52 protein-coding genes and 1 CRISPR repeat array (1 of these 53 running past the window's edge) are annotated in these 57,671 nt (G+C 44.4%); of the genes, 41 read left to right on the forward strand and 11 right to left on the reverse strand.

Annotated features, from left to right (window positions below; all coding sequences use genetic code 11):
- The 3 genes from F0145_RS23935 to F0145_RS23950 all read left to right on the forward strand — a co-directional run.
- Positions 1-643: transposase (locus F0145_RS23935; RefSeq protein WP_150092806.1), on the forward strand; the 643-nt coding region annotated here is incomplete at its 5' end.
- A 351-nt stretch (positions 644-994) separates the two neighbouring features.
- A complete protein-coding gene (locus tag F0145_RS23945; protein WP_150092810.1) occupies positions 995-1,864 on the forward strand; it encodes an alpha/beta hydrolase in 870 nt (289 codons plus the stop codon).
- Between the two features lie 83 nt (positions 1,865-1,947).
- Complete coding sequence (locus F0145_RS23950) at positions 1,948-2,514, forward strand: hypothetical protein (protein WP_150092812.1); 567 nt, start codon at positions 1,948-1,950, stop codon at positions 2,512-2,514.
- A 147-nt stretch (positions 2,515-2,661) separates the two neighbouring features.
- Here F0145_RS23950 and F0145_RS23955 read toward each other — a convergent pair whose 3' ends face one another.
- Positions 2,662-4,521 carry a toprim domain-containing protein gene (locus F0145_RS23955; RefSeq protein WP_150092814.1) on the reverse strand — a complete coding sequence of 620 codons (1,860 nt, stop codon included), beginning with the start codon at positions 4,519-4,521 and terminating at the stop codon, positions 2,662-2,664.
- A gap of 92 nt (positions 4,522-4,613) precedes the next feature.
- Positions 4,614-4,991 carry a hypothetical protein gene (locus F0145_RS23960; protein WP_150092816.1) on the reverse strand — a complete coding sequence of 126 codons (378 nt, stop codon included), beginning with the start codon at positions 4,989-4,991 and terminating at the stop codon, positions 4,614-4,616.
- 294 nt (positions 4,992-5,285) lie between these two features.
- Between F0145_RS23960 and F0145_RS23965 the strand changes: the two genes are divergently transcribed.
- The 10 genes from F0145_RS23965 (at position 5,286) to F0145_RS24010 (ending at position 15,243) form a co-directional block, all read left to right on the forward strand.
- Positions 5,286-5,969 (forward strand): hypothetical protein, encoded by a 684-nt coding sequence (locus F0145_RS23965; RefSeq protein WP_150092817.1) that lies wholly within the window; start codon positions 5,286-5,288, stop codon positions 5,967-5,969.
- A 77-nt stretch (positions 5,970-6,046) separates the two neighbouring features.
- Positions 6,047-6,451 carry a hypothetical protein gene (locus F0145_RS23970; RefSeq protein WP_150092819.1) on the forward strand — a complete coding sequence of 135 codons (405 nt, stop codon included), beginning with the start codon at positions 6,047-6,049 and terminating at the stop codon, positions 6,449-6,451.
- Positions 6,452-6,462: 11 nt separating this feature from the next.
- Positions 6,463-6,777, forward strand: coding sequence for a hypothetical protein (locus tag F0145_RS23975; protein ID WP_150092821.1), 315 nt, complete (start codon positions 6,463-6,465; stop codon positions 6,775-6,777).
- Positions 6,764-9,358, forward strand: a complete 2,595-nt coding sequence (locus tag F0145_RS23980; RefSeq protein WP_150092823.1) for a VirB4 family type IV secretion system protein — start codon at positions 6,764-6,766, stop codon at positions 9,356-9,358. The genes F0145_RS23975 and F0145_RS23980 overlap by 14 nt, the downstream gene beginning before the upstream one ends.
- A 1-nt stretch (position 9,359) precedes the next feature.
- Positions 9,360-10,727 (forward strand): hypothetical protein, encoded by a 1,368-nt coding sequence (locus F0145_RS23985; RefSeq protein ID WP_150092825.1) that lies wholly within the window; start codon positions 9,360-9,362, stop codon positions 10,725-10,727.
- 29 nt (positions 10,728-10,756) lie between these two features.
- Entirely contained in the window at positions 10,757-11,503 is a 747-nt protein-coding gene (locus tag F0145_RS23990) for a conjugal transfer protein TraK (RefSeq protein ID WP_150092827.1), read from the forward strand.
- A 22-nt stretch (positions 11,504-11,525) separates the two neighbouring features.
- Positions 11,526-12,365 (forward strand): DUF4138 domain-containing protein, encoded by an 840-nt coding sequence (locus F0145_RS23995; protein ID WP_190277628.1) that lies wholly within the window; start codon positions 11,526-11,528, stop codon positions 12,363-12,365.
- Between the two features lie 28 nt (positions 12,366-12,393).
- Positions 12,394-13,782, forward strand: a complete 1,389-nt coding sequence (traM, locus tag F0145_RS24000; protein WP_150092831.1) for a conjugative transposon protein TraM — start codon at positions 12,394-12,396, stop codon at positions 13,780-13,782.
- 30 nt (positions 13,783-13,812) lie between these two features.
- Complete coding sequence (locus F0145_RS24005) at positions 13,813-14,697, forward strand: hypothetical protein (protein WP_150092833.1); 885 nt, start codon at positions 13,813-13,815, stop codon at positions 14,695-14,697.
- On the forward strand, positions 14,698-15,243 hold the full coding sequence (locus tag F0145_RS24010) for a hypothetical protein (protein WP_150092835.1): 546 nt from the start codon (positions 14,698-14,700) through the stop codon (positions 15,241-15,243).
- Positions 15,244-15,314: 71 nt separating this feature from the next.
- On the opposite strand, the gene F0145_RS24015 is transcribed toward F0145_RS24010, so the two are convergent.
- On the reverse strand, positions 15,315-15,686 hold the full coding sequence (locus F0145_RS24015) for a hypothetical protein (RefSeq protein ID WP_150092837.1): 372 nt from the start codon (positions 15,684-15,686) through the stop codon (positions 15,315-15,317).
- A gap of 639 nt (positions 15,687-16,325) precedes the next feature.
- Here F0145_RS24015 and F0145_RS24020 point away from each other — a divergent pair.
- From F0145_RS24020 to cas4, 7 genes are all read left to right on the forward strand, one after another.
- Positions 16,326-16,553, forward strand: coding sequence for a hypothetical protein (locus tag F0145_RS24020; protein WP_150092839.1), 228 nt, complete (start codon positions 16,326-16,328; stop codon positions 16,551-16,553).
- Positions 16,554-16,607: 54 nt separating this feature from the next.
- Positions 16,608-16,982, forward strand: a complete 375-nt coding sequence (locus F0145_RS24025) for a hypothetical protein (RefSeq protein ID WP_150092841.1) — start codon at positions 16,608-16,610, stop codon at positions 16,980-16,982.
- A 422-nt stretch (positions 16,983-17,404) separates the two neighbouring features.
- The gene (locus F0145_RS24030) at positions 17,405-18,595 is read left to right on the forward strand and encodes a DUF3800 domain-containing protein (RefSeq protein WP_150092843.1); all 1,191 of its coding nucleotides are present in this window, start codon (positions 17,405-17,407) and stop codon (positions 18,593-18,595) included.
- Between the two features lie 202 nt (positions 18,596-18,797).
- Entirely contained in the window at positions 18,798-19,832 is a 1,035-nt protein-coding gene (locus F0145_RS24035; RefSeq protein WP_150092845.1) for a PDDEXK nuclease domain-containing protein, read from the forward strand.
- A 191-nt stretch (positions 19,833-20,023) separates the two neighbouring features.
- The gene (locus F0145_RS24040; RefSeq protein WP_150092847.1) at positions 20,024-20,371 is read left to right on the forward strand and encodes a hypothetical protein; all 348 of its coding nucleotides are present in this window, start codon (positions 20,024-20,026) and stop codon (positions 20,369-20,371) included.
- The gene (locus F0145_RS24045) at positions 20,364-20,762 is read left to right on the forward strand and encodes a hypothetical protein (protein ID WP_150092849.1); all 399 of its coding nucleotides are present in this window, start codon (positions 20,364-20,366) and stop codon (positions 20,760-20,762) included. Before F0145_RS24040 ends, F0145_RS24045 begins: the two co-directional genes overlap by 8 nt.
- A gap of 111 nt (positions 20,763-20,873) precedes the next feature.
- Positions 20,874-21,419 (forward strand): CRISPR-associated protein Cas4, encoded by a 546-nt coding sequence (cas4, locus tag F0145_RS24050; RefSeq protein WP_223816224.1) that lies wholly within the window; start codon positions 20,874-20,876, stop codon positions 21,417-21,419.
- Between the two features lie 196 nt (positions 21,420-21,615).
- Positions 21,616-23,198: a CRISPR direct-repeat array (repeat unit 37 nt; unit sequence CCTCTAATGGCAATTCCAGCACAATAAGGATTGAAAC).
- Positions 23,199-23,329: 131 nt separating this feature from the next.
- On the opposite strand, the gene F0145_RS24055 is transcribed toward cas4, so the two are convergent.
- On the reverse strand, positions 23,330-24,064 hold the full coding sequence (locus F0145_RS24055; protein WP_150092853.1) for a DUF3800 domain-containing protein: 735 nt from the start codon (positions 24,062-24,064) through the stop codon (positions 23,330-23,332).
- Positions 24,065-24,288: 224 nt separating this feature from the next.
- Here F0145_RS24055 and F0145_RS24060 point away from each other — a divergent pair, with 224 nt between their 5' ends.
- Entirely contained in the window at positions 24,289-24,891 is a 603-nt protein-coding gene (locus F0145_RS24060; RefSeq protein ID WP_150092855.1) for a recombinase family protein, read from the forward strand.
- A gap of 93 nt (positions 24,892-24,984) precedes the next feature.
- On the opposite strand, the gene F0145_RS24065 is transcribed toward F0145_RS24060, so the two are convergent.
- Both F0145_RS24065 and F0145_RS24070 read right to left on the reverse strand, forming a co-directional pair.
- Positions 24,985-25,518: a DUF5946 family protein gene (locus F0145_RS24065; protein ID WP_150092857.1), complete on the reverse strand. Its 534-nt coding sequence runs from the start codon at positions 25,516-25,518 to the stop codon at positions 24,985-24,987.
- A gap of 104 nt (positions 25,519-25,622) precedes the next feature.
- On the reverse strand, positions 25,623-26,120 hold the full coding sequence (locus tag F0145_RS24070) for a putative immunity protein (RefSeq protein ID WP_150092859.1): 498 nt from the start codon (positions 26,118-26,120) through the stop codon (positions 25,623-25,625).
- 498 nt (positions 26,121-26,618) lie between these two features.
- Here F0145_RS24070 and F0145_RS24075 point away from each other — a divergent pair, with 498 nt between their 5' ends.
- A complete protein-coding gene (locus F0145_RS24075; RefSeq protein ID WP_150092861.1) occupies positions 26,619-27,023 on the forward strand; it encodes a response regulator in 405 nt (134 codons plus the stop codon).
- Between the two features lie 53 nt (positions 27,024-27,076).
- Here the strand turns inward: F0145_RS24075 and F0145_RS26365 are convergent, their stop codons facing one another.
- A complete protein-coding gene (locus F0145_RS26365; protein WP_190277629.1) occupies positions 27,077-27,232 on the reverse strand; it encodes a hypothetical protein in 156 nt (51 codons plus the stop codon).
- A 374-nt stretch (positions 27,233-27,606) separates the two neighbouring features.
- Here F0145_RS26365 and F0145_RS24080 point away from each other — a divergent pair, with 374 nt between their 5' ends.
- Positions 27,607-28,035 carry a response regulator gene (locus tag F0145_RS24080; protein WP_150092863.1) on the forward strand — a complete coding sequence of 143 codons (429 nt, stop codon included), beginning with the start codon at positions 27,607-27,609 and terminating at the stop codon, positions 28,033-28,035.
- Positions 28,036-28,163: 128 nt separating this feature from the next.
- On the opposite strand, the gene F0145_RS24085 is transcribed toward F0145_RS24080, so the two are convergent.
- On the reverse strand, positions 28,164-28,997 hold the full coding sequence (locus F0145_RS24085) for an AraC family transcriptional regulator (RefSeq protein WP_150092865.1): 834 nt from the start codon (positions 28,995-28,997) through the stop codon (positions 28,164-28,166).
- A 116-nt stretch (positions 28,998-29,113) separates the two neighbouring features.
- Here F0145_RS24085 and F0145_RS24090 point away from each other — a divergent pair, with 116 nt between their 5' ends.
- The 11 genes from F0145_RS24090 (at position 29,114) to F0145_RS24140 (ending at position 39,268) form a co-directional block, all read left to right on the forward strand.
- A complete protein-coding gene (locus F0145_RS24090) occupies positions 29,114-29,683 on the forward strand; it encodes a DapH/DapD/GlmU-related protein (RefSeq protein WP_150092867.1) in 570 nt (189 codons plus the stop codon).
- Positions 29,684-29,730: 47 nt separating this feature from the next.
- Positions 29,731-30,849 (forward strand): alpha/beta hydrolase, encoded by a 1,119-nt coding sequence (locus tag F0145_RS24095; RefSeq protein WP_150092869.1) that lies wholly within the window; start codon positions 29,731-29,733, stop codon positions 30,847-30,849.
- Between the two features lie 28 nt (positions 30,850-30,877).
- Positions 30,878-31,357, forward strand: coding sequence for a cupin domain-containing protein (locus F0145_RS24100; RefSeq protein WP_150092871.1), 480 nt, complete (start codon positions 30,878-30,880; stop codon positions 31,355-31,357).
- A gap of 66 nt (positions 31,358-31,423) precedes the next feature.
- A complete protein-coding gene (locus F0145_RS24105; RefSeq protein ID WP_150092873.1) occupies positions 31,424-32,638 on the forward strand; it encodes a PQQ-dependent sugar dehydrogenase in 1,215 nt (404 codons plus the stop codon).
- A 185-nt stretch (positions 32,639-32,823) separates the two neighbouring features.
- Positions 32,824-33,312 carry a cyclophilin-like fold protein gene (locus F0145_RS24110; protein WP_150092875.1) on the forward strand — a complete coding sequence of 163 codons (489 nt, stop codon included), beginning with the start codon at positions 32,824-32,826 and terminating at the stop codon, positions 33,310-33,312.
- Positions 33,313-33,499: 187 nt separating this feature from the next.
- Positions 33,500-34,150, forward strand: a complete 651-nt coding sequence (locus F0145_RS24115) for a Rossmann-fold NAD(P)-binding domain-containing protein (RefSeq protein WP_150092877.1) — start codon at positions 33,500-33,502, stop codon at positions 34,148-34,150.
- 110 nt (positions 34,151-34,260) lie between these two features.
- Entirely contained in the window at positions 34,261-34,656 is a 396-nt protein-coding gene (locus F0145_RS24120; RefSeq protein ID WP_150092879.1) for a (R)-mandelonitrile lyase, read from the forward strand.
- A 281-nt stretch (positions 34,657-34,937) separates the two neighbouring features.
- Positions 34,938-35,576 carry a (2Fe-2S)-binding protein gene (locus F0145_RS24125; RefSeq protein ID WP_150092881.1) on the forward strand — a complete coding sequence of 213 codons (639 nt, stop codon included), beginning with the start codon at positions 34,938-34,940 and terminating at the stop codon, positions 35,574-35,576.
- The gene (locus tag F0145_RS24130) at positions 35,573-36,556 is read left to right on the forward strand and encodes an FAD binding domain-containing protein (protein ID WP_150092883.1); all 984 of its coding nucleotides are present in this window, start codon (positions 35,573-35,575) and stop codon (positions 36,554-36,556) included. Before F0145_RS24125 ends, F0145_RS24130 begins: the two co-directional genes overlap by 4 nt.
- A gap of 12 nt (positions 36,557-36,568) precedes the next feature.
- A complete protein-coding gene (locus F0145_RS24135; protein WP_150092885.1) occupies positions 36,569-38,812 on the forward strand; it encodes a xanthine dehydrogenase family protein molybdopterin-binding subunit in 2,244 nt (747 codons plus the stop codon).
- A 228-nt stretch (positions 38,813-39,040) separates the two neighbouring features.
- Positions 39,041-39,268: a helix-turn-helix domain-containing protein gene (locus tag F0145_RS24140; RefSeq protein ID WP_150092887.1), complete on the forward strand. Its 228-nt coding sequence runs from the start codon at positions 39,041-39,043 to the stop codon at positions 39,266-39,268.
- A gap of 318 nt (positions 39,269-39,586) precedes the next feature.
- Here the strand turns inward: F0145_RS24140 and F0145_RS26370 are convergent, their stop codons facing one another.
- The 3 genes from F0145_RS26370 to F0145_RS24150 form a co-directional block, all read right to left on the reverse strand.
- Positions 39,587-39,754, reverse strand: a complete 168-nt coding sequence (locus F0145_RS26370; RefSeq protein ID WP_190277630.1) for a hypothetical protein — start codon at positions 39,752-39,754, stop codon at positions 39,587-39,589.
- The gene (locus F0145_RS27075; protein WP_150092906.1) at positions 39,712-40,284 is read right to left on the reverse strand and encodes a DUF3078 domain-containing protein; all 573 of its coding nucleotides are present in this window, start codon (positions 40,282-40,284) and stop codon (positions 39,712-39,714) included. Before F0145_RS27075 ends, F0145_RS26370 begins: the two co-directional genes overlap by 43 nt.
- A gap of 371 nt (positions 40,285-40,655) precedes the next feature.
- On the reverse strand, positions 40,656-41,669 hold the full coding sequence (locus F0145_RS24150) for a LacI family DNA-binding transcriptional regulator (RefSeq protein ID WP_150092889.1): 1,014 nt from the start codon (positions 41,667-41,669) through the stop codon (positions 40,656-40,658).
- 332 nt (positions 41,670-42,001) lie between these two features.
- On the opposite strand from F0145_RS24150, the gene F0145_RS24155 reads away from it, so the two are divergent.
- From F0145_RS24155 to F0145_RS24185, 7 genes are all read left to right on the forward strand, one after another.
- Complete coding sequence (locus F0145_RS24155; RefSeq protein WP_150092891.1) at positions 42,002-45,031, forward strand: SusC/RagA family TonB-linked outer membrane protein; 3,030 nt, start codon at positions 42,002-42,004, stop codon at positions 45,029-45,031.
- A gap of 39 nt (positions 45,032-45,070) precedes the next feature.
- Positions 45,071-46,561, forward strand: a complete 1,491-nt coding sequence (locus tag F0145_RS24160) for a RagB/SusD family nutrient uptake outer membrane protein (RefSeq protein ID WP_150092893.1) — start codon at positions 45,071-45,073, stop codon at positions 46,559-46,561.
- Between the two features lie 35 nt (positions 46,562-46,596).
- A complete protein-coding gene (locus F0145_RS24165; RefSeq protein WP_190277631.1) occupies positions 46,597-48,582 on the forward strand; it encodes a hypothetical protein in 1,986 nt (661 codons plus the stop codon).
- A gap of 53 nt (positions 48,583-48,635) precedes the next feature.
- Positions 48,636-51,293, forward strand: coding sequence for a glycerophosphoryl diester phosphodiesterase (locus tag F0145_RS24170; protein WP_150092895.1), 2,658 nt, complete (start codon positions 48,636-48,638; stop codon positions 51,291-51,293).
- Between the two features lie 5 nt (positions 51,294-51,298).
- A complete protein-coding gene (locus tag F0145_RS24175; protein ID WP_150092897.1) occupies positions 51,299-53,011 on the forward strand; it encodes a sodium:solute symporter family protein in 1,713 nt (570 codons plus the stop codon).
- 6 nt (positions 53,012-53,017) lie between these two features.
- Complete coding sequence (locus F0145_RS24180) at positions 53,018-55,900, forward strand: glycoside hydrolase family 2 TIM barrel-domain containing protein (RefSeq protein ID WP_150092899.1); 2,883 nt, start codon at positions 53,018-53,020, stop codon at positions 55,898-55,900.
- 104 nt (positions 55,901-56,004) lie between these two features.
- Positions 56,005-57,671, forward strand: the 5' portion of a protein-coding gene (locus tag F0145_RS24185; RefSeq protein WP_190277632.1) for a TIM-barrel domain-containing protein. 661 nt of this gene lie beyond the right edge of the window; 1,667 of the gene's 2,328 nt are visible here — the first part of the coding sequence; its start codon is at positions 56,005-56,007; the stop codon falls past the right edge of the window.

A 57,671-nucleotide genomic window follows, 5' to 3' on the forward strand; every position in this document is an offset into this window, starting at 1 on the left:
CGAAACCCGCCGCGGCCGCGTAGCCAGGCAAGCGGTAGTGGCTTTACGCTGGGCAAAAGTGGGGTTAGTTATGAAAGGCGTGGGCAAAGCCCTGTATGTGGTAGAAGCCAAGGAAATAGATGCGCCCGCCGGGCAAGCGCCCATTTACTGGCGCTTGCTCACGACCCATGTAGTCCAAACCCAACAGCAGGCGCACCAGCTAATCTACTGGTATAGTTTACGCTGGAACATTGAGCAGGTCTTCCGGCTGTTAAAGCAGAAAGGCTTGCAGGTGGAACTGCTGGATTTAGAAACCGGCAAAGCTTTAGTGCAACTCACGCTGCTGGCTTTGTTTGCCGCTAGCAAGATAATGCTCTTGCACCTGGCTTCTAAACAGAAAGAAGCCGTGCCGCTGGCAGAAAGCTTTACCCAGCAGGAAGTCGCTTGTCTGCAGGCTTTACAAAAACGCTATGAAGGAAAAACAGCCAAGCAGCGGAATCCTTACCCCCAAGACTCTTTACAATGGTGCTACTGGATAATAGCCCGATTAGGCGGGTGGAAACCCCACGAAAAGCAGGCGGGGGTGATTACCCTTTTGCGCGGTTGGAATTACTTCCAGCATATCTTGCACGGGTGGACCCTGGCCCAAAAATTTGTGTCCTAATCGTAGCCCCCTAAGCCGGCTGCATCTACACAGAATTGTTTGTTGGTCAGAGGGCTTCACAAAGATGTGCTTGCTTACCCACAATTCTCTGCCTCTTATGCAGTTTCTGTTCGTCCGTTCAGGGTTTTGCAGTCCTGCTTCCTTCACTGCTTGGGTCACCCCAAACCAGCTTGCAGCTTGCTAATTGGCTTCACCAACTTGCCAATAAGGGATTTGCACCCCCTGGATAATCTGAGTATATTTCAGAGGAAATATTACTCGCGCCATGCTGGGCGCACACCACACCTATACGGCAGCTTTGCCGCCGCATAGCCCAGAACGTTAGCACAAATTCATGTAAAATTTTTGAATATGAAGAACTTGTTTTTGGTTATATTCTTATGTATTTCATTCCATACCGTTTATTCTCAAGATGGTTTTATTCAAGGGGAACCAGCATTAGCTTATTGGAAAGTAGGAAGTAAAGCAGAAACAATTATTGTACTTCATGGCGGGCCATCAGTGGCACATCAATACCTGCGACCGGAGTTTGATGCTTTCAGTAAAGTAGCCAAAGTAATATATTATGACCAAAGGGGTTGTGGTAAAAGCAAAGATGCTGAAAGTTATATATGGCAGGAGCATGTAAAGGACCTGAAAAGAGTTATTGATACATTTTCCAAAGGAAAAAAAGTAATTTTAGCAGGTTCCTCCTGGGGAAGTTCACTGGCAATGATTTATGCTTATTCTAATCCCGAAGATATAAAAGCGCTAATTCTTTCAGGTACAGTTGAGTGGCCAGGGAAAGAGATGGAGGATAAGGAATATATAAAATACAAAGCGGAGAAACTCACCTATCTGAAGCCTGCTACGTACAAGTTTATTAAAAAAGAAGAGCAAATTTTACCAAGCAAGTCAATACTTCCGGGAGCAAAAGAAAAGTTAATTATTGTTGAAAAAGAGTTAGAGTTTTTTGTAGGTGATAATAAGAGCGAAGCCCATTACAGTCTTATTACAGGGCCTTTTTTTAATAAACTAAACAATGTTAGAGTACCAATACTTATTTTCTTTGGCAATAAGGCGGATTGTGAAATTGAGGATTGGGCCTTGAAATATGCAGGTATCTTTACCTTAGCCAAATTAAGAACCATCAAAGGAGTCTGTCATGACCCATGGTTAAGAGACCCAACTTACTTCTTTTCTGAATCAAAAAAATTCATTCGGAATTTAAATAAGCATTAACCAAAAATTGTGCTAACCACAGCTAAAGCACACTAAAGTGTGCCTTAGCCCGGCCCGTTGGCAACAAGCTATAAAATTATCAAATGAAGGCAGTATTCCTTTTTATAACATTATATGCAATTGGATTCGCCGATTTGTTTGGCCAAACTCTGAGCAAAAATTATGTTGACAAATGGATTGTGGAAACTTTTTCAACTACCGAAATAGATAGCAATGCACTCTACATTTTGAATGGATTTCCCATTGACACAGATTCAATTGAAAATAAATTAAGTTCATATTTACAATCCGACTTAATACTAATAGACTACTTAGATAAAGCAACAACTGAAAATATGGTATTTTGCACACCAGCAAGGGGAATTGTGCTTTTGACCACAAAAGGAAACCAAAATAAAAAAATCATACGCAAGAATTTCTCTAAGGCAGTAAATCAATTTTCAAATAGTTACTCGAACCTAGGCACTTCGGAAGAACTGCCTGTTTTGATAATCAACGGACATCAAGTTAAAAGCTCAGAAAGTACATCGGTTTTGAAAAGCCTAAGAAAAGCTGATGTTTTAGGAATAAACATTATAGGAAGACCCGTTTCAAAGCAGTTATATGGAGAGAATGGCAAAAACGGGTTAGTGGTAATTTCAGCTAAATAAAAAAAAGCCTGTTGCCAATCGAGTAGACGGCCCCACCAGCGCTAGCTGATGAGGAGCGCCTCTCACACCACTGTACGTACGGGTCTCGTATACAGCGGTTCGTTGAGCTGTGGGGCTACCTTTTGGTAGAAATCGAACAATGCTTTTTTACCGGGATATCTCCTGTTGTGCTGGCCGTTGAATTTCCGGTTTATTAGCGATTTCCCGGCGTTCTGCCCGGTCCAGATTTTTCTCCATAACCTGATTACCCCGCTGAGCCCCTACGGCATCTAAAGTTTTAGAAATTTTGCCAATTTCCTCCTGGTCAGTTCGATAACTAACCTTAATTTCAGTATACTTAACACCCTTTTTAAAAGAGCTTTTCAAATCCCCAACATTCGCCCCACTTCGTACTAAAGCATCTTTAACCGTTTCGGCCTGACCTTTACTTTCTTTCTCTTTATACGGTTCTTCTACTTTTACCAGAACCTGCTTTTCTGAACCTGCTGCCGGGCCGGATGGCGGTAATTTAACCTGGTGCAGCCCGGCAGCAGGGTGGGTTAGCTCCTGTTGCTGCGCTACCGCCCGTTGTTGTTCCCGTAACTGTTTTTGGGTGGCTTTAGCTTGTTCGTCCAGAATTGCCTGATGCCGGATTTGGTCCGGATTAAGCCCTTGGGTAATTAATTCCAAATCGCGGTTAAAATCCTTTGCTATTGCATAATCTACCCGGATAAAATTAGCCGGTTGCTTTTGCAGCTCCGGCCGGAGTTGCTCCCGCTGCCGGTAAAGCTCCTGGCTGATAACTTCCAGCTGCGCGGTATCCGCCTTAGCGACACTTAATCTCAGAACCGTATTTTTCTCGGTCGATCGTTGAATTGCCAACTCAATGCTTGGTTCTTCCTGCAAAGAATTAATACGCGCTACCTGGTTAACCAATAATTTAACTCTTTCGGCTCCTTCCGGCGCCGATGCATGGTGGTATTCTATCCGCAAATTGGTGTGGTATTTCCCCAACGTTCCATGCCACCCGATTGGGCTTTCCGCTTCGGCATAAGCTTCCTGATTTGCAACTTCCCGGAAAGGCCGGGCCGGATGTAAATCATTCAGGTAATTAATATTAAACTTTCGTCCGGCTGCATCCCGGTCATTGGCCAATACAATCTCGCTAGGCTGCTGCTTGTCTATTACCCGCTGTATGAGTTCTATTTGCTTTTCGGTTACAGTGCCGGCCGTTGCAATGTACATGGTATTTTTGCCATCGTATTTTAACTGGTGGTAACTCATAGCGTCTACGGCACTTTCATTTACCACCAACCGCTCAATGGGCGTATCTTTCCCCAGGGTCGGGTGCGATACCCAAATGCCGTCTTTGGGCAATGCCAGTAAGCTCTTAAAGCCGGTGTTCTTCTGCTCCACACTGGTCAGTCCGTTTTCGTTGTACAACGGGAAAGCCGTATTATGAAATTCGTTCTGCTGGCTGGTAAAAACCCGCCCTTTAAAAGCTGGGTTATCAATGGTTTCATCGGTAAGTGCCCGGCTATGCAAATAGCTGCGGTCGCTTAATTCTCTCCGGATGCCCAGCACCTCGGCAATTAACCGGGTTCGTTGCTCTTCCGCTGTTTCTAAATCCGAAATCGCCTGGCCCGATTGCCGTATAGGCTTAACCGAAAAACTATTAAGGTGATGGTCGTTACGGGCTATATTATAGGCCGGACTGGGTTCCGGATACTCATTCAGGTATTCGCGCAGGTGCAACCGCACTTCACCCAGGCTTTTATGTTCGCGGGTTTTTACAAAATCGATGATGGTTCCGCGGTCGCGGTCATCGCCGGGGTTCAGGTAAACCTGCTTATTATCTTTCCGGCTTACAATGAGGTGTTCGCCGTTATTCTCCAGATGTTGCCAATCGCCCCGTTTTCCTTGTGCTGTAATTTGGTAGCCCTGGCGTTGGGCATATTCTACTAAGTCTATTTTTTGCTTAAACTTATCTAGTTCCTGCGGGTCGTTCTCCAATGCTCTACGTTCCATAACACACCGATTAATGATACAGATCCTATAAAATGCAAAAAGCGGGAAAGTCCCGCCGTGTCCGCTAAAAAGCCTAAAGCCTTTCTTCGTATTTAGTGGGGTTGGTACTTAGCCTGGCTGTCGATATAAGCCAGCTGATCTCTAAATTGCTGTAATTCCTCCTGGCCGGGAAAAAGAAAAAGATAACGGTCGTTTTCGCCGGCAGCTACTGGGTTCTGGGAAGCCGTTGTTTCGAATGATAGAGCGGCTAGTAATTTTTGTAAAAGGCGGTGTTCTTTTCTTTTAAGGGTATTGTTTTTTAGGTTTACAATAGTGGTATAAGGGAGTGAATGCTGTAAACAGAAAGGTTTTAATTGACCATGACCCAAAATTTTTAACCGGTACTGGATGTAACGCAATACATCTGCATACAGCACAAATAAATTTGGGTTTGGGAACCCCAAGGGTTTTACGGCGTCAGTAGTAGGCATTTATAAAGCTGTTTTAACAATTGGTAATTTAACCCTACCTACCCAGCCCCTATGTTTATATGGAAATTTAGCAATTGCAAATTGCTATACCAGCCTACAATTTATAATTATATATTTTAATTAATAAATAATTGCAATAAAATAAGTTATAAATTTCTTTTATCTACTTTTTTATAACTACGTACTAACAATCTTATAGTTTTTTATTAACTAAATTATAATTTAACTTTTCACTAGTTTTTTGCTAACTTTTCACTAACTTTTGTACAACTTATTTCGTAAAAGCTTATAAATATGCCGCTGCAAGCCTTTTTAACGGGTTTAGTGCTTATACCAGCACTGCTGTTAGTGGCTTTAATATGGTGGCGGTTCTTTGGTGGTGGTAAAGGAAAATATAAAAAGCCTCTTCCACCTGATTTAAACCGTTACCTTACCATCAGAAAATACAGGTACGATGTCAGCGATTTTGTAAAACCTGTTGTTCCGAAGCCAGAAGCGCCAAGGATAAACCCAGAAGAAAACATTATTCAAAAACTGGTAGATAATACTACCCGAAGGGCGGCATACGAGGAAGAACATAGTAAATCACCTTCTAAACTTATCCCAGACAAAGAAAAAACAGGAAGCCTTAAAACTTCTGCCCCCACCGGGGAATTTACTGAGGACCTCTTTCCGGAAATAGGTCCCCAAAAAGATAAGCCTGTTAGCACCCATCCAGAACCTGCGCTCCGCAGCTCTGTAAACCCGGAAGATGAGCACAACAAAGTTGCTCCTTCTCTTTTTTACAACGTTGTTACGGCCCCAGCCAGTACCAGTAACGATATTAGAAACCGGCAAGCCGTATCCGAACACCGTACCCGCAAGGGCTCCGCATTACGTGCTAAATTAACGAACCAAAAAGAAGCACTCGGGGATTTATTTCTTGGTAATCCTGCAACGGTAAAACCGGGCGCTGATTCACAAAACGGAAATCAGTAGGCTTTTGGGAATACTTTGTAGTACCATTTAATACCCCTGTCTATTTACTTCCCTTAAACCTTCAATTATTAGAAACAATGTTAACCAAATCGAAAAGAGGAGGGGTTGGCCTGTTGGCTAATTTCTCAAATGCATCGCATTCTTTTTTAGCAAAGGGTAGCACGTATAATGCTTCCGCCTGGGAAAAAAGGTTAATGACTACCGCATTAGGATTGGCTATGATGCAGCAAACTATGGCGCAGGGAGGCACCGCCGCAGCCTTATCCGGGGTTCAGGAAACCATTATTACAATTGTTCAGATTTTATTCTCCATTATTCTGGTAATTGGCCTGATCCGGGTGGTAATGAAATTTGTAAACGGTAACCCCGATGCGCTTTCAGCGCTGGGCTGGCTGGTAGGTGGCGTAATTTTGTGGTTCGGCTTCCAGTTCTTTAAAGATGATTTAGTAGGAACAGTGGGCGGTGAAGGTGGCGTACGCTAAAAGCCTGCTTTATGCGCTCTTATAAAAGTATCGAAAAACCGGCTCAGGTCCTGGGTATGAATATTATGGATTTGGGCCTGGTAGTAGGGCTTTTTATTGGCTCAATCCTGCTGCTTGGCTTTCTTAACATGCTCATCCACATTCCGCGTTTGGTCTATCTGGTGGTTTTTCTTCTCGAAATTAGCCTGGTTTTATTCCTGCGATTCCTGACCAAAACCCGTCCACCCGGATTTCTCATCAGTTGGTTGTCTTTCAAATTTGTGCAACCCCGCCGGATTGCCGTCGGCTCTGTTCTACCAATAGCTCTGAAAAATGAAAAAAGATAAAACAGTACCTTTTAGCGCTGTGATGCCGGTACATTCCTTCGAAGCAGATAAAGTTATCTTTAAAGATGGCCGGGTAGGAGTTGGGTTTCGGGTAGAACCAGCCGAAATGGAGGCCTGGACTGAACAGGACTTTGTTACTTTCAACAATACCCTGATGGGAGCGATGCGGCCTTTACCGGTTAATACCATTATTCAGAAAACAGATATTTATTACGACCGGCCTTACCGCGAAGATAAGAAAGAGCAAACTTATTTTGAAGGTAAAATGAATAAGCATTTCTTCGAAAGACTAGTGCTTTTTCAGAAGTCTTACCTGTTTATAAGTTTTGCTCCTGCCGAAGTTAAACCCATTAAAACCAATGCCCTTAATGCTTTAATTTCCCGCATGGGGGAGTCTCTGATCAGGAATCCCTTTGAAAGTTTAATTAAAACCCTGGAAATAGCTGAAGCCGCCGCTCATGAATTTGCCTCTACCTTATCCGACACCAGTGAAGTTAAATTAGAGCGTTTAAGCGCAGAGGAAATCAGCGAGCTGTACCACCAATACTTTAACATGAGCTTTGACTCTTTGCCCGGTAGCCAGGAGCGCGAAATTTGTAATGCGGTTGGGACCCTGGCCGTAGGAGAGCATAAAGTTAATGTTATCTCTATGATTGGGCAGGGTAGCGAACAGTACCCCGCTGTTCTTAACAGCTACGGGGTTACTGCGCCCATGCTATATCCGCTTACTAATTCCTTGCAATGCCCGCATATTTTAACGCAGGCGTTTGCCATTCATGACACGCGGGCAGCCCTTTCGGGCCTGGATACCGACCGGAAGCTTAATAATTCCCTTTCGCGGCTGGCCACCCAGGATAACCAGTTAAGGGCTTTAGAAATAGAACAGTTTACCGCCGAAGTGCGGGCCGAAAACAAACAGATTATTGGTTTACACCTGTCGGTTCTGGTTTGGGAAACAAACGATTTCCTTAGGAAAGAAAATATTGAAAAAACCATGGCCGCTTTCCGGTATATGTTTGGTACCGAAAGTGTAGTGGAATCTTATCTGGCCTTACCCCTGTATTTTGGCCTTTTACCCGGCAATGGTTATCAGATTCCGGACAGGTGGCTGGTAACCACGGCCGACCGCGGTGTGTGCTATATGCACTGGACGGCAACTTATAAAACCGATAAAGTAGGGGAATATTTTTGTGACCGGAACCGGAATTTACTACAGGTAAACTTATTTAACACCGACTTAGATAACCAAAACGCCATTGTAATCGGGCCTTCCGGTTCGGGCAAAAGTTATACGTTTGGTTCTATCGTGGTGCAGCGGCATGAACGCCAGGCGCGGCAAATTCTGATTGATATTGGCGGCACCTACCGCAACGTGGTACAGTCGTTGAACGGCGTTGATTTTGAAAATACTTATTTCGAGTACGACCCCGATAACCCGATTGAATTTAATCCCTTCCTGGTACCCCGCTCTGCCAATGGCCGGCAATGGTTGTACAACGATGAAAAAATAAATTTTCACTTGTCGTTGCTGGCTGTACTCTGGAAAGGCGGGGTAGAAGGTGCGCCCTTAAATAAATCCGAAAGAGCCATTTTGAGCCGGTTCTTGATCCAGTATTACAAATACCTGAACGAGGCTGGCAATGCAGGGCAAACCGATGAAGAAATGCCTGGCATGGCAAGTTTTGTCCGGTTTGTAAAAAGATTTGATGCCCAAATGCAGCATACTCCAGTAGAACCGGACGGTAGGGAAGAAATGCGCAGCCAGTACAAACAAGATATGAGTTACTTTGATCTTCATCAGTTCTTTTTAGTGCTCGCGCAATTTACCGAAGGCGGACGTTATGAGCGCGTACTTAATGCCCGGCAGGACGTGGAGCTTTCGGAATACCGGCTCATTTGTTTTGACTTGGCTAAGGTTAAAACCGATCCCGATTTGTACCCGGTGGTGGCCATGCTCATTACCGAGCTCTCCCTGGACTTGTTCCGGAAATTTCCGGACGACATTAAATATATTGCCCTGGACGAAGCCTGGGCCATGCTTTCCGGCGGCGTAATGGAAGACTTTATAGTATCCATGTACCGCACCATCCGGAAAACAAACGGGTCCATTACCATCATTACCCAAGGCATTGGCGAAATTGTAGAAAGCAAAATTGGCTACGCGCTAATTAATAACAGCTCTACCAAAATAATTCTGCGGCACGCCAACCCCGATTCCATGGCCCAGCTGCAAACACCTTTGGGCTTTACCAACCACGAAATGGATTTAATAAAATCTGTTCGGTCTACCGCTGATTTCCGGGAGTTTTTTATCAAGCAAGGATCCAAAGGTAAGGTATATGTTCTGGAAGCTGCCCCGGAACTAAACGCCATTCTGAGTTCGAAGCCGCTGGAGCGAAATCACCTGAACCGGTTGGTGAAACGATATCAGCAACAGCATAAGCGGTTTGTTATTGATAAGAATGGCAAAGTAAAAACCGAAAATGGCTTACCAATTTTTGAAACCTATACCGAGCAACGCTTAGATTATGCAGTGGAGCAGTTTACAGAAGATAAAAGGGCCGGATTACTAGGAAAATAGTATGGTAACACAATTACTTTTTGTAGCTCACGGCATCAACGACAGTTTCCTCCGCGCCTGCGATCAGTCGCTAGAAACCGTTTTAATTATCTGCCGCTTTATTACCCCCACTTTTATGAGCATTGCCCTGCTTATTTCTATAGGCCGGGGTTACCTGTCGGGGCATGGTTTACAAATAGATTTCTCCCCGGTCATTAAGGCCCTGACATTATTTCTGCTGCTCTTCTTTTACCAGGACTTAATGAACATTCTGGGAGCCGGCATTAAAGCCGTTACCCAGCTATTTGATGGCACGGAGAACGTTGGGGAAGCTTTGCAGAAACTAACAACTCCGCCCGGCATTGCCGCTGCTGCGCAATCCGATAATGTGGCCCCGTCGGATGTGGTAGAGCAGGGTGGCGCCTGGTACTCCAAAATCTACAACAGCATTGCGAGCTTTTCCATCATGAACCTGATTACGCAATTCTTTACTACTACCACTGTGCTAATCGTGCGGCAAACCGTGTTGTTTATCCGGCAATTTATTTTAGGGTTTCTATACGTAATCGGCCCAATTGCCATTTGCCTTTCTGTTGTTCCGGCTTTCTCGGGATTGGCTATTAAGTGGCTGCAAAACTTTATTGCGGTTCAGTTCTGGGCCTTAACTATGAACTTGTTGGATTTGATTTACGCCAATTTTGCGGAACAGAATACAATAGCCAGCGGGATGTTCGGCAGCATGGCTATGGCTGACCAGAGTTATAACGATGCGCAATTTCTGCTGATGTCGGTTGCCTTTATAATTCTGTACATTATGGTACCCACGCTCACCAGTTATTTTATTGGTTCTACAGCGGTACAATCTTTTATGGGGGCGGCGGTAGGCATGGCGGCCGGGGCCGCTGCAACCGCCGGAGCTGTTGCCTTTCCGGCAGCAGCAGGAGGAGGGGCCAGTAGTGCCCTGGGCAGAGCGATGGGATTTACCAACACCGGTGGATCCGGCAGTGTCAAGTTCACGAGTAGTAGCAGTCCGGGTTTTAGTTCCAATAGTAGCAACAGCAATAATTCTGCACCGGCAATGGCTTCAGGTGGCGGAATAGCTGCTCCGGTCCGGTATAAAAACAGTACGCCTACCCCCATGGCAACTACAACACCTGCCGGCAGCAGCGTTTCTAAATCTTCTATTAGTCCGGGTTCTAATTATAAATCTTCCGGTGAAAGTGGTACGGGCAATAGCTCCGGAACGAATACCAAAAGTTCTGTTGCTTACACGGGCAACACTTTACCCACTATGAGTGCTTCAGAAAACGCAGGTACGGCCATTAGGCAGACTTATACTACTCAAAAGCTGGCTGCCTATGATGATTTAGAAGATTTGTTTAAGGATTAATAATATTCAAACTACTAAGAAAGAGCAACATGAATAATGTAAGGGATTTGAACACTTCTTTTAAAACCATGCGAACCATTGCCCTGGCCTGTATCATTGGGTTTGTGGTATTGGCAGTAAGCGCAGGTTATGGCTTTTACAAAGTTACCCAGGATGCCGGGCGCAGGGTATATGTGGTTACCAATTCCGGCTCGGCTGCGGCCTTGGCGGTGCAGGAAAATACCCATACACCTTTTGAAGCCAGAAACATGATAAAGGGCTTCATGAGAACCATGTTTGGCCATGACCAATACACCTTTAAACAAAATTTAGATGCGGCTTTACCTTTAATAGAGGGCGCGGGTGGTCGCCGGATATTTGAAAACTTTAACCGGGGCCAAGTACTGCAAAATTACCAGCGATATTCGGCCCGTTCGGTTCTGGATGTAGACAGTATTTACCTGGATATGAGTGCCCGGCCATATTCTGGTCGGGTTTACACCAAGCAGCGCATTTTTATAGGAGACCAGCAACGGCAAAGTCTACCCATGGCAGCTAGGTTTAATTTAATTGAAACCGATCGTTCGGACGAGAATCCCTACGGTTTATTAATTACCAATTTCGACTATATCGCTTACAACCCACCGGTTTCGCGGGAAGAAAAAGAATTTTTGAAGCAGCAGGAAGCGGATCGCCAGCGAAGATTACGCGATGCAGCCGCCGGTGCCGGCGTAGCGCCATCGCAGGGGTATTCTAATGAGGCTTTACCAGACGAAGCGGTACAACCAGGCCGATAATTCAAAACAAAATTATAGCACCATGAATAAATTCCGATTCACTTACATTTTCTATCTCTTGGTTTTGGCAACCGGTGCGGCTCAAGCGCAAAAAGTTACCCGATTGTCGGATATCGCTGTTTCCGATTCTTCCACTACTTATATGGTATTCAATGGGCCTGTATCGCTGGTTGATGTGGGCATGGCCGACAATTATTCGGTTAAAATAGAAGCCAATGCGGTTTTTGTCCGGGCCCGGAAAAAGAATACCACCCCAACACCCATTTTAATTCGCTACGGCTCTAAATACTGGATGGGAAGATTGGTTTACAAGGCAGGCCCGGTTTTGCAATTGTATGATTTTAATAACAACACCGGCACGATGGCAACTGGTGGAACTACGGAAAATGCCCTGGCTATGGACAAAGCGGAAGCCAATCAGGAGGTAGTGGCAAGTAACCTCTCTAAGCTACGGAAAGTGAAGGAAGAACTTCAGTCAGTAGCGGTAATCGAAAATGACTTGGTGCTGTCCCTGGCCAATATTCGCAACGACAAGGATTTCACCTATCTGCGCTTTAAAGTCATTAATAAAACCAACATTGATTACAATGTAGATTTCACGGATTTTCAGCTGGTAGAAAATTCGAAAAAGAAATTCCTGGGAAGGAAGAAAAACCAGGCGCGGCGGCCACTGGAGCCCGCCGGCGGAGAAGCCAACCAAAATATTACCGGGCGCACAACCGGCTACTTGACCTATGCCATTCCGCTTTATGCCGCCACCGAAAACGGGTACCTGGAAGTAACCTTACGGGAACTGAATGGAGCGCGGGTACTGGTATTACCAATTCCGAGCAAAATAATTAATAAAGCCGCCAGCATTTAACCAAGTGTTTTTAAAGGAAAACGGAGCTATGGAAAAGCTTAACCAGTACCAGAACGAAATGAGTTTTGAAGAACCCGATCAGGCAGATAAAAATGCTGTGTTGCTGAAGCCGGTAAAACGCACCCCGACAGAAATGCTACAAGAACATTGGTTTAAATTCCTCATAGGATTAGTTGTCCTGATATTTTTTGGGCTATTTCTGTGGTTAAAGTCCGCCCAGAAAGCCGCTTCCTCAGCCGTGGTACCAGTAGCGGCGGCTTCAGAAAATATAGAGCAGGCTATACCGGAAGCAAGCACGGAAAACATAGAAAATAAATCACCCTCGGTTATCCTGGAAGAACAACGCAAAGCGGAACAGGAGGCGCAACATGCGGCCGCTGGCCCCACAGAAGAAGAAGTGGTAAATGCTTTTGTGATAGATACAGTTGGGCAAGCCGCCCGTAGGCGGTACAATTTGCAATTGCAACGGCAAAGAAAAGAACAAGCCCGCCTGGCTGCGCTTAACCTCGATACCATCGAAACAACCGTACAAGACAGAACCACCGGCCAATATCGTACTCAAAAGGTTGTTGTTTCGCGCAGCACCGGGAATTCCCGAAATGGTGATTTGGCGGCAAACAAGAATAGGGCGGTAGGGAAAAAATATGCTTTACCTGCTTACGATGCGGACGGAACACCTTTTGAAACCAACCCGGATGTGCTGCGCATGTTGGCGGCATCTTCGCCGCAGACCCGCCAGGTTTACGAGCAAACTACCGGTAAACGCTACCGGGAACCGGGGGCAAGCCGCCCTAACCAGGCAGCTCCCCCAACCCTTTATAGTGCCGATGGCTTCAACACGTACAAAGTCAGAAATAGCCGCAATAACCCAGCATCTGGCAATAGTCAACCAGCCAATCTGACACCAGATGTATTTTATAAATGCGTGATTTCGGGCGAGCAAAAAATCAGAACCGGTTCGGTGGTAATAATGCGCCTGCTGGAAGATGCCGTCATATCGGGGGTTACCTTTCAAAAGAATATGGTATTTGCAGGCGTGGCTAAAGTAGAACCCAATCGGATTACTCTTAATGTTGATCGGCTGGGGCCAACCCAAGTGGCGGCCGGTATTTACGATTATAATTACATGCCGGGCATTATGATTGATCCGGAAAAGCGGATTGCCAAAGATGTAGACCGGGGAATTTACGACATGCAGCGGCAAACCGGCCAGGAAATCAGTACGGCCATCGACCGCTCTGCGTCCGGTGCCAACTCGGTAGTGGGCGTAGCCGGCCGGGTAGCAGCCAATGCCATCTCCCGCCCTAAAACCCGCCAAAAACTCCGGGATGTGTTACTGCCAGATGGTTACCCAATATTAATTACCTCGGCGGCAGCCGGGCAAATGAATATGGCGCCGGTTGGGAGCACTTATTAAAAATTCGTTTTAAATCTAAACAGGGGAGGTATGAAAAAGATAGTAATAACCCTATTGGCTGCCGGGTTGCTGGTATCGCGGCCCAATAATACAGATGCGCAATTTGTGGTGAATGACCCGCTGCACATGGGCGTACATATCAGCGATTTTGCCAAGCGCCTGGCCCAATGGGCCGAAACCGTGCAGAACTACCAGGTAATAAAAGATGCCCGCACCATTGCCGGAGTGACCAAAGATATAACTGGTGAAGTAAAGGATTTAACTTCGGAAAGTTTAGCGCTGCAAAGACAAATTCAGGCAGATTTAAGAAAAGTAAACAGCATTATGGATTTGCGGATCTCGAACCCGGAGCAATTATTTGCCCGTGCTCTGGCCATGTCCGGTAACAGCTCCGGCACTTCGTATATGCCCCATTTCTCGAAAGCGCACCGGCTGCGGATTGCTTTACAAAACAATAACCCGGAAGAAGATATTAAAACCATATTTTCTGTTTTTTCCCGGACTGCCGGCGATTCGGATATTAACGGCCGCATGAGTTCCGCAGAATACGTCGAGCGCCGGGAAGAAGCAGCCGTTTCGACGTATGCCTACGAGGAAATGAGCCAGAAAAAGAAAATTCAGACGGCTTTAAACTATTATAAAATAGCCGATGAAATGACCGAACAAAGCATAGAAATGAATGCTACCCTAAAAAATCCGGGTAGGTACGCCATGTCCGAAGGGGAGCGGATGGCTATGCTAAATGTCTCGAACGAAAATATGGTGAGAGCCATGCAGCTGCGGCAGGAAGCGGACAAATTATTGGCTGAGAGCACCCACAAAGGTCCGGCCCACTTGGCTGCCGAAATGGTTTACACCGACCTAATGGCCCAAAAACAATTGATTGAATTGGAACGGCGAAACAAAAACAACTAAATGAAAAAGGCCCTTTTAATCTTATTTTTAGGAGTATTTATGGTGCCATACCCGGTAGCATTCGCACAAAGGCATGTTAAGCATATTTCTGCCTGGGGAACGCATCTGGGTCGAACTGATAAAGGAACATTCTACGAAGTAAGTTATGCTAATTACCTCACCGATAAATTAACTTTACGGGTTAGCGGTTTACGGGAACACGGTGAACTATCTGCGGCGGGCAATTACCTGGCCCTAAGTAGCCGCCTGTTTATAGCCCCGGAACTATTCCGGATTGGGGAGGCTGTTTACTTTCACCTGCTATTGGGAGTTAGCGGTGCTTACGAAAGAACAAATGAGCTTTTAGCTTTAGAGAATAGTGAAAACGACAAGGCCTACCGAACGCGCTTTACTTATGGGCCGCAAGCTGGGGCGGAAGCTGATATTTTCTTTAGTAACCGCATATCTTTAGTAGTTTCCGGAACAAAGGGAAAAATATTTAATAACTCCCATTTGGACGAATGGCCAGGCTATGCTGCGCTTGGGTTACGGTATCATTGCAGGTAACGGGCCGCGTGTATGCGACACCCGTAGCGAAGCAGGGGTTTAGTATACACGTTGTTGGTGGCTGTAATTCTTTATTCCCGGCCCTCAGCTATTAATAATTTTTCATATTCATCTTGGATTCCGCCCCTATTCAGAAACTTAGGTTCAGGCATGTTGTATTTCTCTTTTATATGCTTTACAGCATCCTCAATATTTTTAAATTCTTCTGTTTCAAAATACTTATCAGGGTCAACGAAGGAGAAGGCATATAAATCCAGCCAATCCAGGCTACCTTCATCATACACTTCATAATAATTTACTTGAATTCGATTATTTTTCCCCTTTTGCAGGTCAACCCAGCTTATTATTTCATTGTCCTCCTTATTTCTACCAAAGAAAACTTCTATCGTTTTGCTTAAATTTAAAAGAGTTCCTATTTCTTGTTCAGTAAGGTATCTGGTCATTTTTAAAAGATAAGTTTTTATTATTGTTTTATTGCCACCAACTAATGGATAAACGGAGTTCGTTCCGGTTATTAGTCTTATGTGTGGAGTAGTATTACCCCTGATACCTTATTAATTTTTATAATTAGAAGCCCGGTTTAACTCTCCATATATATGCTAATATATAGCAAAGCTTTAAATTATCAGACATAATTGTAATTTCCTTTAGTAATCAATTGACACAGCTTTTACCCACATCGTGATGCAATAAACTACTAATAATTTTTTGATTTAGCAGATTCTTCCCCCTCATGCCTTTAAGACCAGCATACAGCTTATAAATACGATATACCAAAATGCGTAAATATTTATACAAAAAAGCATCATATAAATACCTATTCCGTATGCTTTTTACGTTCTCTTCTGAGAAGGGGTGAGGTAGGTAAAAAGTATTTTTATGGAGCTTAGAACACCTGGCAATAAGAACAAAACGGCTTATCTCCAGCACCAAGCAGTATAACCAGGGTGTACTTTATGGGCTTAAATAACTTTGAATTAAATACTTAAGCTTCAGCACCCTTAAACTCTGAACTTACACCTGCTTTCAGAATCAGATTTGCAATTGTAATTAACCAGCGTTATAACTATAAATTAAGTATAATGAAAATCTCGGATGAACCGGTGAGGAAGTTTCTGGAACTGCAAGAAAAGCTACCTGGCCTGTTAGCATCTTTTGGTATTAAACAAGTTTATGTTTACGAAGGAATAGGAATGCCGCGGGCTACTTGGGATTTCAAAAAGAAACACCAAACATTTACAATTGCAGAGATGCAGGATATATGCGATTTAATAAATACCGGAAAAATTAAAACCAGAAAAGAAAAATAAAAGTAAAGAAAAAGAAACAACTAGCTGAATTAGCTGTTTTTTAAAGCTGGCGTTATGGTTAGCCTGTTATTGCAAAAACAACCGGAGTATATAAACTTTAAGGAATTACTGGAGCCTTTTATTAATCTTTTAGCTCCATTTCTAATTATTGGTTTGCTAATATGGGGATTCCGGCGGTTATTCTTAAAAGCCAGTAATTTTCGTAAACCTATTATCATCCACCACCATCCAAATCCAGCATCTGCATCAACTGTCCCATCCGAAGTTCAACCCTTAGGCGAGGTAGATTATTCTATAACACCGGCAGATCCACGATTCAAGAACTTACCCTGGGAACATAAAGAAGCTTTGTATATAAACAGAATCAGGCAATTAAAAGCTAAATGCCAGGCATTGCAGGAACGCTTGGATGCAGCCGCAATGAAATAAAGCTTTTCAAATAGCTGTTTTCTGAATTGCAAAGAACGTCCTCTCCAAGTAACCATTAAATTTAATCTTTTCCCCACCTGCCCACTTAAATTCTCCATTAAATAAGCTAATTAGCTGCTATCAGTTTAAGTGAATATCCAGGCTAAACTGTTTGGTTATAATTCCCTCTAACTTTTATTTACAAATTAATAAGTTAACAAATTAACCTATTAATTTTTTAATTTGTTATTTTGTACACATATATACTTATTTATAAATCAACAAAGTGTTGGAGCTTAACAGTTATTATTTGCCAGCAATTGGTCAGCCTTACATTCTCTTTAGCTGAAGGAATAACCAAAGGATTTTTAAAGTAAGACTACCGGCATAAGAAATAATTTTTAACTTAGGTAAATAAAGGACTTGCTTTACGTACTTAACTTATGCAGCACCTTCACATCTTTGTCGATGAATTTGGTAATACCAGCCAGAACCGGGAACAAGCCGGCAGCTTTTCGCATTTAGTACTCTCGGCCGTTTTAATTGAAGAAGCCAAGCTAACGCAAGCCCGGCAACTGCGGGACAGCATCAGTCAACGCTATTTCCAAGGGCATCCCATTCAGTCCAGCCAAATTCCGGATGACGAGTTGGGCTTTCAGATGCGGTTGGCTATTTTGCAGGAACTGCGGCAACTAAATTTCCTGGTTCTCAGCCTAGTCATCAATAAAAGCAAAGTAACAGGAGAGGGACTGGCGTATAATGAGGTCTTTTACAAATACTTTAACCGCATCTTCTTAAAGCAATTTCCCCAGAACTTTACGGCCTTTTCCATCCATGCCGACCAGTTAGCCTGGCCCGAGTTCCGGCAAAGCTTGCAGCACTATATTAATACCAAAGTTATTCAACGGGATTTATTTACCCCGGATCGTACGTACCGGTTAGTAGACGACCAATTAGCAGAGCCCCTGGTTCAATTGGCAGATTTTATTGCCGGCTGTTTAGGTAAAATTTACTGCACCAGCCACAGCCACGATAAAGCCACTTTCTTATTCGACTTGCTCCACGACCGCAGCTTTGTAGACTTCTTCCCATTCGAGAAAACCGACTTTGCTGTATCCGTGCCGGAACGGGACCAGGAGAAGAACGAATGGATAACTAAAATAGCCGCCGCCTCGGCTCGCCAGGCACTCGCCGAGCACCACCGGTTTTCCGAGGAGGCACAAGCCGTACTGCAATATTTATACCTCATGTTTCGTACGGTGCCGGACAGGCTGGTAGAGAAATACGAAATCATTGACAAACAAAAAAAAGTATTCCCGACCTTTTCCGAGCAGCAACTCCGCGTATGCATTCAGCAGTTGCGGGATGCCGGCGTACTTATTGTCAGTATTCAGGGTAAATCCGGGTATAAAATTCCGGACAGAGTGGAAGACATTGTGGGTTTTTACAACCGGTACCTCAACAGCATTGTGCCCATGATTCACCGGCTGAATATTTGTAATCGCAAGCTACTCGTCAACAGCTTACAACAGGTAGACCTGCTGCAAGCTAATTCGAACTATTCTATCTTGTATGAGCTGATTAAAACGCTGGATAAAGAAAAGCAGCCGCATTCCCCTTTAGACCTCCTTTAATATCCTGGCTTAGGCACGCCCTTTTGTTCCTTATCCGTATTTGGATTTAATTTACGGTAGGAACAGAAAGTTACTAACCTCTTTCTCGCTCAGCGTAATAAAAGAAAAGCATATAGCATAGTACGGGCAAAGCTTTACTTATACAGCGCAACCGGTAATATTCTGTAAAGCTATAGCGGAGGTTACTAAGTTTTATTAATACATGAACCAAGAAGTAGAAAAGCCGGAAAGCGATATTCTTATCGCCATTAAACAGATTATAGCATCCGCCAGAGCCAAATCGTATCGGGCTATCAACCGTTTTTTACTCGAAAGCTACTGGCAAATCGGAAAGCTTATTGTGGAAGATGAGCAACAGGGCGCTTCCCGGGCAGCTTATGGCGAAAAAGTATTAAAGAACCTGGCTCAGGCGCTCACCCAGGAGTTCGGAAAGGGATTCGATGTCCGAAACCTGAATAACATGCGGGCGTTTTACCTGGCTTTCCCAATTTGGAACGCAGTGCGTACCGAATTGAGCTGGACGCATTACCGGCTCCTTTCCCGGTTAGAAACCGCAGAAAAACGCCTCTACTATATCGGGCAATCGGTTGAAAACGGCTGGAACAGCCGGGAACTGGAACGCAATATCCACACCTTGTACTTTGAGCGGAGCCTGACCGAAAAGTCAGGGCAGAAGGAAAAAGAGCCAACCGCAGAGGAGATAGGACAAATAGGAAAATCGCTCATCAAAGACCCTTATATTTTTGAGTTTTTAGGGGTACCAGCCGGGGAGAAATCAACCGAAAAAGATGTAGAAACCGCTCTTATCAATCACCTGCAACAATTCTTACTCGAACTCGGCAAGGGATTCGCTTTCGTAGCCCGGCAGCAACATATTGTTACCGATACTTCCGATTTTTACATCGACCTGGTATTCTATAATTATCATCTTAAATGCTTTGTGCTGCTTGACCTAAAAGCGGGCAAGCTGACGCACCAGGACATCGGGCAGATGGATATGTACGTGCGGATGTACGAAGATTTGAAAAAAGCACCCGACGACAATCCCACTATCGGCATTATTCTCTGTGCCGAAAAAGATGAAGCCGTCGTAAAATATTCGGTTTTGTCTGAAAATGAAAAATTATTTGCTTCCAAATACCTGGTTTATCTACCCAAAGAAGAAGAGTTGAAGCAACTCATTGAGCAGGACCGGCAACTGTTTGAAATGAATCGCGCTTCCCTTCCTAAAAAGTAGAGAAAATTATATAACTACATTTTAGAATCAACGCCAGCTTATATAAATATTGCTTCTTCGGTTTACCAATTTAGATTGCTGAGAATAAATTGTATATTCGTTTTGCGGATTCCAAATTCCAGCGGCGAACTGAATAAAGTAACCAAAAGTAATAAAGTTAAAGTGGCGTGCTTACCAGGCCGGCTAAAATTATGATAGAGGTATTGCACCGGATAAACTATGACCCCAATATTGTTTTTGAGAACGGGCTTGAAGTTAAACATTCTGACTATGAAAAAGTAGCCGAAATTGATTCTGATGCCCTGGCGGATGCCTGGGCCTTAACCCAGAACAATGACCGGGACTGGATAAATAACCGGCATGTAAAATACTTTGGCAAAGCCACAGATTGCCGCTCCACCAGCATTGGGGATGTTTTCTCCATGAATGGCTGCTTAGAAATGGTGATGCCGCTAGGTTATGTTTCTTTCCATTGGGGTGATAACATATTCTTCTACGCCAGTATTAAAAACAATGCCAGCTCCAAAATAGATGATTAAAGTAAAACATCCGGACGAAAGCTGCAATCAGATGCAGGAAGCGTTTTTGGCCAAGTGCCCGATAGATGAACGCCGTTTCCACGAGTTATTATTTACTCATGGCAATATTTCTTATCGCTACCATCAGGAAGCTAGAAACTTTGAACCAACGGAAAAGGATTATGAAGAATGGCTGGGAGGATTACCTGAAAACATTCGCCAGGATATGCAGCGGAAAGGTTTTGCCGCTTGTAAGGGCATTTTATCTTTCACCCGGTATGTGAACGAGCTACGATTAGGACACAAATTTTTGGGCCAGGGTCCATCCGTGCAAGATATGCTGGAAGTAATTCCAACCGCGCAAAAGGGTAATCACCCCCGCCTGCTTTTCGTGGGGTTTCCACCCGCCTAATCTGGCTATTATCCAGTAGCACCATTGTAAAGAGTCTTGGGGGTAAGGATTCCGCTGCTTGGCTGTTTTTCCTTCATAACGTTTTTGTAAAGCCTGCAGACAAGCGACTTCTTGCCGGGTAAAGCTTTCTGCCAGCGGCACGGCTTCTTTCTGTTTAGAAGCCAGGTGCTCGAAGCCAAGAACTACAAAGTAGTACGTGGCCGGGAAGTACATGACGAGAAGCTGGAGCGCAACAAAGATTACCTGCGCCGGAAAATTGGCGTTCAGCAAAAATACCTTGACCAATACCTCACCAATGACCTGATTCGGGGTAAGATTGATGAAGTGCTGCTGCTTCAGGATGGGTCTATGGCACCGCTCGATTATAAGTTTGCCCAATATAACGAGAAGATTTACGAGACTTACCGGACCCAACTGTATTGTTATGCCTGGCTAATTGAGCAGAACTTTGGAAAACCAGTTAACAAAGGTTTCCTGGTTTATACACGCAGCCAAAATAAGCTAGTAGAGGTTCCAATATTGGAAAGCGATAAACGCGAAGTAGAAACCTGTGCCAAACAGATTTACGAAATCATAGATAAAAATTATTTTCCGAAGGCTACCAAATACCGTAAAAGATGTTTAGATTGTACTTACCGGAATATTTGTGTACAATAACAGCTTTCCGGCTAGTAATTTATTTTTCTTGTACCAGAATTATAGTATAAGTTTTTGTATGCTAATTACTTATGCTTACGGAAAATGCAAATTTTAATATGAAAAACAGCTCTTTGACATGTTGTATAAATGTAAATTGTGACTTACTGTATAGCAGGTTAGTTATTGACAGTCAAATACTTGTATGTATATACGGCCTCTAATGGCAATTCCAGCACAATAAGGATTGAAACTATCTGGGATGTGAGGCAATAACAACTACCTCCAACCCTCTAATGGCAATTCCAGCACAATAAGGATTGAAACATAATTTTCTCGCTTGCATCGCTGGCCGGTTTTTCCCCTCTAATGGCAATTCCAGCACAATAAGGATTGAAACAAGCAGTACAACGAGTATTTTTACCTGGAACGGGTAAGCCTCTAATGGCAATTCCAGCACAATAAGGATTGAAACTAAAAACCACGGAATATATTACAGCATTCCAATAGAAAACCTCTAATGGCAATTCCAGCACAATAAGGATTGAAACATGCAAAGTGAGGTTGAAATAGAAGGGCCAGACTTAGCCTCTAATGGCAATTCCAGCACAATAAGGATTGAAACTTAATTAACCTGTTACCGCCGCCGTTAGCCAGTATCCCTCTAATGGCAATTCCAGCACAATAAGGATTGAAACTGGATGGGTACTTACCGGTAAGCAGAAAAATATTTCCTCTAATGGCAATTCCAGCACAATAAGGATTGAAACTTAGTTCAGCAGTAGATTGCTCAACCTGTACCTTTACCTCTAATGGCAATTCCAGCACAATAAGGATTGAAACATTAGTTCCTTTTGCGGTTCTGTAGAGGGGTTAGTTCCTCTAATGGCAATTCCAGCACAATAAGGATTGAAACATGAGTTGTACTTAGCAGAACCTAGCGAAGATGGCAGCCTCTAATGGCAATTCCAGCACAATAAGGATTGAAACTTATAATTTCCGTTATTTGGGCTAAAATACGGGTTGGTCCTCTAATGGCAATTCCAGCACAATAAGGATTGAAACGGGAATCAAAATAATTGCCCACGTTGCGGCGGTTATCCTCTAATGGCAATTCCAGCACAATAAGGATTGAAACATTTAAACTACCAACGTTTTGCTGTTCCACCGTTATCCTCTAATGGCAATTCCAGCACAATAAGGATTGAAACTTAGTTATCATTACTGGTCTAATGAAAAAAATTCAACCTCTAATGGCAATTCCAGCACAATAAGGATTGAAACAATATTCATAGGCAGCATTATCTGAATTTAGATTCGGACCTCTAATGGCAATTCCAGCACAATAAGGATTGAAACAAGACGAATACGGGCGCAATGGTTCGGTACGAATTACCTCTAATGGCAATTCCAGCACAATAAGGATTGAAACAAGCACAAAATATCACCTTCGAATATCTTATTACCTTCCTCTAATGGCAATTCCAGCACAATAAGGATTGAAACTTCAGCAACTAATGATAATCGCTGTATACCCGTATTACCTCTAATGGCAATTCCAGCACAATAAGGATTGAAACTTCAGCAACTAATGATAATCGCTGTATACCCGTATTACCTCTAATGGCAATTCCAGCACAATAAGGATTGAAACCCTAAAATGGTATGTTTTGGAAACAGCCCCATATTACCTCAGATGGTAATTCCAGCATAATAAGGATTGAAATTTGAAATGGGCTTTTTCGAGCATGGTGCCCGAATCACCTCTTATTGTAATTCCAGAGTAACAAGGATTGAAACTATAGCTTGCATATACAAACTTTTTATGCCAGATTTGCGTTGTAAATATAAAGAACAATATTCTTTAATCGTATTTGGATTGGGGTGTCCCCGGTCGGCAAGGAGCTAAGGTAACACTTGGCTCTTTGTTTTTATGGGTGTTTCTTTAATCCATACATCTTATTCCCCTTACTGTATATTTTAGATTTTAAAATTTCGAAAGCTGGGTTATGCTTGACTGGATCTAGTATAAACCTAGCTATAGGATAGGCTACTAAATCAGCTAGTTGTAAACCATTAATATTATCTTTCTTATAGTTAAAGGAAATATGTGTGTTGTACTTGGCAAAACGATTCTTGCTCACATAGAAGGTGCCTCTACTCATTAATTTCTGAAAATGTTCCTCTAGTTTTTTATCTTCCTTATTGCCCCTTCTTTCTAAAATAATCTGTAGTTCACTAGCTCGCTCCTGGTTCTTTTCAATAACATAAATGGCTCGTTCCATCAAAAAAGAAAGTGATATCTCATATACATCATCAGATAAGTAGCCGTACTTTTTAGTATAAGCAATTTTATCAATAGAAGAAGTCAAAATGATAAAAGCGTGCTTTTCTACTATTTCATTAAAGTCAAGGTAGAAGCTTTCTTTAACCTGCTGATTAAAAAGAATCTTAAAAGGACCTTCACACTTACGGATATCCCGGGAATGAAGGATAGTATTGGTATCCTCCCAATATTTTAGTTTCAGTTCATTTAGTGCTAGACGAAAAGCTTCATAGCTCTCCTGAGTAAAAATAATGCCGCATAGGGTAAAAATGGGAAATGCGGGATCAACTTTTGACAAACCATGGTCTCCACTTTCATCAATAAATAGAAAATATTTCACTAGCTCGTATTTTTATTCACAAAGATCATAAAGTTCTGGCAGGTTAATTATTTAATAGCATTTTTTAACTTAAAAGATCATTAGTAAATTTCGTTTAAACGACCGTTTATTTTTCAGTTTACCTCCTAAACCAAATCCTGCTAAAAACCGTCAGTTTCTCCTTCATTAAACTGTTTTGCTTAATCTAATTTCATTATATTTACTTTTTAACCTTAAAATGAAAAATGAAGATAGGCTATGCCCGGGTCAGCACCCAGGACCAAAAACTGGAACTCCAAATTGATGCCTTGGAGCAAGATGGGTGTGAGCGAATCTACCAGGAGAAGAAATCCGGGAAAAACAAGGAGCGCCCCGAGCTAGAGCAAATGTTAGCGCAATTGCGGCCGGGAGATATAGTTGTTGTCTGGAAATTGGATAGGTTAGGCCGCTCTCTCAAAGACCTGGTAAGTTTAATGGATGAGTTTAGAAGCAAAGGGGTAGAGTTTATAAGCTTGAAGGACGGCATCAATACCACAACCATTACCGGGCGCTTTACCTTCAACATATTTGCCTCCCTATCGGAGTTCATCCGGGAGCTGATAGTGGAAAACACCATGGCGGGTATCACCGCGGCCCGGGCCAGAGGTAAGAAAGGAGGACGACCAGCGGGGTTATCGCCGGCCGCCATTGAAAAAGCCAAGAAGGCGGCCCGGCTACACGGGGCAGGTTTATCTGCTAGTGAGATTATGAATAGCTTAAACATCAAGAGCTCGGCTACTCTATATAAGTATTTAAAATATGCCGGCGCTCAGGTAGCAGGGTGGCGACAAGCACCTACTACCAAATAAAACTTAGTTAGCAGATCCACTAGGCCGCTATTTAACATATAAAAGATTTTAAGCAAAAAACTTTATTTCTATTCTCTGATTTTATAGTTAACATCAGGAATGATACTTTTTAATATAATTATTAGCAATTGAGGCAGCTAAGGTGTGGTGAGGTTTAAATGATAAATATACCTCCTTTGCCCATTCTCTTACAATTTTCATACACTCATCCGGGGTAGAAGCAATCAGCAAATCAGAGGTAGTTAGGCTACCTCTTTTGGTTAAAGGGGGTGGGGTTAAAAACTCTTTTTTATTCTTTTTGTAATGATTGATGATGTTGCTTAATAATGGCGTTTTAGAATAGTTCCAGGCAACATTCTTTTCAAAAATCAGATAAAGTCTTGTCAAGTGAATATGGTTGTTCCATGGTCCGTGAATTTCACAATGCTGTAAAGCCATGGCATCAACGCTTAAAAAGCGGGTTACATAATACTTCGGATTAGTAAAGTCAAGTATTTCAGCTATATGATGTACATTGTCCAGACATTCCCATATTCCCTGGGATACATGGGAGCCACAAAACTGACAAGGCCCTTCGTGCTGGAGCGTAATACCCTTCTTTTTTGCATAGTCTATTAAATCTTGCATATTTACTACCTTTTGAAGCCGCCTTCTTGACAGCCAACCCTAAAGTATATTAGACATAATATCATAATTTTTAAGTAGTCACTAGCTTAGCGGTTCCTTGTTTATTATATCCTTTTATCTAATTCTTTCTCTTTCCACATAGCCTGAACTATATCGATTATATCTGAAGGCAACTCATTTAACCTTTTGGTCTGCCATTCTCTTTCCTTTTCTAAATTCTTTTTAGCCAGTTTTACTGCTTTAAGCGCATAAAATGCCCCTCTTAGAGAATGGTCTGCCATATGAGCCGTTGCCACTGCTTGTCCAACAGCACGCGCTACTGCTTTAGATACGGGGTCTGCTGATTGTCTGGCTACTTCATGGGCCATTACGGAAGCCTTCATCGCTTCACCAGTTGGTAAAGCACCCTTTTCCCATTCTTTGGCTACTTCTAAAGCATACAAAAGCCTGTTATTAACTTCCTGGTCAATAAGAGACAGAACATGTTCAGCACATTCTCGTGCCCACCTACTTAACTGGCGCTGGTTTTCTTTAGTAAGTGGTCCTCCCCGATGTTCTGCAATAAAAGGGTAACGCTTAGATTGTTCTGCTGCCTTTTTCAATTTTGTTTCTGGCCTTCCTGTTCCGCTATTTTCATTGACCGCTAACTAGTTGCTATAAGGATTAATTTGTTTAGCCGTCGAAGGGTGGTTGGCTAAACATTATAGCGATAATAAATATAATAGGACTTTCGCAAAAATCTGTTTTCAATAGAAATAATGCTTAAAAAGCCCTCATTATTATTGATTTTTGAAGAAAATATTAAATTTATCAAATCATTCTTACATAAAGTGCGAAAGTCCTATATAATTAGAAATTAATTTGTTTTAAGGGGTACCAGCAGGATTTTAGAAAAGGAACTTTTCTCTAGAAAGTACCAGAAAAATCCGAAAAAAAAGGCCCGTTCAATTCATTAGAAAGGGGTTTTCGCTGATAACTCGTATTATGTTAAATAAAGGTGTAATTCTGGCTTTTGTACAACTCTGGCAACTACTACATCTACCTGGCGTAAACCACCGCAGTTATCCTAATCTAACCCTGGATAAGGTAATCGAATTAGGATGCAATCCCCGAAAAGAATATTACTGATAGATGATGATGCTACTACCATTTTCTTAACCCAAAGACTACTGAAACGCTTCGCGATTGAAGTAGAGGTTTTAACGGCGGCTCATGGACAGGAAGCCCTAGCTATAGTAAGAGCAGTATGCGAGCAAGAGCAGTGTCCGGAGTTAATTTTCCTGGATATTAATATGCCCATTATGGATGGCTTTGAATTTTTAGAACAACTCCAAAAATCGGCTAATTTAAGTAAGGCGGCTATCAAGATTATTTTAGTTAGTAGTTCTACGCACCAGCTGGATTTAGCAAAAGCCAAGCAATATCCCTTAATTGGTTATATTGAAAAACCGCTCACGTCCGAAAAGCTGTCTGAATTTTTGCAGTTAAATAGCGCAGGAAATTAGGCTATAAAACATCAAGATTCTATAAATCCTCTGCTGTTAAATAAAAGCTATTTCTAACTTTTGTTAGATTGGGATTTGGTGAGTAGCAGGTGTGCGATTTCCTGCGTGGCTTGTAGTTCGATCATTTTAGCGTCAAATTTGACCCTTTTAGCATCTAACTCAGTCATTAGCTGGGCGGCTTCCTGCTGGAGCGATCGGCTTCTTTCCAACAGTATTTCGGTATGCTCTAGCCCCTCCTTAAACTTATCTGTCATGCTGTTGCTTTCTTATGTTTTTGTTTGACAGGAAGTTAGTTAAATAAGTTCAGATGCTAGCAAGATCAGTATTTGCTACCCTCATTAATCATTTATGTTCAATAGAAGCTAAATCTGATCTTTATTATATTTAAGGGTAGGGGAAAAGGAAGGGAGCGTCGGGCGTTAAATTCAAGTTATTAAGATGTTATATTTTTAAATGAGTATTTATCAGTTTAAACTAAGTAACTATCGTATGTAATAAGTACTTAGACCTATAAAAATGTTTATAGGAAAAGATATACCTGGACACCTGCTTGTAAAAGTCGATATCCTTAATAAAATGAAGGATGGAAGACCAAAGTGCAGCCAAAGCAAATTCAGCAGGAATACCACCGATAGATACTATTTTGGTCGTAGATGACGACGAAAGCTACCGTTTTTTGGTAAAAAGATTTCTATTGAGAAGCGGATTTGACCAACAGATTATAACGGCTCATAATGGCTGGGAAGCCTTGCAAAAATTGCAAACAATGGCTGCCCACGGCGATAAGCTACCTGAATTTATCTTTTTAGATATAAATATGCCGGTGATGGATGGCTTTGAATTTTTAGAAGCAGTAACCCAATTATCGCAACTGAATCTAAGCCAGACCAAGATATACATGTGTAGCAGTTCCAGGCTTGCCAAAGACAAAGAACAAGCTTATCTTTATCCGATTGCAGGTTTTCTGACCAAACCTTTAACCCTAGAGGTATTAAAAAGCATTCTGGTTTAAGATTATTAGGCCAACCACTTGTGCTAATTATGTTAATTTAACTAGACAAAAATGCTAATAAAGCATGTGGTATCTCTTTTCCTATAAGTTCATTTATGATAAATTAGTCATTACATGGATTATAAACTTTATATTCCTGTCAAACGCTGGCGATACTCTCTTGGGGAAACACCCAGAACCTTCCGTACATAACGGGTGAAAAAGGACCGACTTGAAAAATTCATTTGATCGGCAACCTCGGAAATGTTTAGATTTTTGTTTTGCAGTAAAAGAATTATCCTTTCTCTGGCGTAACGTTGTATCCAATCCGAGGCCGTAATACCGGTATTTTGTTTACATACAAAATTTAAATATTTAGCGGTAATGTGGAGCCGGTTGGCATAAAACTTGACTTCGCGCTCTTTCAAACAATGTTCTTGAATCAATTGCATAAACCGCTCAAAAAGCGACCCGCTTTCTAATGTTCGTTTCCGGTGTTCATATTCATTGGCGAACGTGTGCCACATTTCCAGAATAAATAACTGCATTTGCAACTTCAATACTTCAGAATAAAAACGGTGTTCTGTCTCTGAAAATTTATCGTACAGGAGTTGAAAATTTGAAAGCACTTTTTGCCTATCGGTTTTATCATTCAAATGCAATATTGGGTTTTCTTTGGAATGTAATACCACATCAATACTCCAGCTCTGGTCGGGAATATTAGCCAACAGAAAATCTCTTTCTACCAATAAAACACTTGCTTTAATTTTCTTGGTGAAAGTCAGATTAGTCAGCTTGCTACCTGCAAACCAAAAAACAAATTCACCGGCGTTACAGGTATAGGGCCTGTCATTAAAAAGAAAGCTTATACTTCCCTGGTGGCAATAGATATGCGTATGAAAATGCAGTAGGAAATCCTCCGGTAACTCAAAATTCCCCTTTGCCTGGAGCAAAATAATGCTATCCTCTTTTACTTTTTCCATTTCCAATAATATTTGGGTATACAATAATAAGTGTTATTTGACATAAAATGCGTAAAAAGTGTAATAAATAGCGCTATAAAATTGGATAATTTTACAAACTTTAACGTTAAGGGTATATGAAAACGCAGCACACAGATATTTTTCAGAGACTGCTAAATGGCGAAGAGGTTTCATTTACCGATGCGGATTATTCTAAAATAGTAAAGGCTTGTAATGACACCCGAATATTGCTTATACAGTTAAATAATGAAGCAGATTCGGACGAAATAAGAAAGCTTTTAAGCAAAATATTCGCTTCGGAAGTGGATGCAACTACCATGGTTTTTCCACCATTTCAGATTAATTATGGCCAGAACACCAAAATTGGTAAAAATGTATTTATCAATTTTGATTGTACTTTTTTGGATTTAGGTGGCATTACCATTGAGGATAATGTTATGATTGCTCCTAAAGTGAGCCTGTTATCCGAAGGACATCCTATTTCTGTCAACCATAGGCAAAAGCTAACGGTAGGTAAAATCCATATTAAAAAGAATGCCTGGATTGGAGCTAATGTTACCATTTTACCAGGTGTAACCATTGGCGAGAATGCCGTAGTAGCCGCTGGAGCCGTGGTATCTAAAGATGTTGCGGCCAATACCGTGGTAGGCGGGGTTCCTGCCAAATTTATTAAAACGATTGACTAATTATTTATAGGTAGGCACAACGTACTGAAAAATTTAAATTCAAAAACATGAAAAGAATAACCCTTTTAGCCCTTTCGTCCCTCATGATGATGGGACCGGCCTTTGCTCAAACAAAACCAAAAGTTAACTCAGAAAAATCAAAAACAATGATAGAGACAGGAAAAACAAATCACTATACCTTTCCATTAAGTGATAAGGTAACCCGGCAAGAAGTAACCTTTAAAAACCGTTATGGAATTACGATTGCGGCCGATTTATACCTGCCTAAAAACCGGGGCAACGAAGCTTTGGCGGCCTTAGCCATTAGCGGCCCATTCGGGGCGGTAAAAGAACAATCTTCCGGATTATATGCCCAAAATATGGCCGAACGTGGTTTTGCTGCCCTGGCATTCGACCCGTCTTATACTGGCGAAAGCGGTGGGGAGCCTCGCAATGTTGCATCACCAGACATCAATACAGAAGATTTCAGTGCCGCCGTAGACTTTTTAGGTCTGCATCCTTCTGTTGACCGAAACTGCATCGGCATTATTGGTATTTGTGGTTGGGCTGGCATGGCGCTGAACGCGGTCGCCGCAGACAAACGGGTTAAAGCTGTTGCTACTACCAGTATGTATGATATGTCACGGGTGATGGCCAAAGGCTATTTTGATAAACTTACCAATGAAGAACGCACGAAAACGCTGGAACAAATGAGCCAGCAACGTTGGGTCGATGCCGAGAAAGGAAGCCCTGCTCCTTCCACCAATAATTTACCGGAAAAATTGCAAGGTAACGAACCTCAGTTTGTAGTTGATTATTTCAATTATTATAAAACGCCGAGAGGTTTCCATCCCAATTCGATTAATTCAAATGGTGCCTGGACAGCTACTAGTCCGCTGTCGTTCATGAATATGCCGCTGTTGACTTACATTAAGGAAATCTCCCCACGTCCGGTTTTACTGATTGCTGGGGAAAAAGCCCACTCCCGCTATTTCAGCGAAGATGCTTACAAAGCAGCTGCCGGGCAAAAAGAATTAATGATTATACCACATGCCAGTCACGTTGATTTGTATGATAGGGTAAATATTATCCCATTTGATAAACTAACCGCTTTCTTTAACGAACATCTGAAAGCAGGTAAGGCTGCGCCAAAAGAAAAGGCCGCAGCCTTTGGTTCTGTTAATTAATAATAAGGTAAAATAAAAAAGGATTAACATGAAATATTCACTTTTTGCAGCCTTTGCCTTGGCAGCCCTCTTTAATCTGGGCTGCCAAGAGAAGGCTTCAACGAATGCAACCGATGGTGAAATACAAGCCATTTTCCCAAAAGGAGAGCAGGGGCCAGCGGAAAACTTCACCGGAAAAGCTTGGAATTACGGTTTGGTTGAAAATGATACTATTCACAATACCGTTGTGGGTAATGTTTATTTTGAACCGGGCGCCCGAAGTAATTGGCATACCCATCCGGCCGGTCAAATCCTGATTATTACCGATGGGGAAGGATTTCACCAGATAAAGGGGCAGCCCCGGCAAACTATTAAAAAGGGAGATGTGGTGAAGTGCCCGCCTAATGTAATGCATTGGCATGGCGCAAGCCCCACAAAGGGTTTACAGCAATTATATATTGTGCCGAATACCGAAAAAGGCATTGTGCAATGGCTGCAACCAGTATCGGAGGAGGAATATTCTAATTGAACGCAGCAAGCTATTTGGGTGACAGGAATCTGAATTTTAACCCTAATTACTAAATCCAAAAGTAAAATGAAGAAAATTAAGGTGTACGGATGGATAAATCCAACCATACTATGCCTCATTCTAGTATTAAATTTAAATTCAACCTATGGTCAATCGGTGGAGACCAGTCCAAAGGTGGCCCCGCAACAGAAACCTGCCTCTGCAGGACAAACCCGGGTTTCGGCAGTTAAGACAAGTACTAAATTCAGTTTTAAGGTAATTACCGAAGGTTTGTCTTCTCCGTGGGGTTTAGATTTTTTGCCCGATGGTAGAATGTTAGTCAGTGAATTAGCAGGCAAAATCCGGATCGTGTCTAAAGATGGAACAGTAGGTAATGCCCTGAAAGGCGCGCCTCCGGTTCGCGTTTTTGGGGTAAGCGGCATGATGGACGTCAAGGTATCTCCCAATTTTGAAACGTCTCGTTATGTGTTTTGGACTTATCCAGAGCCGACAGGCGAAAACCAGAGCGTCAATTGTATTGCCCGTGGTAAATTATCTTTAGATGAAACATCACTGGAGGAGGTGAAGGTAATATACCGGGCTTCAACCACAGGACAGGATGGCTTTCATTTGGGTTCCCGTATGCTTTTTGACAAGAGCGGATTACTGTATGTAACTTTCGGCGACCGGTTTCAGGAATCGGTCCGGGTCCAGGCGCAAGAGCTAAACTCTTCACTAGGTAAGATAATCAGGATAAATCAGGATGGCACCTATGCGAAAGGCAATCCATTTATCTCAGACCCAAAGGCACGAAAGGAAATCTGGTCTTTGGGCCATCGCAATCCGCAAGGTCTGGCCTTTAATCCGGTGACTGGAGACCTCTGGTCTTCCGAGCATGGACCTATCGCCGGCGATGAACTTAATATTATACGGCCTGGTGCAAACTATGGCTGGCCCATCATTTCCTATGGCCAGGCAGATGGCGGAGGTTCCTTGAGCGGCAGTACCCAGAAAGAAGGAATGGCGCAACCTGTTTATTACTGGGATCCGGCGGTGGCTCCTGCTGGGATGACCTTTTATACCGGGAACCTGATTCCCGAATGGAAAAACAACCTTTTTGTAGGAGCACTCAGGGGTTCTCATATTATACGCCTGGTGATTGACCATAAGACGAGCCGCGTTATTGGTGAAGAAAGACTGCTGGCAGATGAACGCCAACGTTTCAGGCACATCATTCAAGGGCCGGATGAGGCACTATATGCCATTACGCATCAAGGGCGTCTTTACAGAATTGGAAATTAATGCCGAATCACAGAACTAAAATTAAAAGGAACGCACCACTATCTGTTCAATAGAGTTTTACCCAGGCATCCAGGCGGAACAAACCAGTAATGCCTGGAATAAAGGGCTGAACCAAGAACCCAGGTACAAGTATGCTTTAGACGCTTCACTAATCCAAAGGCACAAACCACAAAATAGCAAATACCATGAAATATTCACTTTTAATCGCTTTGGCTGTATTCACCCTTTTTACAAGTTTTGCTTCTTGTAAAAAAGATGGCCGTGATGTTTCGAGTAATCCCAGTGCAGGAAACAATAATGGTAACATTAACCCTAATCCCGAAGGAAGTAAGATGAAAATTAAGATTGGAAACAGTACTTTCACCGCAACCTTATACGATAACGCCACCACTAAAGCGTTCAAAGCCTTGTTACCTTTGACCGTCAATATGGTGGAGCTTAATGGAAACGAGAAATATGTTGATTTATCCCGCAACCTGCCAACCAATGCGGCCAATCCCGGAAATATTCAGAACGGCGATTTGATGCTTTATGGCTCTAAAACGCTGGTACTTTTTTACAAAGCGTTTGCTACTTCTTATAGCTATACAAAGCTTGGGCGCATTAATGATACGACGGGGCTTGCTGCTGCCTTGGGTTCAGGAAACGTTACCGTCTCGTTTGAATTGGAATGAAAGTAAAAATTAGCAGAACTAAACAAAAAGATAATACAATTATTGGCGCAACTTAAGATGAAAAGATTTTTCTAAAGACCTAGTATTATGTCAGAAATAAAAACTTACTAAAAGGAAGGAGTAAGACCAATAACTGAAGTAGCAATTAGAATAAAAGCACAATAAGTTAAAGCATTACGGTAAAGAAATGAAGGTTATAATTGCTGGAAGTACAGGAATGGTTGGCAAATTAGTTTTAAATAACTGTCTAAAATCTGATAAAATAACGGAAGTAAGGAGCTTGGTGCGTAAACCTACAGGCTTAAAACATCCTAAACTAACAGAAATAGTTATTCAAAATTTTGAAGATTATTCTGAGCATTCCAGCTTATTCAGAGATATAAAAGTTTCATTTTTTTGCATTGGAGTTTATACCGGTGAGGTACCAGATGAATTATTCAAGAAAATTACAGTTAACTACGCGGTTGAATTTGCAAATGCTTTGAAGCGAGAGAGCCCCGAAGCTACGATATGTTTACTGAGTGGTGCGGGGGCAGATAGTACAGAAAAGAGTAAAACTCCTTTTGCCCGTTACAAAGGAATAGCCGAAAATCAAATTTCTAATTTGAATATGAAATTTTACGCTTTTAGACCGGCCTATATTTACCCAATTGAGCCAAGACAAGAGCCAAATGTCGGATATCGAATTTTAAGAATTTTTTATCCTCTTTTGAAAGCCTTCGGTAAAAAATATAGTATTACTTCTGCCGAATTAGCAAAAGCTATGTTCAACATTGGGTTGAATGGTGCCGGAAAGCAAATTTTAGAAAACCAAGATATATTAGAATACATAAACTAAGCCTAATTTATTAAGCTTATTTGCAAAAGAACTCACAAAAGAGATATCGGCAAATTCAGGATAGTGGCTTTGGGTGGAAATTCTTTAATGAAAAACTAAAAACGATCAGAATGGAAATAACAAGAATAGGTTCACAGCCTTCCGGTAAAGGACCCGAAGATTGGTTTACAGGTTCAGTACGGATTGACCCATTATTTGGCGCAAACGATGCCCGGAGGGCGGCAGCAGCCAGTGTCACCTTTGAGCCCGGAGCCAGAACGGCCTGGCACACCCATCCGCTGGGTCAAACCTTAATTATTACAGCCGGCATAGGTTTGGTGCAGCGGGAAAGTGGTCCAGTGGAAGAAGTACATCCCGGCGACGTTATTTGGTTTGAGCCCGATGAGAAGCACTGGCATGGTGCTACTGCCACCATTGGCATGACTCATCTGGCCATTCAGGAAAATCTAAATGGCAAAGTAGTGGATTGGATGGAAAAAGTAAGTGATGAGCAGTACCGCCAATGAGTTTAGCTTCATAACCGATTAGGGCATCTAGATTAAACAATTAAAGGAGTGAACTGGCGCCTGTTTGCATCAACTACCAAGAAAGTCTTCAATTTTCTTGTTACCGTTAACATGAAAATAGACCTAACTATTAATTAATTGCCAGCAGAAGAAAATTAAAGAAGTAAGAAATATGGCTTCCATAAAAAAATAATCTCTTCTGGATTGGACCAAGCCCCGGCTTTGAAAAATATATTTTGATTAAGTGCGCGTATAAACAGAAATAACAAACCCAAGCAGTTATGGCTCGCAAAAAATTACCCCACCCTCCACCAGACCAGCAGCCCCACGAAGGACGGAGAAACTTTCTCAAGCAATCTTCCATCCTGACGGCGCTGGCCGTTACGCCGGCTTCTTTACTCAAAGCAGCTGAATTAAAATTAGATGAGAAAGCAGCTACTTATTTTGAGCAGGTGCCGCTATCCCTGGAAATAAACGGCAAAACCCATAAATTATCAGTAGAGCCTAGAGTATCCTTACTCGATTTATTGCGGGAGCAACTAGGGCAAACCGGCACCAAAAAAGGCTGCGACCATGGGCAGTGCGGAGCCTGTACGGTACACGTGAATGGGAAACGGGTTCTTTCGTGTTTGTCGTTGGCGGTGATGCAGGATGGAAAAAAAGTTACCACCATTGAAGGGTTGGAAGATGGTGACAAACTGCACCCTATGCAGGAAGCTTTTATAAAACACGATGGTTTTCAGTGCGGTTACTGTACCCCGGGGCAAATTATGTCGGGGATTGCTTGTATTAGGGAAGGACACGCCAATTCGGAAGAAGAAATACGCGAATACATGAGCGGCAATATTTGTCGTTGCGGAGCTTACCCCAACATTGTGAAAGCCATTGCGGAGGTTAAAAAAGGAGGGCAAAAAGTATGATTAATTTTGGATATACCCGGGTAAGTACTCACAAAGCGGCAATAGATGCCGTACGGAAAGATAGTGCGGCCCAATGGATTGCCGGCGGCACCAACCTGGTAGACCTCATGAAAAAAGGCGTAACCACCCCCGAAAAGCTTATTGATATTAACAACCTGCCGCTGAAGGATATCCGGAAAGAAGGCAATAAATTGTACATTGGCGCTTTGGCTCTCAACAGCGAGGTGGCAGAGAACGAGTTGGTCCGCACCCAACAACCGCTGCTTTCCCAGGCCCTCCAAGCCGGGGCTTCGCAGCAAATTCGCAACATGGCCACGGTTGGTGGCAATATGATGCAGCGCACCCGTTGTCCTTATTTTTACAATACTGATATGCCTTGCAACAAGCGGGAACCCGGCACTGGATGCGGCGCTTTAAAAGGATTTAACCGGATGCACGCCATTTTTGGAACTTCTGAAAATTGCATTGCCGTGCACCCCAGCGACATGTGCATTGCTCTGATAGCGCTGGATGCAACCGTACTGGTAACCGGACCTAAAGGTGACTGCCGCATTCCATTTCAAAATTTTCACCGCTTACCCGGTGATGCCCCGCATAAGGACAACACGCTGGAAAGAGGCGAATTAATCACAGCTATTGAAATACCGGATAATCCTTATCAAAAGCACGTTCATTATTTAAAAGTTCGCGACCGTTCTTCTTATGCTTTTGCGTTGGTGTCGGTGGCTGCAGCCGTGGATTTGCAGGGTGATAAAATTAATGATGTGCGGTTAGGCATGGGCGGGGTAGCGCATAAACCGTGGCGTTTAACCGAAGCCGAAAACTTTCTCAAGGGGAAAACAGCTACCGAAGCTACTTTCCGGCAAGCCGCTGAATTGGTGATGAAAAACGCCAAAGGCTATGGCCACAACAACTTTAAATTAAAATTAGCTCCCAACACTTTAGTGGAGGCCTTGAAAACAGCTACGGTTAAAGCCTAATTAAGCAAGATTATGGACAAAGATTTCTTTTTTGACAAGAAAAAAAACGACCCCATTAGCCGGGTGGATGGCCGAGCCAAAGTAACCGGCAAAGCTACCTATGCGGCTGAACATAAGGTACCCAACCTAGCTTATGGATTTCTGGTAGGCAGTACCATTGCTAAGGGTCGTATTAAAAGTCTGGATACCAAAAGTGCCGAACGGGCGCCCGGTGTATTAGGCGTTATTACGCATGTAAATGCGCCTAAAATACCCGGCTATCAAACCGGTAAAGACCCGGCAAAACCACCTACTGCCGGACAACCGCTACGTATATTTTACGACAACCAAATCTTTTACTATGACCAACCCATTGCCTTGGTTATTGCCGATACCTATGATAGGGCGCTTTTTGCCGCTAAGCTGGTGAAAGCCCAGTACGAAAAAGAGGTTCACCAAACCGAGCTGGAAACCAACCTGAGCAAAGCCAGAATACCAACCGGACCGCGGAAGGAAGATTATAAACGGGGAGATGCCGATGGGTATAAAAATGCAGCCGTTAAAATAGAGCAGGAATATTATCACCCCGTAGAAGTGCACAATCCCATGGAATTGGGAAGCATTATTGCCCGCTGGGATGGTCCGGATAAATTAACGGTTTATACCAAAACCCAAGGCGTAGAATCTACCCGAAATTCCATTAAAGACGCCTTTAAATTATCACCGGAAAATATTACGGTTAATGCAGAGCATATTGGTGGTGCTTTTGGAATGGGCTTGCGCACCTGGCCCTATGAAATTGCGGCTATCATGGGCGCTCAGAAAATTGGTAAACCCCTGAAACTGGCCTTACACCGGGAACAAATGTTTACCAATGTTGGGTATCGCCCTGAAACCATCCAGAAAATAGGCATGGGTGCCACCGCCGATGGGAAATTAGTAGGAATATTTCATGAAGCTACCGCCAATACCTCGGCTTATGAAGAATTTACCGAAGCGACAGTAAATATTACCCAGTTTATGTATGCCTGCCCCAATGTGGCCACCCGTTACCGGCTGGTACCCTTGAACTTTGTTACCCCAATCTGGATGCGCGGTCCGGGCGAGGCAACGGGCGCTTTTGCCCTGGAGTCCGCGATGGACGAACTGGCGTATGCATTAAAGTTAGACCCTATTGAATTCCGCTTGCGTAACCATGCGGATATCGACCCCGAGCACAACCGGCCCTGGTCCAGTAAACATCTGAAAGAGTGTTACGAGATGGGAGCCGAAAAAATTGGCTGGAAAGACCGGCAACTGGAGCCTAGAAGCTTGAAAGACGGCGACTGGCTCGTTGGTTACGGCATGGGTACCGGCTCCTTTGGCGCAATGCGCTGGGTGGCCACCGTGAAAGCAAAGCTCCAACCAGATGGTAAGCTTCTGTTACAATGTTCGGTAAACGATATGGGCCCGGGCACGGCTACCATGATGACCGCCGTAGCCTCCGAGGCGATGGGGTTAGCACCCGATAAAATTACCATCCAGATGGGCAGTACCAAGTTGCCGCCCGGTCCGATGCAAGGCGGTTCCAACGTTACCTCTACGGTAGGTTCGGCCGTCCACGACGTGTGTGCCGAGCTGAAAATGCAAATCGCCGCCTTAGCCAGCAAGGAAGGTTCGCCTTTCCGGACCAGAAAAGTAAAGGAGGTAAAAGCCGAAGATTTGGTTTTCTCGGACGGTAGTGTGGCGCTGAAGAAAAATGAATCCACCAAAATATCCTTCCAGGACCTGTTCCGCAGAAATAATCTACAGGGGCTGGAAATTACCAAAGAATCTAAAGGGCAGGAGCAGCCTTATTCCATGTATTCGTTTTCCATGCATTTTGTAAAACTGCGGGTGCATCCGGCCACCGGCCGGGTCAAAATAGACCATGTAGTGTCCTGCGCTGATGCTGGCACCATCATAAGCCCCAAAACTGCGGCCAGCCAGATGATAGGTGGGGCCGTAGGCGTTATTGGCATGGCCTTAATGGAAGACCTGGTAGTAGACCACCGTTTTGGCCGACCCATTAACAACAACTTAGCCGATTACCACGTGCCGGTCAATGCCGATATTCCGAATATAGATGTGTTGTTCGTGAATAAAAAAGACCCCTTTACCAATCCAATGGGTTCTAAAGGCCTGGGGGAAATTGCCCTGGTTGGAGTGGCTCCAGCCGTTGCGAACGCTGTATTTAATGCGACTGGTAAACGCATCCGGACCTTACCTATAACACCGGATAAGTTGATGGAAACATAGGGAAAAGGCACTTTACCTTCCCATTTACCACCAATAGTTCTATTGTTAACATTAACCTTATGGAAGGCGGATTGCCGGGCATACTTGCCGCTCAAGCTTAAATCCGCCCTCCTTAATGCCGTTACCTTGGACAAACCGGGCTATAATAGGCTCATTTGATACAAAAATCGATTGCGGTATGACCTAGAAGTACCGCAGAAATAAATCAGATTCTTTAAAGCTTTTAAAATGAAATTAGCTGTCCTGGCCGAGGAGTTACGAAAAGCCCGAAGAAAATCTGGTTTAACCCAAAAGGAACTCGGCGAAATGATTGGGGTGACCAGGCAAATGATAACCCGCATTGAGTCGGGAACGCAGAACGTAACGATTAAAACGCTACAGAAATTAACTGGTGCACTTGAATATGACTTTACTATTGAACTGAAACAGAAGAAAAGAAGCAAGAGGTTGGCATAATTTAGCTTGTTTATATAAAAAAGTAGATGTTTGTTATTCATAGTTTATTCCTTTATAGCTTCTTAAGACTTCTATTCTATTTGATTTTAATTAGCAAGGATTTCAATCACTGTAAAAAATTGAAATACTAATCAAATAAGTTTCTTAATTAGGTCTTATAAGTCCGAATATGTTTACCAGAGCGGCATTAAGCTAAAGAAATTAATTTTTCTTCCCTTTTGAATAGGGTGTTTGTCACAAAGGGCGTTTCTTTTCTGGAAGACGGCAGCTTCCGTTTTAGTGATTTAATACGGCATCCAGCCGGTGGTCAATGGTGCGCTAGGCCAGGGTTTCGTAATTAACAAAGCCTAGGTAAAGCAGTTTAAGGTTCAGGTTGGTGGCAATATCCTTGTTCAGGTTGCCCAGAATTTGGGCGGACAGCCATTCCTGCCGTACCCGGCGGCCTACCGGTACGCCATAAACCACCTCCCCTGGGTACGGCCGCACGTTCTGGTCGGTGAGAAAGGTGAAGCGGGGGCAAACGGGCTAAACCGAACCGAGAACCAGTCTACTACCGGTTTAAACTCCAATCCCAGTGCAAAGGTGAGAAAGCCGGGAGCTAAAAAATTAGAAATTAATCTCCGGTTATCCGGCAGGCTATCTACATCATACTCGAAGCCCCGGTCAAACTGCGACAGAAAATTAGCCGAAGCAAAAGTATTCCAGTCGGAGCTGATGCTGTAACCGTATTTGGTGTCGAGGAAAATGCGGTCGAGGTTTTTACGGGTATCCTGGCCCTTGTTCCGGAATAAACCGTATTGAAGTTGTATTTCATTGTACCAGGATATTCGGTCACGCCGATAATCGGCCTTGCCGTTGCTGAATAGGCCAATAGCAATTGAATTAATACCCCCGGCCTGCCAGTTGTTGCTGAAAGTAGCCTGGTTTAGGTTGAGGCCCGAAGAAATGGAGCGCCGCCAGTAGGTAGTATCGGTTTGGGCATAAACAGCTATTTGAGCGATCCAAGAAAAAGCAATAGTAGAATCTTTTTCATAAGTCCATGTTCAGGTTTCTTGGAAGAGAAAACTCGAACGAAAGATAATCTTAAACTAAAACTTGCCTTAATCAAATTATTTATAAAAATTTTATTATCATTTTACATAATAGTTTATCGATAATTAATAGTGCTCCTTTACTTAAAACTTATAAGAGGTAAACCGCGGTAGTTCTGTTATGTAGTTACCCGTAATTAATGGAAAAGAGAGAGTCGCTTTTCTACCACACTCTGTGCTAGTTGCACATATTAAACTACTCGAAGGGGAGGCGGAAGTTCAAGTAAACTCTTTAACTGATACAAAAAACTATTTAACTAATTTTAAAAAGACAAGGCATTGTTTGAAACTTGATTTTAACTGGAACCTCGAATAATTAATTCGGCTTTGAGGGTGCGGGTAATGGCTTTCCATTCGCTTACTTCCTTGTCCATCATTTCTAATAAAAGCTGCATAGCGGTTTTGCCAATTTCCCGCATGGGCTGCGAAACGGTTGTAAGGCCAGGTTCGATTAAAGCCGAAGCAAAATCGTTGCTGAATCCGGCAACCGCTATATCTTCCGGAATGCGTAAACCCTTGGCTTTAATAATCTGGATGGCTTCCATGGCGGTGGGGTCGTTAATAGCAAATAAAGCATCGGGGGGATCGGGTAGTTCCAGCAGGTATTTCACGTAAATTTTTACTTTCTCCAGCGTTAAGTCATACGGAATAATTAATTCTTCTATAACCGGAATATTATTCTTCCGCAGGGCATCCAGGTAGCCGTTCAGGCGCTTGCGGCTAATCAGCAACGAATCGGGGCCGGCCAGGTGGGCAATGCGTTTTTTACCTCTTTGAATTAAATGTTCTACAATATTAAAAGCGCCATCGTAATCGTTGGTTACTACTTTGGGCACTTCCATTTCTTCGCAAACCCGGTTAAAAAATACAATAGGTATGCCTTTCCGCTGAAATATTTTCAGGTGGTCGAAGTTGCGGGTTTCTTTGGTTAAAGAGACCAGCACACCATCTACCCGGTTGGTAAGCATTACTTTAGCATTGGCTACTTCGGTTTCGTACGATTCGTTGGATTGACTGATAATGACATTGTAACCTTTTTTAGCCGCAACCTCTTGGGCTCCAATAACTACCTGCGGAAAAAAAGTGGTCATAAATTCCGGCACAATAATCCCAATGGTAAAGCTTTTGTTTTTTACCAAGCTAATAGCCAGCATATTCCGTTCGTATTCCATCTTCTCGGCCAGTTCCAACACTGCCTTGCGGGTTTGGGCATTTACATTGGGGTGACCCGTAAGCGCCCGCGAAACCGTTGACTTAGAAATATTCAGAGCACGTGCAATATCTATAATAGTAGTCTGGTGGCGTTTCATAAAATTTATATTGTTAAACTAAATATTAAAATATTCTTAATAAATATTAAATTCTGTTGAAGGAAATATAATTTCTTATTGGGAATGTTCCCAACTATTGGGAACATTCCCAATAAGAAAAACCCTGATAATTTTAACGAAGATAATTTTTGGTAGCTTATTATTATAAAAAAATCAGCAAAGCAGGTAGCAAAAGGTCATATTTTAAATATTTACGAAAGAAGCTGCTACTGTAAGTGTTGGGAATAACTGGTTCCCAATGTGGAATTAAAGGTGCATTTATTCCTAATCTAAATATATAACTGCAATATCTACCACTTATATTCATTCTTATGAGGCACCACTTACAAAACTCGGTTAAACTGGCATTATTTATATGCCTGTTTGCGGCCCTGGAACTAAAGGCCCAAACTTCCTTTCAAGTTGCCGGCCAGGTTACCGGCGACGACAGAACCCCTTTGCCCGGCGTAACCGTAGCCCTGAAGGGCACTTCCACCGGAACCATTACCAATGCCAGCGGCCGTTATACCTTAACGGTACCCGATAGCCGCGGAACTTTGGTATTTTCGTTTATTGGGTACACCACCCAGGAAGTAGCCATTAACAACCGCACCACATTAGATGTAACTTTAGTAACCGATACCAAATCATTAAAAGAAGTAGTGGTAGTGGGTTACGGTACGCAGCGCAAAATTGAAACCACCGGCGCCATTGCTTCGGTTAAAGCCGAAGAATTAACCCAAACGCCGGTGGTAAACGTAGCGCAAGGCTTACAAGCCCGGGTAGCCGGGGTGCAAGTAACCCAGAATTCGGCGGCGCCCGGCGGTAATATTAGCGTGCGGGTGCGGGGTACCAATTCTATTAACGGCAGCTCCGAACCTTTGTACGTGGTAGATGGTGTCCCTATTTCTAACAACGGCGGTGTAAACGAAATTAGCTCGCTTTCAACCATTAATCCCAACGATATTGCCTCGGTGGAGGTGTTAAAAGATGCTTCGGCTACGGCTATTTACGGGGCCCGCGGCGCGAACGGGGTAGTTTTAATAACTACCAAACGGGGCAAAGCCGGCGCTACCCGCGTTACCTACGAAGGCTACTACGGCGTGCAGAATATTACCAAAAAAATGGATTTGCTGGATGCCAGCCAGTTTGCTACCCTCGAAAACGAAATTTACAAAACAACTTTATTCCCGGACCCGGCTTCGTTGGGGAAAGGCGTTGACTGGCAGGATTTAATATTCCGGCAAGCGCCTATGCAAAGCCACCAAATATCAGTGTCGGGCGGTTCTGAGAAAACCCAACTGGCCTTGGCAGCCAATTATTTTAACCAGGAAGGCGTAATTATTAGTTCGGATTTTAAGCGTTATTCTTTGCGCCTGAACCTTGACCATGCCATAAGCAACCGGGTTAAAACCGGGGTAAGTTTCTTGGGCAGTTACACCATTAATAATTCCATACCCACCGGTTCTACCAGCATGGACGGCCCGGCCGTAACCACCAGCATCCTGGGTGCTGCTTTGGGCGCGCCGCCTACCATGCAGCCTTACCGCGACAACGGCACCATTTATCCGTTTACCGAACAATTTAGCGGCCGTTACCGCGAAGTAACCAACCCGCTGGGGCTGGCTGCCATTCTCAACCGCGATGCAATTAACCGGAGCATTACTAATATTTACGCCGAAGCCTCTGTCTTGAAAAACCTAACGTACCGGGCTTCTTTTAACGCCATTTTACAAAGCAGTTTAGGCGATAATTATTCTCCGCTTTCTATTTTGGGCCAGGGCGATATCAATGCCAACTCGGGCAGTGCCGGTAAAACCAACGGCAATACCACCGTTTTGCTCCACGAAAGCATCCTGACGTACGCCCGCATTTTTACCGATAAACATTCCTTAAAATTTACCGGCGTAGTTTCTTCCCAAGCCAACCTGAATAATTCTAATTCCATCAGCGCCAATGGTTTCCCGAACGATGCCACTTTAAACGAATCGATTCAGTTAGCTGCAAACCGCACCGTAAGCAGCAGCCGCAGCAAAGAGCGCTTAGATTCGTACATGGCCCGGCTAAACTACGGTTTTAAAGATAAATATTTCCTGGATTTAACCGCCCGCGCCGATGGGGCCAGCAAGTTTGGCGCGAACCATAAATACGGCTTTTTCCCATCGGCGGCGGCTTCGTGGCGCTTAATGGAAGAAAGTTTTATGGAAAACCTGACCTTTATCAGTGACCTGAAATTACGGGCCAGCTACGGCATAACCGGTAACGCGGGCGCCATTAGTGCTTACCAGTCGCTGGCCACGGTAAGCTCCGGCGCCGGCTACGCCTTTAACCATTTATATTTATTTGGTATCAGCCCCACCCGCATTCCTAACCCGGATTTACGCTGGGAAAAATCAACGCAAGCCGATATTGGCCTGGACGTGAGTTTCTGGAACAACCGCCTGAACCTGGTAGTGGATGTGTATAAAAAACGGACCGATGATTTACTGTACGTGCAAGGCTTGCCTTTATCCTCGGGCTATTCTTCTATAACCGGTAATTTTGCCGGACTCGAAAACAAAGGCATTGAAGTAGCAACCAACGTGGTGCTCCTGGATGGACCGGTGCAATGGGATATTTCCGGAAATATTAGCGCCAACCGCAACAAAGTGCTTTCGCTGGATGGCGGCACTACCCAGGAACGTTTTGTAAGCTCATATACCATTTTAAAAGTAGGCGAACCGCTAGGCTTGTTTAAAACTTATGTTTTTGACGGCATTTACCAAAGCGGCGATGCCATTATTCCGGGTTCCGACGGCCGGGTAGGGGGTGTAAAGGTAAAAGACCTGAACAACGATGGCAGCATTACCGCCGATGACCAAACCATTACCGGTAATCCCAACCCGAATATAATATTTGGCTTCTCCACGAACCTCCGCTACAAAAAATTTGATTTAAGTGCTTTCTTCTCGGGCTCGCAGGGCAACGATATTTATAACCTGAGCCGCTATACCTTTGAGAACCCGCTGGGAGCGCGCAATGTACTGGCCACTTTAGCTGACCGCTGGTCGCCGAGTAACCCCAGCAATGAGTATGTCAGCGGCTTTCAGGGAGGGCGTAACCCCATTTCGGACCGCTTTGTAGAAGATGGCTCGTATGTAAGGTGCAAAAACCTGACCCTAGGCTATACGCTGCCTTCCTTTAAATATTTGTCGAATGCCCGTATATACCTGAGCGGCAATAATTTGTTTACCCTAACTAAATACAGCGGCTTCGACCCCGAAGTAAACTCTTTTGGTAATTCCAATACACTTATCGGCATCGATAATCTGGTGTACCCGGCGGCCCGCACGTTTATTGGCGGCGTTCAGCTTACCTTCTAAGTTAATCAGGTATAAATTATAGTATAAATCTAATCAGAGATGAAAAAATATATATTAATTACGGGTTTAGCAAGTTTGCTTTTAATTTCTTTGCCGGGCTGTGACCTGGAAGAAACCCCGTATTCTTCTATTTTTACCGACCAATTTTATAAAACGGCGCAGGATGCCGAAGCGGCTATTGCAGCGGTTTACGATCAACACGCAAATTTATACGCTGGTCCTGCTACGTTACTTGCTTCCGATTTCAGTGCAGACCAGATTTACCCACGGGCTGTAGTGGGCCGCAACACGCTTACGTTATTTAACTACGACCCCAATTATACCACCCAGAAAAGTTTTAGCCGCACCAACGAGTCGCCGTTGTACATCTGGCAGGCGGCTTATGCCGGAATTGAAAAAGCCAATTGGGTTTTGGAAAAAGTGCCGGGAGTAGTAATGGCCGAAGATCGGAAAAAAGAAATATTGGGCGAAGCTTACTTTTTGCGCGCTTACTTTAATTGGATGCTGACGAAAAATTTCGGTGATATCGTGATAAAAACCAAAGCCAGCACCTCTATCTCGGAATCTATTGTGGGCAAAAGCGCCAAAGCCGATGTTTATAAACAAATATACGCTGATCTAAACCAAGCCGAAGCTAATTTGAATTTTTATTCCGCTGCGCTAGTAAAAGGACGGCCCTCGAAAGAAGTAGCCCAGGCATTGTACGCCAAAGCCGCTTTGTACAACGAAGATTGGGCACTTGCCTTACAAAAAGCCCAGGCCGTGCTGGCTTCCGGCAAATATTCCTTAATGCCCGAAATAAAAGATGTCTTTAACGTAGCCAAGGAAGACCAGGCCCGCCAGGAGAATATGTGGGCTTTCGAATCCGAAAGTACCAACCCCGGCCGCACCTCCCAATTAGGATCGTTGTACGGACCCAAAAACAGCGAGAGTCCGGAGTATGGCAAAAGTTCGTTTGGTTCGGCTTTTGTTTATCCTTTTTTTTATAACTCATTTGCCGAAAACGATAAACGCAAAGAATTAATGGCCACCAGCTATACCAAAGCTAATGGCCAGGTAGTACTCCAGAAAGATATTACACCCATTACCCCGTTAGGCATTCTGGTCAAAAAATTCCAGGACCCTAATTCGGTAGGAGGTTTGTATGCCGTGAATATTCCTATTATTCGATTGGCCGATGTTTACCTGATTGCCGCGGAAGCCGAAGCGCGGGTAAATGGGCCAACCACGCTCGCTTACAGCTTTATTAATGCGGTACGCGACCGGGCTGGATTGGATGATTTAACCTCGGGTTTAGGCAGGGAAACTTTTATTGATGCCGTGTTGCAGGAGCGTTCCTGGGAGTTATTTGGGGAAGGTGACCGCTGGTACGATTTAACCCGAACCGGCAAATTCCTGACCGTTATTCCGGCTGCTGTGAACGATGTTTTCCCGATACGGACGCCCATGGCCAAACACAAATATTTTCCCATTCCGCTCGACGAAATTAATGCCAACCCCAAACTGGAACAAGCGCCGGAGTGGAAATAAATTATTCAAAAAGGTAAACTCGCTTCTCAGAGCTAATGGCTATAACTAAGATATCTGGTTTAGGAAGATTACTGGCTGGCCTGCGGTGGGGCTTAGGGATATTAATTTTTACGCCGCTGGTAGTGTCCGGACAGAATAAAATAAATTACAACCGGCCCCTGGTTAACCAGACTGGGTATAATTTAAACGAAGCCAAGCGATTTGTTTTACCATATGCCCCCGATGGTTTAGCATTTGCTTTAATTAAAGCGGCTGATTCTTTAGTGGCAGCGCCGAAGCCTCTTTATATCGGAAAAATAAATAACCAGGCTGGGGAATTTACCGCTTTTAACCCGAATAAAGCCGGGGAGCAGTATGTTATTCGGGTGGCCGGCTATAAACCTTCCATGCCGTTCTGGGTTGCCGACCATTTGTTAGAGAAATTATCGAGTAAGTTGGCCTACCAGTTTTTCATAGATGTGCGGGGTTCCGAAGATCCGGTGCACTCGAATGAAGCCAACGTGTATAGCGGCGGCCCATCGCGCGATGCCGGTGCTTATGGCCTGGAAGCAGTGTTTGAAACTTTGTTGTACGCTTCTAACCCGGCTTTATTCGACCGCTGGACGGAGGAAATGGGCAATAAGAAAACTGCTGACCTAATTGATTTAATCTTGTGGCATGCCGAGTTTGCGTACCACCACGTAGATTATAATGGCCCGGTAGCCAAGCGACACGGCACCTTGGGTTATAAAGGGCAGCCGCGCATGCAGTATGATTACTGGAATACCCTCGACCAACTGGCCCCGGTGCTGGCCGCGTATCATTCCTTTCTGAAACCGCATCTATCGCAGGAAAAATATCAGCAGTACCGGAAAGTATGCCTCGAAAAATGGACGGCTTACGACCGGCACAAAGTAGTACGCTACTGGACTGAAAGTGATAAATGGGTAGATATTGGGTTTCAGGAATTTAACGAAATGGGCAATGCGTTCGGACAATCGGTGTTCAGTAATTTGTTTATGTACTTAAGCGAGCAACAGGAACCCGACGGTAAGCCCGAACAGTTTTTAAAGTGGGCCCAGGAAAGTGCCACCGATATTATTCAGAACTGGGATTTTAATAACCCGAGGCACACGTGGTGGATCCGGAACGCCGAACACATTACCCCACAGGCCCTGGCTTTCTTTTTACTAGTAGCCCCCGATAAAGCGCCGGCCGGCACCAAAGAAAAATTAATGGCCTGGCGCGATCACATGCAGGCTAAAACCGCGAACCTCTGGCACTACCGGGTGCACAGCGAAACCGAATGGGCACATCCCAAAACCAAAGAACTAGGCGGCGCACCGGCTTTAGGCGGTTCTATGTTTGCGGTTAGCCACTTGCTGCAAGACCCCGAATTACGGAAAAAAGGCTGGTCGCAGGTAGATTTTGTGTTTGGCGCCAATCCGCTGGGCACGCACCTGAGCAACAAGAGTCCCGAAAGAGTAGCCATTAATGGGTATTGGGAAGGCGTAGAAAAAGGGTGGCCCTGGGCTTACACGCACGGCTACGGCCAACTGGGCAAAGTACGCGGAACTTTAGACGGTACACCTTTAGACTACCATTTCCCCAGAGAAAATAAAAGCCCGGTTGTAACCGCCTCCGCCGAACCTGTCCCGCAAATTATGAACGGCTCTTACGCAACCGAAGGCTGGGCTATTTCTAATCGGGGCTGGATGGCAACCGTTACTTTCGCTACCCTTGGTTCGCATGAAATTCGGCATTTAGATAAAAAAGGTAAAAAAGTAATAGAGACCGCCAGGGCCAACGAAGAGGTAATTATTGAATTAAAGGCCGCCTTAAACCAGGATTGGCAAAAGCCTGAATCGGCTTGGGTAGAAGTGGCCGTGGATGAGCAGCCGTTTGTGAAAGTGCCGGTAACGGAAACCGGGCCTAATACCGGCGTTTTCAGGGCAGTTTATAAAGTGGGCGGTAAAGCTAATTTAACGGCTAAGTACGGCTATCTCGGGTTCGATAAAAAAGCCCGGCTGGCTATCCGGTAGCAGCGCACTATAAATTATTATAAAATATAAATAGTTGATAAAAAACTTCTGATATGAGCCACCTGCTTTATAAAAAGAGTTTCCTGTTCTGTAGTTCGCTGGTTATTTTATCCGTGTTAACCTTGCTGGTTATGCGCTGCAGTGCCCCCCAGGGTCAATCGACAGCTAAAGATAAACTTGAGCTAGCCGGCAGCAGAGTAGGCTTAACCTGGCAAAAGAACGAACAGGGCTGGCAGGTGCAGCGGGCGCAGGTAGCCCAAGGCAATAGTTGGCTGGATGCAGGTATCCCCTCCGGCGAGTATACCTTGCTTTATTCACCGGCTAAGCCCGACAGTACCCCGGTTAAAATTATGCACAACGGAAAGGAAGTTAATTTTCCCGAGCCTGATTTTAAGTATATCCGTCCCACCTGGCTCAAAGCTACCAGTCCGGTGGCCATGAACACTGCCGGCGAAGCTTTTCATTTCTTTCCGGCCAACGGACAAGCCGGGGCAAACAAGCAGGTAACTTTTACCCACGAAACTCCGGTAGCAGCCGTGCAGGCTAATTGGTCGCTCGACGATAAATACCCTTCGGATGTAGTGGTGCAATTAACCCTTACGGCTAAAAAAGACGGCTATTTCTCGCTGGCAACTCCCACTCTTGCTTCTTTAGAACAAAAGGCTTTAGCCTGGGGCATCCTGCCGGGCTACTTTCAGGGAAAGGAACTGCAAAAGAATTTTGTTTTGGCTTATGCTTACGGCCAGGGCATTCCGGATAAACCCGTGGTGGTGCGCGAACGAACCGCTACTACCTTATCGCCAATTTTAAGTTCGGCAGCTGGGGTTACCATGGCGGTTATTGCGAATCCGGGGGTAGGGCGCGACCCCTGGGAAAAAGACCATAACACCCACAAACTTTGGCAACTGGGCTTATCGCTGATGAACCGGAAATCGGAACTGACGCCGACGCTTTACCACCCGGTGCTGGGCGAAAAAGGCTCCCGCCTGCAAGCCGGCGAAAAAATAACCTATGGCTTCCGTTACACACTGCAGGCTGCCGATTGGTTTACCGTGTACAAACATGCAATTTATGATATTTACCGGTTCTCCGATTTCCTCGCTTTAAAGAAAACAAAACAATCGCTGACCGACCGGCTGTTGGCCATGCACCGCTACGTCATCAACGATAAAACCTCGCTGTGGAATGTCGAAGATTTTGAAGGGGCTAAAATAGGGGCGCAGTCTTATTTAGGCGGAGTGGTAGGCTCGGATAAAGATGCCATGAAGAATTCCGACTACGGGGCCATGTGGATGCTGGCCAGCGCGACCGATGATCCGATTTTGCAGAAAACCCGTTTGCCTTTTGCGCGCAATTTTAAACTGAAACAGCAGGAAATTGCCCCTGGTTTTTTTCAGGGGGCGGCCGTGGGGCAATATTATTTAGCCAAGAGCAAGCGGTTTACCGAAGAATGGGGTTCGCACGTGGAGCCCATCAGCCTCACGTATTATACCATGCTGGACTTAGGCAATATTCTATTATTTAACCCGCAGGACAAAGAATTGCGGGAGCGGCTGCGCTTAGGGGCGGAGCGCTTACTGACCTGGCAAAAACCGGCGGGCAACTGGGAAGTGGCTTACGACCGCAACACCAAACAACCTGTTTACACCGATTTAACCGATTTACGTCCAACTTTCTACGGTCTGATAGTGGCTTACCGCATGTTAGGCGACCAGAAATATTTAGATGCGGCTGTACGCGGGGCGGATTGGTTTATCCAAAATGCGGTGCGTAAAGCCCACTTTACCGGCGTGTGCGGTGATGTTCGCTTTGTAAACGATTTCGCCACCGGCCAGAGCGCCCAAGCCTTATTAGATTTATTTGATATAACGAAAGAAGAACGCTTTAAAACCAGCGCTATCGAAGCCGCCCGTATTTATACTGCTTCTATTTACACCCACCCCATTCCGACTACCCAAACCAAGCTGGTAAAAGGAGAAGAACGTAAAGATTGGCAAATCAGCCAGGTAGGCCTGAGTTTTGAGCACGGCGGCGCTATTGGATCGGCTACGGGCAATGGCCCTATTCCGCTGGCCAGCCACGCCGGACTGTTTTTACGCATCAGCCAACTTACCGGTGAACCGCTTTACCGCGATATGGCTCGTGCGGCTGCTTTAGGACGAGATGCCTTTGTAAACCCCCAGACCAGCGTTGCCTCTTACTACTGGCGTACCATGGATGCCGGGTCCGGGCCGTTTCCGCACCATGCCTGGTGGCAAATTGGCTGGATTACTGATTATCTGCTTTCCGAAGCTAGTTTGCGTTCCGGAAATAAAATTTCTTTCCCGCGGGGCTTTATTACCCCCAAAGTAGGTCCGCACCAGTCTTATGGCTTCGCGCCGGGTACCATATTTAACCAAAAAGCCAATTTGGTTTTACATGATGGTTTGGTAAATGCCGGTAACCCCAATGTCGATTACATCAGTGCTTTGGCGCCGGATAAAAACCGGTTGTATATTGCTTTCTTAAATAATCAGGCAGAATCGGTTTCTATTCAGCCGCAACTGAATGCGGGTAAGCTCATCCTAAACAAAAAAGTAAACTTTAAAGCTGCCTCAGTTATAACTCCTTCGGGCGAAACTAACACCCTGGCAAATCCGCAAAATATATCGCTTCAAATACCGGCTTTTAGTCTTTCTGTTTTGGCCTTAGACTTCGAAACGGTTAAATAATCCTTATGAATTCCACCATCGACACCACCGTCATATTTGTTTTTTCGGCCTTTGTCATGTGCATTGGTTTATTGTTTGCCCGCACCGGCCGCAACATGAAATCGTTTTTTGCCGGCGGCGAAGCGGTGCCCTGGTTTATTGGCGGCTTATCGTTGTTTATGAGTTTTTTCTCAGCGGGTACGTTTGTGGCCTGGGGTTCTATTGCTTATAAATACGGCTGGGTGGCCATTACCATTCAGTGGACCATGTGCATTGGCGGCTTGGTAACCGGGTTATTTTTAGCGCCGCGCTGGAAAGCCACCGGCGCATTAACCGCCGCTGAATTTATTAAAGAACGATTGGGCAGCACCGTGCAGAAAAGCTTTATCTATATTTTTATGCTGGTTTCGCTGTTCATCAAAGGTTCGGTGCTGTACCCGGTGGCAAAACTAGTAAGCTCGTCGTTGGGTTATCCGCTGGTTCCCAGTACCATTGTGTTGGGCATATTTATGATTGCCTACACCGCGGTGGGTGGCTTATGGGCCGTAATGGTAACCGATATTCTGCAATTTATTATTCTCACGGCGGCCGTTTTAATTATTCTGCCCCTGGCCTTTAATGCGGCGGGTGGCGCCAGTAATTTTCAGGCGCAGGCGCCAGATGGTTTTTTCGATTTGCTCAACGGCGAATATACGTTAGGGTTTATTTTGGCTTTTGCCTTGTACCATATATTCTACATTGGCGGCAACTGGACTTTTGTGCAGCGCTATACCAGCGTCGATAGTCCCAAATCCGCGAAAAAAGTAGCCTTTCTGTTTGCCGGCTTGTATTTAATCAGCCCGATTTTATGGATGCTGCCGCCCATGATTTACAAAACCATCAACCCCGATTTACAAGGCCTCGATACCGAAAACGCTTACCTCTATATCTGTAAACTGGTGCTGCCGCCAGGCTTGATGGGCTTAATGCTAACGGGTATGTATTTTTCTACCTCGGCTTCGGCCAATACTACCCTCAACGTGGTGTCGGCTATTTTCACCAACGATATTTACAAAGGCATCATCAACCCGCAGGCTTCCGACCAGAAATTGATGAAAGTGGCCCGGAACTCGTCTTGGTTATTTGGCTTGGGCATGATACTAATTGCTTTGGCGGTGCCTTACATAGGCGGGATGGTAGAAGTTGTGTTGAGCGTGGGTGCTATTACCGGCGGACCTTTACTGGCGCCACCCATCTGGGCTTTGTTCTCGAAACGCTTAACCGGTAAAGCCACCTTGTATATTACCGGCATCAGCTTAGGCGTAAACTTAATTTTTAAAATATTGCTGCCGCTCTTCACCGGTTTAAAATTATCGCGCGGCGAAGAAATGATATTGGGCGTAGGCCTGCCTTTCCTGATGCTGATCGCCTACGAAGTCTGGGCGGCTTCGCGCCAAAATGTTAGTCAGCAGCACCTCGATTACGTAGCCGCCAAAGCCGTGCGCAAAGCCGAATTTATGGCAGCCAATCCGGAAGAAGCCTTGTTTATCCGGAAGCAAAACCACTTTGGCTTACGCGTTATTGCGTTTGCGCTGGCCTTTACCGCGCTGCTATTATTTATATTAAGTTTTCTGACAACTTCGGGGGCGGTACTGGTGGCCTGCATTGCTTTGGGCATTTTATTATTGGCCTATATTCCGTGGCGTGCCGCCCAGCGCATCAATGTCGCGGCTGTTCCTTTCGAAAATGCTAGCCATTAAAATATCATGAAAATATTTAGCTTCCTGTTTTTCTGTTGCGGCTTGATTTTTTCGGTCCAAAAAGGACTGGCGCAGTTGCCAAGTACCGGCGAAGAGCAATTATCGCTCAACGGCAAGTGGGCTTTTAAAACCGACCCGAATAATCTGGGCGAAGACCAGCAATGGTTTACTGCCAGCTACCCAGCTTTGGGCTGGGATAAAATGGAAGTGCCCGGCAACTGGGATACCCACAACAAATACGCCCACTACGCCGGCAAAGGCTGGTACCGCCAGGAAATAAACGTGCCCGCGAATTGGCAAGGCAAAACCATCCGGCTGCATTTCGAGGCCGTTTACCACGATGCCAAAGTTTGGCTGAACGGCAAATTATTAGGCGAGAGCCACAGCGGGTTTTTCCCGTTTGAGTTTGATGTAACCAAAGCTATAAAATACGGCGGTAAAAATACCTTAGTAGTGGTGGCCGATAATACCTTTAAACGGGGCGCTACCTGGAACTGGGGCGGCATCCGCAGGCCGGTTACTATTTACATCAACAACCCGGTACGAATAGAACAGGCGCACGTGCTGGCAACGCCGGATTTAAAAAATAATACCGCCAGCTTAAACGTAAAGCTGCAACTGCGCAACACTAGCAATTCGCCTCAAAATATTAAAGCCGAAGTAACACTTTCGGATAAGAACGGCCTGGTAAAATCAGCGAAGCTAGACCAGAAACTAGCCTTGTCGGTTACTTTGCCGCCCAATAGTACTACGCCTTATACCCTCCAGACTACTTTGCCGAAAGCGCAGGTACACTTATGGCATTTCGACGACCCGTACCTCTACAACCTGGAAGTAAAAATGACGCAGGAGAATATGACGCAGCACCAGGTAAAAGACCGGTTTGGCATTCGGAAACTGGAAGTAGATGGCCTTAAGGTAAAATTAAACGGCGAAGAAGTACGACTGATGGGCTACAACTGGGTACCCGACGACCGTACCACCGGCAACACTTTACCCGCCTGGCGCTACAAAGCCGATATTGATTTAATGAAAAAAGCCGGCGCCAACATGACCCGCCTGTCGCATTTGCCTTTGCCCAAAGAAGTACTCGATTACATTGATGAAAAAGGCATATTGGTGTTCAGCGAAATTCCGTTGTGGGGCCAGGATGCGTTGGTAGATGCGAATAATCCTTTGCCCAAACAATGGCTGAAGCAACTGGTACATTCGCAGTTTAACCATCCGTCGGTGATAGGCTGGTGCGTGGGCAACGAAATTGGGTATATCGGGGCAAATCCGGGCGTGATGGCCTACGTGGAGTCGGCGATTAGTTACGTGAAAAAAGAGCTGGATAATTCGCGGTTAGTGGTGTACGTGAGCCATTCGGCCGATAACCAGAAAACCGACCCGGTGCAGTTCTCCGATATGATATTATTTAATAAGTACAACGATTTAGGCAAGCAGGCCGACAAAGGATACGGAAATCATCCGGGTAAACCCATGTTTTACTCGGAGTATGGGTATAATTTAACCAACGAAAATTTAAACCTCGGGGTAATCGACGCCAAGGGCATGCTCAACAGCATCCGTAACCGCGAATATTTAATGGGCGCCTCGCTCTGGACCTTTAACGATTACCGTAGCGCCTGGCAGGCTCACGCCGCCTGGAATACCGCTCCTACCGGCAACCGCTCCTGGGGCATCGTCAACGTGTTCCGGCAAAAGAAAAGAGCTTACGAAGCTTTCCGGAAGGAATATGCGCCCCTAAAAAAACTAACCGTGCAACACGCCGGCCAACTTACACCAGGCCGCTCCGTGAAAACCGCCGTTCGGCTGCAGCCCCGCGAAATATTAGATTTACCGGCCTATACGCTCCGGAATTACAAGCTGGTGTGGGAAGCGCAGGACACGCACGGGAAAGTAGTACAGAGCGGGTTTAATATTTTGCCGGTGATAAAGCCCGGCGACAAAACAGTGGTATCAAATATTAACTGGAAGGTGCCCGCGCAAAATCCCGGCGCGTTAAAAGTTACCTTGCTTTCTCCAACCGGCTACGACGTGTACGATACCTTAGTCTATCTGCAAAAACCGGCAGCTCCTAAAATTAAACAAATTATTCCGGGCGAAAATGGCGTGCGCGTCTTGTTCGAGAAAAATCCTGCCGCCGAATATTACGTGGTGCGGTACGGTAAAAATGACCTGAGTAGCCGCAGCGATACCACCATTAACCATTACCTCGATATTAAGAAACTTGACAAAGACCAGGTTTACCAATTTGCGGTGGCGGGTATTAATAATTTAGGAGAGGGAGCCCCATCGGAACCGGTAAAAAGTACACCTAAAACAGATTTATTACCACCGGTTATCTGGTACACCGAAGCCGCCGACAGCAGCTTTTTTATCGGGTACGGCTACGAGAATTTCGATTATTTGTACACCATTCAGTACGGAACCGATTTAAACAATCCGGCTAAGACCAAGACCTTGCAGGTAACTACCCGCGGTTTGTGTCGGGTACCCAACGTCGCTAATGGCCAACCCATTCAATTCCGGATGAAGCGCACCGTGCAGCAATACGTGGAAAGCGGCTGGTCCGAAATTTATACCGTCACACCCGATGGCAATGGACCCAAGCAAACGCCCCCGGTTAAAAGTGTGAGCCGGTTAGGCGAGGAGGCGATAATCGGCATCGTGCCCGTTCCCAAAGCTACTGGTTACGAGGTAAGTTACCAGGAGAATGATATCAATAAAAGGGTGAAAATTAATAGTGCGCAAGCCGATTACCTGGTGGTACAAAACCTGAAAAAAGGCCGTTCCTATAATTTTTCGGTAACGGCTATATCCCAAAACAATAATTCAAAAGAGGCTGCCCCAGCCGGCAAGCTTACCACCTCTACCCAGCAATAATGCGATTACTTAAAAGTTTTGATTTTTGTTTACCAAACCGAAGTAGCTGTTTGTCTTTCTTCTTTAGCTGTAAGGCCTTCGCTGTAAAATTAATTTTATTATGCTTGTTGTTAATTGGCTTTAGCTATAGTGGCTTACAGGCGCAGCCGGGAAATAAATTACCGGCAATTATTCAAGTAAAGCGGAAAGCTTACGAATTAAATATTCAACCCGCTGGGTTTAAATATGCTTTTAAAGTTAAAGGAAAAGAAATAGCCGGATTTCACCCGGTTTCTGGTTTGCGCTTTTCGGCGGCTGGCGATACGGTGTTGTACGATGCGGTTTCGACGCGTATTATTTCTAAGAGTCAGGACTTACTCCGGTTGGCAGTAACCAACACCAAAGGGAATAAGGCCGAAGTAAACGTTTATTTATCGGATGAATACCTGAATATTAAAGTAAAACCTGAAGCAGGAGCGAGCTATGCTGTAACAAGTCAGCCGCAATTTGTAATAGATATTCGCACCGCCCCCGTTCAGCCGGCCTATGGCTTAGGCGACCACGGTGGTTATGGCCCAAGTACCAACGTGTTTGGTTTTGCGGATAACCGCTTTCTGAACACCGATAACGGGCTCCGCTTTGTTTCGAGTTTTGCCATTTTCCCGGCTCAGGGTTTAGGGCAGGTAATATTTGAAAACGGACATAAGCGGATTGGCCTGAATTCAGCCGAGAATAAAATGGGCGCCGCTAAAGTCTCCGGAATAAACGCCTATTATTTTTTCGGTCCGCCGGCAACAATTTATAAAAACTATGCCCAGGTAAAAGCAAAAGAAGGGTACCCCGATTTAAAACCTAAGTACGACTTTTTTGAATTAGGATACGAAGCCTTCGGCTCGCTGGGCTGGAACACTTATCAGGCTTCGGTACAAAAAGATTTAGAGACTTACCTACAAAAAGGTTACTACCTGAACTGGGCTGTGGTGGGTTCGGGCTTCTGGAAAGGCGAGCGCAAAAAGCCGGAAGAAGGCAGCACCAACAGCTTTGGTATTTGGGACGATATTGCCGAACCCGGCCGGAAAGATGGTTTGCCTAATCCGCGCTACCCCGATGTAGCTACTTTTAAAGCCTTCTTACAGCAAAACCACATTAATTTATTACTCGGTTTGCGCACAAATTTTAAAGCGCCTAAAGATGCTGGCGGTTTTTATAACCCCACCAACAACGGTCCTTTTCCGCTCGAAGGTTTGCAGCAAAATTATTATGTAGCTGATGCGCAAAGTAAACCCATCCCATATAAAGTTAATTTTCCGCAGGGCAATATTTATATTCTGAACCCAGATAAGCCGGCGGCGGTGCAATGGTTTGCTGATGGCTTTCGAAAATGGGGTGTGCAAGGCTACAAAGAAGACATGATGCTGCACGACGGCATTAAGCTGAACAATGATGCCAAACTGAACAAAGTAAATGAACATTTAATGAAGCAGGGCAACCTGGTGATGGTGCGTAATTCGGCTTTTTCGGTGCCCGGCGATATAATTCGGTTGGAAGATACCAAACACGGTTTCGACCAGGACCGGCCGGTAATTAATATGTTAAACTATGCGGCCAGCGGCGCGCCCAACGTGTACCCCGATATTGTAGCGGGTAAATATTTAACCTTGCCGCTCACTGAAGACCAGAAGAAATATTTCGTCCGGAATGCCATGTTCAGCGCGGTGAGTCCGGCCATGTCGGTGGGGTTGGGGCCTTGGCATATGGAAAATCCGGCCTACGAAGCAGCGGTTAAAAAAGC

Source organism: Adhaeribacter rhizoryzae, assembly GCF_008629685.1.
GTDB lineage: Bacteria > Bacteroidota > Bacteroidia > Cytophagales > Hymenobacteraceae > Adhaeribacter > Adhaeribacter rhizoryzae.

What these genes read in the sequence shown, in the direction of transcription:
- F0145_RS23945 (WP_150092810.1), top strand. Translation starts at nt 995, where the DNA reads ATGAAGAACTTGTTTTTGGTTATATTCTTATGTATTTCATTCCATACC.
- F0145_RS23950 (WP_150092812.1), top strand. Translation starts at nt 1,948, where the DNA reads ATGAAGGCAGTATTCCTTTTTATAACATTATATGCAATTGGATTCGCC.
- F0145_RS23955 (WP_150092814.1), bottom strand. Translation starts at nt 4,521, where the DNA reads ATGGAACGTAGAGCATTGGAGAACGACCCGCAGGAACTAGATAAGTTT.
- F0145_RS23960 (WP_150092816.1), bottom strand. Translation starts at nt 4,991, where the DNA reads ATGCCTACTACTGACGCCGTAAAACCCTTGGGGTTCCCAAACCCAAAT.
- F0145_RS23965 (WP_150092817.1), top strand. Translation starts at nt 5,286, where the DNA reads ATGCCGCTGCAAGCCTTTTTAACGGGTTTAGTGCTTATACCAGCACTG.
- F0145_RS23970 (WP_150092819.1), top strand. Translation starts at nt 6,047, where the DNA reads ATGTTAACCAAATCGAAAAGAGGAGGGGTTGGCCTGTTGGCTAATTTC.
- F0145_RS23975 (WP_150092821.1), top strand. Translation starts at nt 6,463, where the DNA reads ATGCGCTCTTATAAAAGTATCGAAAAACCGGCTCAGGTCCTGGGTATG.
- F0145_RS23980 (WP_150092823.1), top strand. Translation starts at nt 6,764, where the DNA reads ATGAAAAAAGATAAAACAGTACCTTTTAGCGCTGTGATGCCGGTACAT.
- F0145_RS23985 (WP_150092825.1), top strand. Translation starts at nt 9,360, where the DNA reads ATGGTAACACAATTACTTTTTGTAGCTCACGGCATCAACGACAGTTTC.
- F0145_RS23990 (WP_150092827.1), top strand. Translation starts at nt 10,757, where the DNA reads ATGAATAATGTAAGGGATTTGAACACTTCTTTTAAAACCATGCGAACC.
- F0145_RS23995 (WP_190277628.1), top strand. Translation starts at nt 11,526, where the DNA reads ATGAATAAATTCCGATTCACTTACATTTTCTATCTCTTGGTTTTGGCA.
- traM (WP_150092831.1), top strand. Translation starts at nt 12,394, where the DNA reads ATGGAAAAGCTTAACCAGTACCAGAACGAAATGAGTTTTGAAGAACCC.
- F0145_RS24005 (WP_150092833.1), top strand. Translation starts at nt 13,813, where the DNA reads ATGAAAAAGATAGTAATAACCCTATTGGCTGCCGGGTTGCTGGTATCG.
- F0145_RS24010 (WP_150092835.1), top strand. Translation starts at nt 14,698, where the DNA reads ATGAAAAAGGCCCTTTTAATCTTATTTTTAGGAGTATTTATGGTGCCA.
- F0145_RS24015 (WP_150092837.1), bottom strand. Translation starts at nt 15,686, where the DNA reads ATGACCAGATACCTTACTGAACAAGAAATAGGAACTCTTTTAAATTTA.
- F0145_RS24020 (WP_150092839.1), top strand. Translation starts at nt 16,326, where the DNA reads ATGAAAATCTCGGATGAACCGGTGAGGAAGTTTCTGGAACTGCAAGAA.
- F0145_RS24025 (WP_150092841.1), top strand. Translation starts at nt 16,608, where the DNA reads ATGGTTAGCCTGTTATTGCAAAAACAACCGGAGTATATAAACTTTAAG.
- F0145_RS24030 (WP_150092843.1), top strand. Translation starts at nt 17,405, where the DNA reads ATGCAGCACCTTCACATCTTTGTCGATGAATTTGGTAATACCAGCCAG.
- F0145_RS24035 (WP_150092845.1), top strand. Translation starts at nt 18,798, where the DNA reads ATGAACCAAGAAGTAGAAAAGCCGGAAAGCGATATTCTTATCGCCATT.
- F0145_RS24040 (WP_150092847.1), top strand. Translation starts at nt 20,024, where the DNA reads ATGATAGAGGTATTGCACCGGATAAACTATGACCCCAATATTGTTTTT.
- F0145_RS24045 (WP_150092849.1), top strand. Translation starts at nt 20,364, where the DNA reads ATGATTAAAGTAAAACATCCGGACGAAAGCTGCAATCAGATGCAGGAA.
- F0145_RS24060 (WP_150092855.1), top strand. Translation starts at nt 24,289, where the DNA reads ATGAAGATAGGCTATGCCCGGGTCAGCACCCAGGACCAAAAACTGGAA.
- F0145_RS24065 (WP_150092857.1), bottom strand. Translation starts at nt 25,518, where the DNA reads ATGCAAGATTTAATAGACTATGCAAAAAAGAAGGGTATTACGCTCCAG.
- F0145_RS24075 (WP_150092861.1), top strand. Translation starts at nt 26,619, where the DNA reads ATGCAATCCCCGAAAAGAATATTACTGATAGATGATGATGCTACTACC.
- F0145_RS24080 (WP_150092863.1), top strand. Translation starts at nt 27,607, where the DNA reads ATGGAAGACCAAAGTGCAGCCAAAGCAAATTCAGCAGGAATACCACCG.
- F0145_RS24085 (WP_150092865.1), bottom strand. Translation starts at nt 28,997, where the DNA reads ATGGAAAAAGTAAAAGAGGATAGCATTATTTTGCTCCAGGCAAAGGGG.
- F0145_RS24090 (WP_150092867.1), top strand. Translation starts at nt 29,114, where the DNA reads ATGAAAACGCAGCACACAGATATTTTTCAGAGACTGCTAAATGGCGAA.
- F0145_RS24095 (WP_150092869.1), top strand. Translation starts at nt 29,731, where the DNA reads ATGAAAAGAATAACCCTTTTAGCCCTTTCGTCCCTCATGATGATGGGA.
- F0145_RS24100 (WP_150092871.1), top strand. Translation starts at nt 30,878, where the DNA reads ATGAAATATTCACTTTTTGCAGCCTTTGCCTTGGCAGCCCTCTTTAAT.
- F0145_RS24105 (WP_150092873.1), top strand. Translation starts at nt 31,424, where the DNA reads ATGAAGAAAATTAAGGTGTACGGATGGATAAATCCAACCATACTATGC.
- F0145_RS24110 (WP_150092875.1), top strand. Translation starts at nt 32,824, where the DNA reads ATGAAATATTCACTTTTAATCGCTTTGGCTGTATTCACCCTTTTTACA.
- F0145_RS24115 (WP_150092877.1), top strand. Translation starts at nt 33,500, where the DNA reads ATGAAGGTTATAATTGCTGGAAGTACAGGAATGGTTGGCAAATTAGTT.
- F0145_RS24120 (WP_150092879.1), top strand. Translation starts at nt 34,261, where the DNA reads ATGGAAATAACAAGAATAGGTTCACAGCCTTCCGGTAAAGGACCCGAA.
- F0145_RS24125 (WP_150092881.1), top strand. Translation starts at nt 34,938, where the DNA reads ATGGCTCGCAAAAAATTACCCCACCCTCCACCAGACCAGCAGCCCCAC.
- F0145_RS24130 (WP_150092883.1), top strand. Translation starts at nt 35,573, where the DNA reads ATGATTAATTTTGGATATACCCGGGTAAGTACTCACAAAGCGGCAATA.
- F0145_RS24135 (WP_150092885.1), top strand. Translation starts at nt 36,569, where the DNA reads ATGGACAAAGATTTCTTTTTTGACAAGAAAAAAAACGACCCCATTAGC.
- F0145_RS24140 (WP_150092887.1), top strand. Translation starts at nt 39,041, where the DNA reads ATGAAATTAGCTGTCCTGGCCGAGGAGTTACGAAAAGCCCGAAGAAAA.
- F0145_RS24150 (WP_150092889.1), bottom strand. Translation starts at nt 41,669, where the DNA reads ATGAAACGCCACCAGACTACTATTATAGATATTGCACGTGCTCTGAAT.
- F0145_RS24155 (WP_150092891.1), top strand. Translation starts at nt 42,002, where the DNA reads ATGAGGCACCACTTACAAAACTCGGTTAAACTGGCATTATTTATATGC.
- F0145_RS24160 (WP_150092893.1), top strand. Translation starts at nt 45,071, where the DNA reads ATGAAAAAATATATATTAATTACGGGTTTAGCAAGTTTGCTTTTAATT.
- F0145_RS24165 (WP_190277631.1), top strand. Translation starts at nt 46,597, where the DNA reads ATGGCTATAACTAAGATATCTGGTTTAGGAAGATTACTGGCTGGCCTG.
- F0145_RS24170 (WP_150092895.1), top strand. Translation starts at nt 48,636, where the DNA reads ATGAGCCACCTGCTTTATAAAAAGAGTTTCCTGTTCTGTAGTTCGCTG.
- F0145_RS24175 (WP_150092897.1), top strand. Translation starts at nt 51,299, where the DNA reads ATGAATTCCACCATCGACACCACCGTCATATTTGTTTTTTCGGCCTTT.
- F0145_RS24180 (WP_150092899.1), top strand. Translation starts at nt 53,018, where the DNA reads ATGAAAATATTTAGCTTCCTGTTTTTCTGTTGCGGCTTGATTTTTTCG.